This window comes from Methanocalculus taiwanensis (assembly GCF_024372745.1).
Classification (GTDB): domain Archaea; phylum Halobacteriota; class Methanomicrobia; order Methanomicrobiales; family Methanocorpusculaceae; genus Methanocalculus; species Methanocalculus taiwanensis.
Genome location: NZ_VOTZ01000022.1, coordinates 1 through 43412 on the forward strand (window position 1 = coordinate 1; position 43412 = coordinate 43412).

The 43412-nt window shown below is 52.2% G+C and carries 50 protein-coding genes; 17 read left to right on the forward strand and 33 right to left on the reverse strand.

The window, feature by feature from the left end; translation table 11 throughout:
- Nucleotides 1–314: 314 nt before the first annotated feature.
- From FTO68_RS09485 to FTO68_RS09540, 12 genes are all read right to left on the reverse strand, one after another.
- The gene (locus FTO68_RS09485; RefSeq protein WP_255333160.1) at nucleotides 315–560 is read right to left on the reverse strand and encodes a 4Fe-4S binding protein; all 246 of its coding nucleotides are present in this window, start codon (nucleotides 558–560) and stop codon (nucleotides 315–317) included.
- Nucleotides 557–1084 carry a 2-oxoacid:acceptor oxidoreductase family protein gene (locus tag FTO68_RS09490; protein ID WP_255333161.1) on the reverse strand — a complete coding sequence of 176 codons (528 nt, stop codon included), beginning with the start codon at nucleotides 1082–1084 and terminating at the stop codon, nucleotides 557–559. The genes FTO68_RS09485 and FTO68_RS09490 overlap by 4 nt, the downstream gene beginning before the upstream one ends.
- On the reverse strand, nucleotides 1084–2193 hold the full coding sequence (locus FTO68_RS09495; RefSeq protein WP_255333162.1) for a transketolase C-terminal domain-containing protein: 1110 nt from the start codon (nucleotides 2191–2193) through the stop codon (nucleotides 1084–1086). Before FTO68_RS09495 ends, FTO68_RS09490 begins: the two co-directional genes overlap by 1 nt.
- Complete coding sequence (locus tag FTO68_RS09500; RefSeq protein ID WP_255333163.1) at nucleotides 2187–3068, reverse strand: thiamine pyrophosphate-dependent enzyme; 882 nt, start codon at nucleotides 3066–3068, stop codon at nucleotides 2187–2189. The genes FTO68_RS09495 and FTO68_RS09500 overlap by 7 nt, the downstream gene beginning before the upstream one ends.
- 55 nt (nucleotides 3069–3123) lie before the next feature.
- Nucleotides 3124–3693 (reverse strand): flagellin, encoded by a 570-nt coding sequence (locus tag FTO68_RS09505; protein WP_255333164.1) that lies wholly within the window; start codon nucleotides 3691–3693, stop codon nucleotides 3124–3126.
- Nucleotides 3686–4228 carry an archaellin/type IV pilin N-terminal domain-containing protein gene (locus FTO68_RS09510; RefSeq protein WP_255333165.1) on the reverse strand — a complete coding sequence of 181 codons (543 nt, stop codon included), beginning with the start codon at nucleotides 4226–4228 and terminating at the stop codon, nucleotides 3686–3688. The genes FTO68_RS09505 and FTO68_RS09510 overlap by 8 nt, the downstream gene beginning before the upstream one ends.
- Before the next feature lie 239 nt (nucleotides 4229–4467).
- Entirely contained in the window at nucleotides 4468–5646 is a 1179-nt protein-coding gene (locus FTO68_RS09515) for an ABC transporter permease (RefSeq protein ID WP_255333166.1), read from the reverse strand.
- On the reverse strand, nucleotides 5643–6314 hold the full coding sequence (locus FTO68_RS09520; RefSeq protein ID WP_255333167.1) for an ABC transporter ATP-binding protein: 672 nt from the start codon (nucleotides 6312–6314) through the stop codon (nucleotides 5643–5645). Before FTO68_RS09520 ends, FTO68_RS09515 begins: the two co-directional genes overlap by 4 nt.
- Nucleotides 6311–7441: a COG1361 S-layer family protein gene (locus tag FTO68_RS09525; RefSeq protein WP_255333168.1), complete on the reverse strand. Its 1131-nt coding sequence runs from the start codon at nucleotides 7439–7441 to the stop codon at nucleotides 6311–6313. The genes FTO68_RS09520 and FTO68_RS09525 overlap by 4 nt, the downstream gene beginning before the upstream one ends.
- Nucleotides 7441–8103, reverse strand: a complete 663-nt coding sequence (locus FTO68_RS09530) for a Yip1 family protein (RefSeq protein ID WP_255333169.1) — start codon at nucleotides 8101–8103, stop codon at nucleotides 7441–7443. Before FTO68_RS09530 ends, FTO68_RS09525 begins: the two co-directional genes overlap by 1 nt.
- 93 nt (nucleotides 8104–8196) lie before the next feature.
- Nucleotides 8197–9021 carry an acetolactate decarboxylase gene (gene budA, locus FTO68_RS09535; protein ID WP_255333170.1) on the reverse strand — a complete coding sequence of 275 codons (825 nt, stop codon included), beginning with the start codon at nucleotides 9019–9021 and terminating at the stop codon, nucleotides 8197–8199.
- A gap of 211 nt (nucleotides 9022–9232) precedes the next feature.
- Entirely contained in the window at nucleotides 9233–9619 is a 387-nt protein-coding gene (locus tag FTO68_RS09540) for a cupin domain-containing protein (protein WP_255333171.1), read from the reverse strand.
- 225 nt (nucleotides 9620–9844) lie between these two features.
- Here FTO68_RS09540 and FTO68_RS09545 point away from each other — a divergent pair, with 225 nt between their 5' ends.
- Nucleotides 9845–10264 (forward strand): ATP-binding protein, encoded by a 420-nt coding sequence (locus FTO68_RS09545; RefSeq protein ID WP_255333172.1) that lies wholly within the window; start codon nucleotides 9845–9847, stop codon nucleotides 10262–10264.
- A gap of 3 nt (nucleotides 10265–10267) precedes the next feature.
- Here the strand turns inward: FTO68_RS09545 and FTO68_RS09550 are convergent, their stop codons facing one another.
- The 5 genes from FTO68_RS09550 to FTO68_RS09570 form a co-directional block, all read right to left on the reverse strand.
- Entirely contained in the window at nucleotides 10268–11212 is a 945-nt protein-coding gene (locus FTO68_RS09550) for a cation diffusion facilitator family transporter (protein WP_255333173.1), read from the reverse strand.
- Between the two features lie 78 nt (nucleotides 11213–11290).
- Nucleotides 11291–12424 (reverse strand): pyridoxal phosphate-dependent aminotransferase, encoded by a 1134-nt coding sequence (locus tag FTO68_RS09555; RefSeq protein WP_255333174.1) that lies wholly within the window; start codon nucleotides 12422–12424, stop codon nucleotides 11291–11293.
- On the reverse strand, nucleotides 12421–12828 hold the full coding sequence (ribH, locus tag FTO68_RS09560) for a 6,7-dimethyl-8-ribityllumazine synthase (RefSeq protein WP_255333175.1): 408 nt from the start codon (nucleotides 12826–12828) through the stop codon (nucleotides 12421–12423). Before ribH ends, FTO68_RS09555 begins: the two co-directional genes overlap by 4 nt.
- Before the next feature lie 14 nt (nucleotides 12829–12842).
- Nucleotides 12843–13304: a riboflavin synthase gene (gene ribC, locus FTO68_RS09565; RefSeq protein ID WP_255333176.1), complete on the reverse strand. Its 462-nt coding sequence runs from the start codon at nucleotides 13302–13304 to the stop codon at nucleotides 12843–12845.
- On the reverse strand, nucleotides 13301–14431 hold the full coding sequence (locus FTO68_RS09570) for a pyridoxal-phosphate-dependent aminotransferase family protein (protein ID WP_255333177.1): 1131 nt from the start codon (nucleotides 14429–14431) through the stop codon (nucleotides 13301–13303). The genes ribC and FTO68_RS09570 overlap by 4 nt, the downstream gene beginning before the upstream one ends.
- A gap of 52 nt (nucleotides 14432–14483) precedes the next feature.
- On the opposite strand from FTO68_RS09570, the gene purE reads away from it, so the two are divergent.
- Both purE and FTO68_RS09580 read left to right on the forward strand, forming a co-directional pair.
- Nucleotides 14484–14873: a 5-(carboxyamino)imidazole ribonucleotide mutase gene (gene purE, locus FTO68_RS09575; protein ID WP_255333178.1), complete on the forward strand. Its 390-nt coding sequence runs from the start codon at nucleotides 14484–14486 to the stop codon at nucleotides 14871–14873.
- Nucleotides 14870–15418, forward strand: coding sequence for a GNAT family N-acetyltransferase (locus tag FTO68_RS09580; RefSeq protein ID WP_255333179.1), 549 nt, complete (start codon nucleotides 14870–14872; stop codon nucleotides 15416–15418). Before purE ends, FTO68_RS09580 begins: the two co-directional genes overlap by 4 nt.
- Before the next feature lies 1 nt (nucleotide 15419).
- Here the strand turns inward: FTO68_RS09580 and thiC are convergent, their stop codons facing one another.
- Nucleotides 15420–16733, reverse strand: a complete 1314-nt coding sequence (gene thiC / locus FTO68_RS09585; RefSeq protein WP_255333180.1) for a phosphomethylpyrimidine synthase ThiC — start codon at nucleotides 16731–16733, stop codon at nucleotides 15420–15422.
- Here thiC and FTO68_RS09590 point away from each other — a divergent pair.
- The 4 genes from FTO68_RS09590 to FTO68_RS09605 are packed head-to-tail and all read left to right on the forward strand — an operon-like array spanning nucleotide 16732 to nucleotide 18646.
- A complete protein-coding gene (locus FTO68_RS09590; protein WP_255333181.1) occupies nucleotides 16732–17334 on the forward strand; it encodes an MBL fold metallo-hydrolase in 603 nt (200 codons plus the stop codon). The two genes, thiC and FTO68_RS09590, sit on opposite strands and share 2 nt — an antisense overlap.
- Complete coding sequence (locus FTO68_RS09595) at nucleotides 17327–17752, forward strand: GIY-YIG nuclease family protein (RefSeq protein ID WP_255333182.1); 426 nt, start codon at nucleotides 17327–17329, stop codon at nucleotides 17750–17752. The genes FTO68_RS09590 and FTO68_RS09595 overlap by 8 nt, the downstream gene beginning before the upstream one ends.
- 24 nt (nucleotides 17753–17776) lie before the next feature.
- Complete coding sequence (locus FTO68_RS09600; protein ID WP_255333183.1) at nucleotides 17777–18331, forward strand: flavodoxin family protein; 555 nt, start codon at nucleotides 17777–17779, stop codon at nucleotides 18329–18331.
- Between the two features lie 15 nt (nucleotides 18332–18346).
- On the forward strand, nucleotides 18347–18646 hold the full coding sequence (locus tag FTO68_RS09605) for a YunC family protein (protein WP_255333184.1): 300 nt from the start codon (nucleotides 18347–18349) through the stop codon (nucleotides 18644–18646).
- 4 nt (nucleotides 18647–18650) lie between these two features.
- On the opposite strand, the gene pdxT is transcribed toward FTO68_RS09605, so the two are convergent.
- The 6 genes from pdxT to FTO68_RS09635 all read right to left on the reverse strand — a co-directional run bounded on the left by pdxT (nucleotide 18651) and on the right by FTO68_RS09635 (nucleotide 22918).
- Nucleotides 18651–19226 carry a pyridoxal 5'-phosphate synthase glutaminase subunit PdxT gene (gene pdxT, locus FTO68_RS09610; RefSeq protein WP_255333185.1) on the reverse strand — a complete coding sequence of 192 codons (576 nt, stop codon included), beginning with the start codon at nucleotides 19224–19226 and terminating at the stop codon, nucleotides 18651–18653.
- Complete coding sequence (gene pdxS / locus FTO68_RS09615; protein WP_255333186.1) at nucleotides 19216–20112, reverse strand: pyridoxal 5'-phosphate synthase lyase subunit PdxS; 897 nt, start codon at nucleotides 20110–20112, stop codon at nucleotides 19216–19218. The genes pdxT and pdxS overlap by 11 nt, the downstream gene beginning before the upstream one ends.
- Before the next feature lie 132 nt (nucleotides 20113–20244).
- Nucleotides 20245–21183, reverse strand: a complete 939-nt coding sequence (gene cbiB, locus FTO68_RS09620) for an adenosylcobinamide-phosphate synthase CbiB (RefSeq protein ID WP_255333187.1) — start codon at nucleotides 21181–21183, stop codon at nucleotides 20245–20247.
- Nucleotides 21156–21710 (reverse strand): DUF7524 family protein, encoded by a 555-nt coding sequence (locus tag FTO68_RS09625; protein ID WP_255333188.1) that lies wholly within the window; start codon nucleotides 21708–21710, stop codon nucleotides 21156–21158. The genes cbiB and FTO68_RS09625 overlap by 28 nt, the downstream gene beginning before the upstream one ends.
- A gap of 15 nt (nucleotides 21711–21725) precedes the next feature.
- Entirely contained in the window at nucleotides 21726–21911 is a 186-nt protein-coding gene (locus tag FTO68_RS09630) for a methytransferase partner Trm112 (protein WP_255333189.1), read from the reverse strand.
- A complete protein-coding gene (locus FTO68_RS09635) occupies nucleotides 21908–22918 on the reverse strand; it encodes an adenylosuccinate synthetase (RefSeq protein ID WP_255333190.1) in 1011 nt (336 codons plus the stop codon). Before FTO68_RS09635 ends, FTO68_RS09630 begins: the two co-directional genes overlap by 4 nt.
- 130 nt (nucleotides 22919–23048) lie before the next feature.
- Here FTO68_RS09635 and FTO68_RS09640 point away from each other — a divergent pair, with 130 nt between their 5' ends.
- The 6 genes from FTO68_RS09640 to FTO68_RS09665 all read left to right on the forward strand — a co-directional run bounded on the left by FTO68_RS09640 (nucleotide 23049) and on the right by FTO68_RS09665 (nucleotide 30935).
- Nucleotides 23049–23714, forward strand: a complete 666-nt coding sequence (locus tag FTO68_RS09640; RefSeq protein ID WP_255333191.1) for a S24/S26 family peptidase — start codon at nucleotides 23049–23051, stop codon at nucleotides 23712–23714.
- Nucleotides 23715–23723: 9 nt separating this feature from the next.
- Nucleotides 23724–24809, forward strand: coding sequence for a 5-amino-6-(D-ribitylamino)uracil--L-tyrosine 4-hydroxyphenyl transferase CofH (cofH, locus tag FTO68_RS09645; RefSeq protein ID WP_255333192.1), 1086 nt, complete (start codon nucleotides 23724–23726; stop codon nucleotides 24807–24809).
- Between the two features lie 479 nt (nucleotides 24810–25288).
- A complete protein-coding gene (locus FTO68_RS09650) occupies nucleotides 25289–26638 on the forward strand; it encodes a PAS domain S-box protein (RefSeq protein WP_255333193.1) in 1350 nt (449 codons plus the stop codon).
- On the forward strand, nucleotides 26610–28346 hold the full coding sequence (locus FTO68_RS09655) for a sensor histidine kinase (RefSeq protein ID WP_255333194.1): 1737 nt from the start codon (nucleotides 26610–26612) through the stop codon (nucleotides 28344–28346). Before FTO68_RS09650 ends, FTO68_RS09655 begins: the two co-directional genes overlap by 29 nt.
- Nucleotides 28343–30253 (forward strand): YgiQ family radical SAM protein, encoded by a 1911-nt coding sequence (locus tag FTO68_RS09660; protein WP_255333195.1) that lies wholly within the window; start codon nucleotides 28343–28345, stop codon nucleotides 30251–30253. The genes FTO68_RS09655 and FTO68_RS09660 overlap by 4 nt, the downstream gene beginning before the upstream one ends.
- Entirely contained in the window at nucleotides 30186–30935 is a 750-nt protein-coding gene (locus FTO68_RS09665; protein ID WP_255333196.1) for a PEGA domain-containing protein, read from the forward strand. The genes FTO68_RS09660 and FTO68_RS09665 overlap by 68 nt, the downstream gene beginning before the upstream one ends.
- Here FTO68_RS09665 and FTO68_RS09670 read toward each other — a convergent pair.
- Nucleotides 30932–31411: a chemotaxis protein CheW gene (locus tag FTO68_RS09670; protein ID WP_255333197.1), complete on the reverse strand. Its 480-nt coding sequence runs from the start codon at nucleotides 31409–31411 to the stop codon at nucleotides 30932–30934. The two genes, FTO68_RS09665 and FTO68_RS09670, sit on opposite strands and share 4 nt — an antisense overlap.
- Before the next feature lie 150 nt (nucleotides 31412–31561).
- On the opposite strand from FTO68_RS09670, the gene FTO68_RS09675 reads away from it, so the two are divergent.
- Nucleotides 31562–32878, forward strand: coding sequence for a PEGA domain-containing protein (locus FTO68_RS09675; protein WP_255333198.1), 1317 nt, complete (start codon nucleotides 31562–31564; stop codon nucleotides 32876–32878).
- A gap of 52 nt (nucleotides 32879–32930) precedes the next feature.
- A complete protein-coding gene (locus FTO68_RS09680; RefSeq protein ID WP_255333199.1) occupies nucleotides 32931–33389 on the forward strand; it encodes a CBS domain-containing protein in 459 nt (152 codons plus the stop codon).
- On the opposite strand, the gene FTO68_RS09685 is transcribed toward FTO68_RS09680, so the two are convergent.
- Nucleotides 33355–34515, reverse strand: a complete 1161-nt coding sequence (locus FTO68_RS09685) for a cation:proton antiporter (protein ID WP_255333200.1) — start codon at nucleotides 34513–34515, stop codon at nucleotides 33355–33357. The two genes, FTO68_RS09680 and FTO68_RS09685, sit on opposite strands and share 35 nt — an antisense overlap.
- A gap of 60 nt (nucleotides 34516–34575) precedes the next feature.
- Between FTO68_RS09685 and FTO68_RS09690 the strand changes: the two genes are divergently transcribed.
- Complete coding sequence (locus tag FTO68_RS09690; protein WP_255333201.1) at nucleotides 34576–36615, forward strand: acetate--CoA ligase family protein; 2040 nt, start codon at nucleotides 34576–34578, stop codon at nucleotides 36613–36615.
- Between the two features lies 1 nt (nucleotide 36616).
- On the opposite strand, the gene FTO68_RS09695 is transcribed toward FTO68_RS09690, so the two are convergent.
- Nucleotides 36617–37528 (reverse strand): nucleoside 2-deoxyribosyltransferase, encoded by a 912-nt coding sequence (locus FTO68_RS09695; RefSeq protein WP_368659896.1) that lies wholly within the window; start codon nucleotides 37526–37528, stop codon nucleotides 36617–36619.
- On the opposite strand from FTO68_RS09695, the gene FTO68_RS09700 reads away from it, so the two are divergent.
- Nucleotides 37527–38021, forward strand: coding sequence for a DUF367 family protein (locus FTO68_RS09700; RefSeq protein ID WP_255333202.1), 495 nt, complete (start codon nucleotides 37527–37529; stop codon nucleotides 38019–38021). The two genes, FTO68_RS09695 and FTO68_RS09700, sit on opposite strands and share 2 nt — an antisense overlap.
- Here FTO68_RS09700 and FTO68_RS09705 read toward each other — a convergent pair whose 3' ends face one another.
- From FTO68_RS09705 to FTO68_RS09730, 6 genes are all read right to left on the reverse strand, one after another.
- Nucleotides 38022–39122 carry a LytS/YhcK type 5TM receptor domain-containing protein gene (locus FTO68_RS09705; protein ID WP_255333203.1) on the reverse strand — a complete coding sequence of 367 codons (1101 nt, stop codon included), beginning with the start codon at nucleotides 39120–39122 and terminating at the stop codon, nucleotides 38022–38024.
- A complete protein-coding gene (locus tag FTO68_RS09710; RefSeq protein WP_255333204.1) occupies nucleotides 39119–39940 on the reverse strand; it encodes an Nramp family divalent metal transporter in 822 nt (273 codons plus the stop codon). The genes FTO68_RS09705 and FTO68_RS09710 overlap by 4 nt, the downstream gene beginning before the upstream one ends.
- A gap of 36 nt (nucleotides 39941–39976) precedes the next feature.
- The gene (locus FTO68_RS09715) at nucleotides 39977–40501 is read right to left on the reverse strand and encodes a YkgJ family cysteine cluster protein (protein WP_255333205.1); all 525 of its coding nucleotides are present in this window, start codon (nucleotides 40499–40501) and stop codon (nucleotides 39977–39979) included.
- On the reverse strand, nucleotides 40494–41228 hold the full coding sequence (locus FTO68_RS09720) for an SAM-dependent methyltransferase (RefSeq protein ID WP_255333206.1): 735 nt from the start codon (nucleotides 41226–41228) through the stop codon (nucleotides 40494–40496). The genes FTO68_RS09715 and FTO68_RS09720 overlap by 8 nt, the downstream gene beginning before the upstream one ends.
- Nucleotides 41229–41286: 58 nt before the next feature.
- Nucleotides 41287–42273, reverse strand: coding sequence for a DUF7544 domain-containing protein (locus FTO68_RS09725; protein WP_255333207.1), 987 nt, complete (start codon nucleotides 42271–42273; stop codon nucleotides 41287–41289).
- 69 nt (nucleotides 42274–42342) lie between these two features.
- On the reverse strand, nucleotides 42343–43239 hold the full coding sequence (locus FTO68_RS09730) for a response regulator (protein WP_255333208.1): 897 nt from the start codon (nucleotides 43237–43239) through the stop codon (nucleotides 42343–42345).
- Nucleotides 43240–43412: the final 173 nt, after the last annotated feature.

Consider the following 43412-nt stretch of genomic DNA (forward strand, 5'->3'; position numbering starts at 1 on the left):
ACCGATTGCGCAGGCATGATAGACCTCAAGGATCTTCTTGCCGTCGTCACTCAGCTCGACCTCAAGGTCGTCACAGAGTGTCCCGCAGAAGGGGCATATTACATCTGATACGATATTTGCCATAGACCAAACCTCGCTTTTATTCCACGCGCCCGAAAAAAGATGAGAGCAGGGGGCATATGCACCGGTACTCTCCGGGAACACGGCAGGTTGTGTTCGTGTTTAAACGAACTATACGTCTATAGACGAACCAATACTATAAATAACCTTCTTTCGGAGCAGAGAAAGAGAAAAAATCGAGGTGGTGGAAGAGATTAGCGCTCTTCCCTTTCCATTTTAATTGCTTTTTTGGGGCATTCCTGAGCACAGATCCCGCATCCCTTGCAATAGTCGAGATCTATCTCATGGTCTTCATTGATACAGCCATCAGGGCAGTACATTGCACAGAGTCCACAGGCATTGCATGCTTCACGATCGACCACCGGCCGGAAGGTTCTCCAGGAACCGGTCAAACCGGCAGCTCCCTTCTTCGGCCTGCTCATTGCAACAGGATCATTCATAGAACCAGCTCCTTGTAGGCGGCCTCTGCCGCTTTCACATTCCGCTCATCTGAAAACATATCACGGATGGCAGCTTCCGCCGATTCACGTGAGATAACACCCATCCTGGCAAGCGCCCCGAGAACCGGTGTATTTAAGATGGGACTTCCAGATACGACGAGATCGACTGCAAGCGCAATGCCCGTGAGATCGATGGTGAGGACTTTGACTCCGGGGAGATCAACAGGATGTGGGCTGTTGATCAACACAGTACCCGCCTTCTGAATCCCCTGAAGTACATCAACGGTATCCATGATGCTCGCATCAAGGACAACAATCAGGTTCGGGGATCGGATCTGGGAATAGATCTTGATAGGTTCGGAATCGATCCTGACAAACGAGGTGACAGGGGCACCCCGCCGCTCCGCACCATAGAAGGGGGCGGCTGTTGCGTGCTTCTTATCAAGGAAGGCAGCCATCGCAAGGAGCCGGGCAGCTGTCACACCACCCTGTCCGCCACGGGAATGAATACGGATCTCAAACATCAGGCATCAACCCCAAACCAGTACTCTTCACCCATCCGGCGGTTCCTGACAAACTCAGCGATATCATCATAGGTGACTTCCTGGCCCCCAAGCCCTGCCACCACCGAGAAGAGAGAAGAATCGCGATACCTGGATTTGATCGAATCGGTGAGGACCCCACCAAAACCAAACGAGTATCCCCTGTCAAGCACAACGAGATCGCGGTCACTTATATCAAGTTCAGGGAAAGGCCTGAACCAGCGAATCCGCAACGAACCGGCTTTGATACCCTCTTTTCTAAGATTATCCACTGCAACTTCAGCTTCCTTTCCGAGTGTGCCCATTGAGACGATAAGAACATCCGCATCATCGCAGAGATACTCATCAACAGGCCCGTACTTCCGTCCAAACCGCATGGCAAACTCTTCTTCCGCATCCGCAATCACCGCAGGCGAATTCCTCATCGCCTTCTCAATCTCCCATCGGAACTTGAAATGATCACCAGGGCCGGTGAGTGTACCGTATCCTGCGGGATTCCCGGTATCTATTCTGTGCGGAAGAACCATCGGGGGGATATAGTCGCCGATCTCCACCGTCTCAAGGGACTGCATAATGTGCGAGAGGACAAAGCCGTCAAGATTCACCATCACAGGCAGGAGTATCCCGGTATTTTCTGCAATCCTAAAAGCCATCAGAGTGGTATCATATGCCTCCTGGACGGTTGAAACAAAGAGCTGGATCCAGCCGGTATCGCGCTGTGAGAAGGCATCGGTATGTTCAGCCCAGACATTCCAGCCGGGACCGAGGGCACGGTTTACGTTTGCCATCACGATCGGGAGGCGGGCACCTGCTGCCCAGTGGAGCATCTCATGCATATAGAGAAGACCATGGGAACTTGTCGCCGTAAAAGAACGTACTCCTGTGATCGAAGCGCCGATACAGGCGGTCATTGCCGAGTGTTCGCTCTCAACAGGGATGTAACGTGCATCCATCTCACCGGCGGTGACGTACTCTGCGATCTGTTCAACAATCTCCGTCTGCGGGGTGATGGGGTATGCCGCAACCACTGCCGGTTTTGCTGCCTTTACAGCTGCCGCCACAGCTTTGTTTCCTGTTGCTACTGTCAGCATTCTCCTGCCTCCTCTTTCGCAAGCTGTGCAATATTCTTCTCAATTGCCTGCTCAAGCTCATTCACTGCCGAATCGGATATGCCTTTGAATCTTCCCTGGACCGACAGGTATTCCCTGAGTGGAGCTCTTTTCTTCATTGCACTTTTTGAGGGGGAGCTGATTCTGAGTTCACCGTATTTTCTCTCCCAGAGCACCCAGGAGCCGGTCTTCACCGCAAGCTTTCCAACGGTAACAGACATATCCGATGCTATCCGCCATCCCGGAGGACACGGAGCCAGAATATGAATGAACGAGGGACCTGGTGTGGCAAGCGCGGTCTTCACCTTTTCATAGAGATCCTTTGGATATGCAGGTGTTGCAGTTGCCTGGTATGGAATGTTATGTGCTGCGACGATCCTATCGAGATCCTTCTTCGCATCGGTCTTTCCTCCGGGTGTCGTCGTCGTCCTCGCACCCATCGGGGTTGCACCTGAACGCTGCATTCCGGTGTTTCCATATGCCTCGTTATCATAACAGATATAGAGGAAATCAGTTCCCCGTTCAAGGGCACCGGAGAGCGCCTGGATCCCAATGTCGATTGTGCCGCCATCACCGGCATAGACAATAACGTTTGTCTTCTTACCCATGCTCGCAAATGCCTCGCTCATCCCGGACGCACATGCCGCCGCCGCTGCAAAGGCAATATTGTATACAGGAACTGAAAAGGACGTATTTGGATAAATTCCCTGTAGAATACTGGTACAGCACGCAGGAACAACAAGCACCGTGTCGGGACCTGCTGCCTTCAGCACGTACCGGAGTGTAAGTGACGAAGTACATCCGGCACATGCTGTCGTGCATTTTTCAAGGTACTCTTCCTTTGGTATCTCAGCCATCAAAATCATATAATGTCTGTAATTAATGAATATTGAGCCTTCGGATTTGTCCATCTCATCCGACAGGTGTAATAGTGGTGAGTGAGCCAGGAAACATCAGGGGGACGCGCAAGGGATGAATACCAGGCGAGATGATCTCAATGACGGGCGAATCATATGATTTCAGGTTCACAATGCGATTTGGCCGGATGGCAAGTGTAACCATATCCCCGGGAACCAGAATCGGATCATTGTCTGGACGGATCGGGGAAGATACAGAGAAACAGCCAGGGCCTGGAGTGGGCAGAAAGAGCGGGGCATTTGGGATCATCTGGCCGATATGATCCCGTCCGATGAGGTTGATGGTGATCCTCCTCAGATCCACCGGATCCGATCCCGGCAGAACCCGGACAGGCAACAGGATCAGATCGGCATACCTGGGATCATCATTCAGATCAACTGCAAAGATTGTTCCGGATACCACAACACCCGAACCCGCCCGTGAGGTACCCTTGTGCACTTCTGTACCAGCACCCTCTGAGAGTTCGAGTCCGGCAGAGAGGAGGGTATGGGAGAATACAGCGGCAACCACAACAAATGCTATCAGAACAATTGCTGACTCAAGCCCGGTGAGGGCATCATCCACCGAAACCAACCTCATAATATTTATTTGCAACCAGCGTTTCGGGCACTCTGCACCGTATGTTGACAGGAACTCCCCGCGGAGGGGCGATAGTAAGCATAAACTCCGTTCCGGAAACAATGGCAGCAGGAATGAGCTCGAGCTCAACCCTGACGATCTCCCCCTCAGAGAGGAACGCGTTAGTTTCTCTCTCAGAAACCCATGACAGTGTCACATCGGATGCAGGAACCTCGTATATCTTCTCATTTGTCATAAGCGTATACCTAATCCCCGATGCTGAGATTCCCTCGCCATTCAACCCGCATGAAAAGACAACTCTCCTGAGACACACACCCAGATCATTCGCCTGCCCGACGACAGTGCCCATTACCATCACCGCTGTAGGGGATCTGCCCGCATCCATCGTGATCTCCTTCGCCTTGTCGGCTGAAGAAAAACCTGATCCGAGGATAACAAAAGAAAAGACCGCAGCGACCACAACAAACGCAATCAGGACTATTGCGGCCTCCAATCCGGAGAATCCATCCTCATCTGCCATACGGATCATCAAACCTTATAATATCGTCCTCAGCAGGATACACGCCGATCTAAACCTCAATCATATCCGGAGGGATTTTTCCCGGCTTTTAAAGCCGGTGAACCATCCTGCCCAGGGATAGTGACCACAGGCGGGTTTTGCTCCCGCCTGCACATAGTAATCGTCCTGATACCAGATCACCTTTCCAGTATATTCTCAAAGAAAAGGGATATTTCTTTTCAAATTGACCCCGGGATTAATTATTCATGCCGAAGCGCCTCAATCGGATTTGCTTCCGATGCCTTCCATGCCGGGTACAGCCCCGAGAGTACCGATGTCCCCACCCCAAAGACCATGCCGATGGGGATATAAATGAGGCTGGAAGGGGCTAGAAGATAGCTTGTATTCTCAAGCATTATAAGGAGCGCCACGTACCCGCCTGCGACAGAGAGTAATCCGCCGACCAGTGATCCTGCTATTCCAAGCAGGAGCGATTCATAAAAGAACATACGCCGTATCTCCCGCCTGAGGCATCCAATCGAACGGAGCACCCCAATCTCACGGTACCGCTCCATCACCGACATCATCATCACATTGAAGATCGAGACACCGGCAACAATAAGGGATATCCCCCCGATTGCTATGGTGAATGTTGAGATCCTGCCAAAGGTTTCAAGGATCGTAGAGAGTATGGCACGGGTATCATAGACATCCACCTCAGTCTCCCTCCTGTTTAATGATTTTTCTATAGACTCCTTCACTCCTTCGATCTCCTCCAGGCTCCGCACCTTCACAATGACACTATCATACCCTGTAGGGCTGTAGGTACTCTCAAACCATCGATCAGAGACGATAACTGCATTATCGCTGTTGATATCAAAACCCATCCCCCGTTCTTCCAGGATTCCCACAACACGGAGGCTCTGTCCAAAAGCCCCGATTGAGAAACGGCTCCCGGTCTTCATTGAATACGTCTCAGCAAGGCGGGGACCAACCATTGCGCCGGATGCACCCCGGAGGTACTGCCCGTCAGATAATTCCAGAAGGAGCGGGACATCTGATGTCCTCATTCCATAAAGGGCAGCATACCCGGTCTCGCCGCCGACCCTGATCCGCTCACCGCCCGAATAGACCGGAATCACAGTATGGGGAACCGATGCCCTGGTGATACGCTCCAGCTGGCGGGAAGTGATCAGATCATCCGATGCAATCCCCCCGCCCCGACCCATGGCACTGCCCCCGGTATGGGGGATAACGACGATCGTATCACCAACAGTTGTCAGATCCTCTGAAATCGAGAGGACGAGAGAAGAGCCGAGGATACCCATTGACGTAATTGCAACCACACCGATGATGATCCCGATCATTGCAAGAAGGGAACGGAGCCAGTGGAGCCTGAGGTTCCTGACTGCAAAGAGGAGGAATATCGGCCGGTTCATTGTATCCTCCCATCTACAATGTTGATCACACGATCAGCATACCGGGAGAGAGTCGGATCGTGAGTAACCATAATGATGGTCTTCCCTTCCTCTTTCCTGAGATGTGAGAGGAGATCCATGATCTGTGCGCCGGTCTTTGTATCGAGGTTCCCGGTCGGCTCATCGGCAAGCAGAATCTCGGGATTGTTGATCAATGCCCGTGCAATCGCGACCCTCTGCTGCTGGCCGCCGGATAGCTCTGAGGGTTTATGTTCGAGCCGCTCTTCACTGATACCGACAGCTGAGAGAATGTTTCTGCACCTATCAGTACACACATCCGAACCGCCATTGAGTATAAGCGGGAGCCTGACGTTCTCTATCGCCGAGAGGAGCGGTATTAAGTTGAATTGCTGAAAAATAAAGCCGAGATGGCGGCGGCGCAGGATTGTCAGTTGATCATCACTCATCTCACCGATATTCTGATCGCTTATGAATACCTCGCCATCTGTGGGGGTGTCAAGACACCCCATCATATTCAAAAGAGTGGATTTTCCTGAGCCTGAGGGCCCCATGATCGCGATAAATTCCCCTTCATCGATCGAGAGGCTCACGTGATCAAGAGCAATGACATCCCCGCTCTTTAGAGAGTATATTTTTGAAACATCCTTGAACCGGATCGCTGTCTTCATCGTTTCTTACGTGAGTAGACGAGAGCTCCGGCTACGATCGCAGCAGACAGCACGATGATCCCGATCACCAGAGGGGAAAGGCCTCCTTCCTGCTCTGCAACCGGCATCATGCCTGATTGAATCGTCACATGAGTAATCTCTTCATAGAGGTTTCCATCATCATCCCGGTACCTGGTGACAAGAGGCACTTTCTCAGCTTCTTGTGCAGCAAATGTCACCTCAAACGAGGAGAAATCATCTGCATCAAGCGCCCCGACAACATATACCCTGAACGGATCAATTGGTTCAGCCGGCTCCCTGGTTGTCATCACGACCGAACGGGCGGTTTCAAGGCCGGCATTCGAGACATCGCCAGTGATCCGGTAGCCCCCGGCGATTGATGAGACCTCCACATTCGAGACAATCGGCTCAGCCACCCGCTTGGCGGTGCCCGGCACAACCGGGAGGGTAAGAGATACAACATGACGATTCTGGCCATTCCGGTATTCGACATTGAAAGAGATGACGCCTTCAGCAGTTGGAGTTACAGAAAAGGTCGCATTACTCTTCTGCCCTGAATTAAGTGTTCCGATAAATGCAGATGTCGGGACAACATCAGCTATCCCTGTTGAAGGGGTTATTGTGACACCAGAGAGTGCATTTTCACGCGGGTTTCCAACAGATATGGTGACTGTATCTTTCCTCCCCTCCATGAAGGTGTCTGGTCGAACGGAAATTCCTGCATCAATCTGGGTTTTATCAACCTTCACTGGAACCGGAAACATCATGTTGCCCGTCGGCATAAAATTCAGCGAGAAACGGGGATAGAAGATACCTTCCTCACTCCCTGCCCGGACTGTGAAGCTTGTCGTCATGGTATCTCCGGATCCAAGCCTCCCGATGCCCGTGTAGTGGGGGCTCTCGATCACATAGATGCTGCGTGTCCCCTGGAGATTTACTCGTGATAATTCGACTGGATCAGTGCCTGTATTCTTTATAACGATAGTCACTGTTCCGGTATCATCGGGGAAAAAGATCTTTGGATCGAGCGATACATCGATCACCCCGATCTGTGAGGCGGCTCCTGTTGCACCAAGACCAGTTGACAGTGCAATAGCGAGAGCCAGAAGAACCAGATAATGTCTCATCAGAATACCCCATATGATGCGATAACTATGATCAGATAGATCACAACCGGAATAATAACTGTGATCCCTGCATCCCGTGTAGTAAGATTCCGTGCATGGCGGATACCATAGTACCAGATATTAGCAGCCCAGATCATGAAGACAACAGAGAGGAATGTCTGAAGGAGGGTAAAATCTGCCATCACCGGCTGGTTCAGAAACAATTCGGTTGCCTGCTCAACAGCTGTTGGATCCATAATATCATGGATGACTGGTGCAACCACCTGATCACCAATCATTACCAGATAGGCAATACCGATAGCGGCTGCGGCAATCAGCGGTGCCATCCCATACCCGACTGCCTCAAGCACCTTCTTCACCGATCCTTCTCCATGGAAGGCCATGCTTATCAGATAAAAGATTACAGAAGCAACAATCCAGACAATGATACCTCCAATGAAGCCACCGATAGCTCCAAAGATCGTAATGACGCCTCCATACCCCTCAAGGGCAACATCATACATCGGAGCCATAAGTGCGGCCATCTGGTATCCGGCAACTGCCGAGAGTAGACTATAGATACATACTATGCCAAGCGGCAGGCCAAGTGCCGCCTCCTCGTTTGAATGTTCTCCAAAGAACTCATCTGGTCTGAAAAGTGCTGTAATACTATTCGATGCCATTGCCTGTTCACCACCGGTACCTGATCACGGTACCTGAGAATGTAAAACATATGTTACATTTGTACTTATTACTTCTCATCACAAAACCCCAATTCAATCCTGTCCCGGCCGTTCGACAAATGCCAGTTCATCAGAGAGATCCCTCGTAAGGTCGGCATCGATAAAGCCCCCCTCTGATGGAAGCCGCATCATGAAGGTGAGGGTTTCATCAAGGGATACAGTGGCAGAATCGAGGGAAAAGTCCACGATATGCCCGCCGACACTCAGGTCGTCACTGATGAAATGGAGATGGTATCCCGGAACATTCAGCCCGCCAACATACTCAGGAAGAAGGAAGCCAACAGCTGTTCCGGTGATGTTGGTATGAGTGGCCATGTACTGGTCGGCAAGGGCATCGACAAGGCGTGGGTACGGCCGTTCCTGCCCATGTGGGGCACGAACAGTTACCTCCGGGAAGGTTCCGTCGATCCGGATTGCATATTTCAGGTTTTCTGATCTGATTGCACCACCAATAGAATCCTCAAATTCAGCAAATCCTCTCGTTGAAAGATCTGGAATAATTATATCCTCGTCAAAGAAGGTGACTGCTGCAAGCGGTACCTTGAGATTGTGAGCGGCAACCACAACCGATCCATCCGCTCGAGCCTGGTACACCACACCATCAACCATGATCAGCTCGCCATCAAGCGAGTCGAAGGTTCCTATCCCGAGATCACCATACCGTGTCAGCTCGGATACCGGCATAACACCATCATAGACACTCTCAAGGAGGGCATCTATTGTTGAGACCTGAAAAATAATCTCACGATCCGGCGACACATGATCAGGATATGTGGATCCGGAGATAAGCAGTGCACCACCAGCACCGATGAAAATACCGATCAGAAGAGCGATGAACAGATATGAGGAGGAGCGCATGCTAATCACTCTGCGATCATCCTATTTCAGGATGCCTGAGATACTCATTCCACTATTTCATCCAAATAAGGTCCATATGATTATTATCCAGGCTCTTCGCTGATCGGTTTTGGCTTTTACATTGGGCTCGACTCAACAATGTGCAAACTATTGTTTGAATGATGCATAAGAAACTGTCCACTCTGCTGCTGGATTTCCTGGAACCTGAAGGTCAAATGGATGGAATTTGTCCCAGGATCTCCTCATCTTCTTCACGCCACGCAGGATCGACGATTGCCAGAAAGACTAGATCCTTTACGCTCCTGTTCTCCACCCACTGGATCGCACCTGGCGGAATATATATCAGATTACCGGCTCTAATCTTTGAGATCTCATCATCAACATGCATCACACCCTCCCCTGAGAGGATGTAGTAGATCTCAGTGGAGCTTTTCAGTCTATGGGGAATGGTCGCTTCACCTGCCAAAACCCTTGCGTGAGCAAGGCTGTACCTGCATGCAACACCCATTGCAGTCATTTCCGGGTGAAAGAGCTCGGCAAGCAGGCAATGATCCCCTGCGCGTTCATGGATCATCCCTGATAAATCAAAGATCCGCATAGTACCAACACTCTCTCCCCACCCCGGATAACTGCATCGGTGAGGAAATGGCTATTTCTTCATGAACATAATAGATGTGATATCACGGCATGTCCCGAAGGAGTGGGGTCATACCCTCTTGGATAAACAACAGAACGGCTTTTATCCTTTATGCGCCTATCGAAGAGAGAATAATAGCCGGATCATTTATGAGGAGATTACAGGACGCTAAGGGGATGAACAGGTGTGTTTGTAAGCAGATCATTCCAGGCAGATATTGATCTTCTTCCGGATATGACGGCATTTCTGGAGGCTTCACTGGAAGAAGCAGGCGCAGGACCAAAAGAGAGTTTTGACCTCCAGCTCTCAGCAGACGAAATCTTCACGAATATCTCTTTATATGCATATCAGGAAAAAGTTGGAGAGGTTGAGATCACCATATCCTCAACAGAAGACGCAATAACAATCACCTTCACCGATTCAGGAACCCCGTTTAACCCTCTCTCTCTGCCGCAACCGGATATCACACTCGGAATAGATGAGCGGAAGATCGGCGGCCTGGGCATACATCTTGTCAGGGAGTTAATGGATACAGTCACCTATCAGCGGCGGGATGAAAAGAATATTCTTTTCATTGAGAAGCATAGAGAGTCAACGAGGAAATAGCAATCATGTCCTTCGTGTGGGGCAGAGAGCAACACCGCATTCATCACATGCCTCATGGCATGGCTCCATATGGACGGTGACATGGCACCGTGGGAACTCTGTCTTCAGATCTGCCTCCAGGTGGTCAGCCAGATCATGGGCTGTACTGAGGAGGACATCATGCTCAAACATCACATGGAACTCGATGAACCTTTCAGGCCCGGAACGACGGGTTCTAAGTCCATGAAAGTTCACATACTCAGTACAATGGGCGATCAGGATCTCCCTGATCCGCTCGATCTCCTCTTCCGGAAGCCGGGTGTCAAGGAGATCTGCAAGCGATCGCCTCACAAGATCGATTCCTGTCTTAAAGATGACAAATGCAATGCAAAGCGCAACTATTGCATCAAGCAGGAGTATCCCTGTGATATGTATCAGGATAAGTCCGGCAAAGACACCGACCGATGTATACACATCGGTTCTAAGATGCCAGGCATCGCTCTCAAGTGCAATTGACTCGGTCCTTTTTGCGATCTTCATCATCCTGTAGGAGATCAGGGTGTTTGCGATCGCTGATATGCCGACTGCCACCATCCCAAACCCGAGAAGATCGGGATCGAGCGTACTCTCACCCCTGATAAGAGCGGTTGAAGCTTCGTAAATGAGGAAAAACGCAACAAGGATGATAAGGGTCGCCTCAATGAGTCCCGAGAGTGATTCGAATTTCCCATGGCCGAACGTATGCTTATAATCCGGGGGATGCGCTGATTTCCTGACGGCAAAATAGGCGATAGATGAGGCGATGATGTCAGTTGCCGAATGCACTGCATCGGAGATGATTGCAACCGAACCTGTGAGAAAACCAATTGCCAGCTTCAGGATAACAAGGAAGGTGTTGCTTGCAATTGCTACTCCTGCAATCTGCTTCTTTTCGCGGGTGGCGGGATCGGGGTGTTGGGAAAAGGGCATTATTTCATTCTTTATTTTCCATAGAGGGGAATTATATTGATTATAAGTAAAATTATAGGCAGGATGCTGTGGAGAGGCTCACTCCCCACACACCCGCTCCATCGCCTCTTCCAGCCGCTCCATCGATGTTGCATAGCTCATCCGCACCCAGCCTGGCGCACCAAATGCCGACCCAGGTGTGACCGCAACATGCTTCTCCTCAAGCCATTCCGAGGCAATGACACTGTCATCGCCGCCGACATTCGCAAACGCATAGAAGGCGCCATCTGCGGGCGCACAGGCAAACCCTGCCTGCCTGAGCCGGGATATGACAAAACTACGGCGTCTGGCAAACTCATCCCGCATCTTTGCAACACAGGACTGATCACCCTTCAAAGCAGCAGCCCCGCCCCACATCACAAAGGTCGTCGGGTGGGAGACCGAGTGCTGCTGGATCCGGTTCATGTAATTGATCACCTCAGACGGGCCTGCCGCATACCCAAGCCGCCAGCCGGTCATCGCATAGGCCTTTGAGAACCCGTTTATCGTGACCGTCCTCTCTGCCATCTCGTGGATTGAGGCAAGCGAGATATGCTCTGCTCCATCGTAGACGAGCTTTTCGTATATCTCATCTGATAGCGCAAGGAGGTCATGATCAAAACAGAGATCCGCAATCATCCCAAGCGATGAACGCGTCAGGATAGAACCTGTCGGGTTCGATGGCGAGTTCACGATGATCATCCTGGTTGAAGGCGTGATCGCCTCTACAAGCGACTCACCCGGCTGGAACGTGACAGGGTCAAGAGGATAATGGACGGCTTTTCCCCCTGCCATCTGGATGCAGGGTTCATATGAGACCCAGGAGGGATCAAGAATAATCACCTCATCACCGGGGTTCAGCACTGCCTGGCAGAGTAGCCGGATCGCATCTTTTGCTCCGGCTGTGACAATACAATCTACCGGGGATATCGGGATATGGTTCTCAGTTGAGAGTTTTTCAGCAACTGCCTCCAGCAGTTCGGGGATGCCGCGTGAGGGGGCATAGTGGGTCTCCCCCCTCTGAAGGGCATCGATTGCCGCCTCCGTGATATGGGCGGGTGTCGGGAAATCCGGCTCTCCAATGGAGAGGCTGATCACATCGATCCCGTTCCGTTCCATCTCTTTTGCCCGATCGGCGATCGCCATCGTCGCAGATGGCATAATCGAGCCAATCGCCCTTGACAGATGCCTCATGCCAATCGCTGGACAAGCTTCACTGCGGATTCAACGGCTCTCCGGGCATAATCCACCCGCTCCTGCGCCTCAAGCCGGGTCATCCCCGGACCGGAAATCCCGAGCGTCACCGGTTTCTCATACTCAAGCGAGAGATCAATGATCTTTCTGGACGCATGCTGAACCACGATCTGGTCATGGCCGGTTGAACCCTCGATGACACAGCCGATTGTCACAACCGCATCAACATTTCCGTCTTTTAACATCTTCTTGATCGCAAGCGGCATGTCATAGGCTCCAGGAACATATGACCGCTCGATCACTTCGGCTCCAAGGAACTTTGCGTGTTCTTCTGCCTCAATCTCCATCATATATGTAATGTCACGGTTAAATTCCGCAACGACAAATCCGAGTTTAATTGTCATAGAATCATCATCTCCTATTGTCGTGCAGGACCGGCATCAGGGAATCCCTGCCGCTGCCCGGTGCCTGCATCCCGTTCAAGCTCACGTGGGTATAGCAACAGCTTGACGGCATTCACCGCATGCTCCCGTGTCCTCTGTTCGAGAAGCCACGCAAGCTCACGATCATCCTTTGCCTCATCCTCGTGGACGAAGACCTCGATGATATGCTTGTTCGTCATCAGCATGGCGAGCTGAAGGCCCTGCGACGCCTCATGTGCGCAGAGTTTATCCTTATCCTTTCCCCCCGGCATGCCAAGCGCCATTACGAGATCGCAGCCACGCTCTTCAATAAGCTTCTTGCAGGCAACCGGGAGATCCTTCATCCCCGGCACCGTATAGCGCTCAATGCGGAGTGTGGCATGGCGCTTGAGCTCATCAATTGCCACTGCGCCCATATTCACCCGTGCAAACGTCGTGTCTGCGATCCCGATTTTCATACCAGCACCTCAAGGGCGGCTGAAACACCATCTGCCGCCGGAGTATATCCAAGTTTCTGGAGTGTGCCCTGCACTGATGCGAGTGTTGCAAGCACTTCAGATGGCCCGACTGCCCCCATCGTCCCGATACGGAAGATCCTGCCTTTCAATCGATCCTGGCCGCCTGCGATCTGGATACCCGTCTTCTTCACACCAGACCGGAGATCTGAGTCGCTGATTCCATCGGGATACAGAATCGCCGTCGCCGTATTGGATGGCGAATGAAGTGAATCTGAGACCGGCAGCAGTTTTAGCCCCCAGGCAGCTGCTGCGGCACGCACCGCATCTGCAAGTCTTCGGTGCCGTGCGATCCGGTTGTCAAGCCCCTCTTCTTCTGCAATGAGGCATGCCTCACGAAATGCAAAGAAGAGCGGGACAGCCGGAGTATACGGCGTCTCCATCGGCTTCTTTGATCCCGCTTTCCGGTATGCCTTCAGGTCAAGGTAGTACGGCCGTTTCTCTGAAAGACGCTCCCATGCCCGATCCGAGACCGAAATCGCAGACAACCCTGCTGGTGCAGCAAAGCATTTCTGCGAACCGACGATTGCAATATCGGCTCCCCAATCATCTGCCGCCACATGATCGCCTCCGATGGAGGTGATCCCATCCATGATGAAGAGGGCATCATGCTTCCGGGCAAGCTTCCCGACTTCAGCTGCGGGATTCAGGATTCCGGCAGAGGTCTCGTTATGAACCATCGTCACAACTTCAGCTCCGTTCTCAAGCGCCTCTGCAAGCGCCTCAAGACGAAGGGGGTGCCCCCACTCCGATTCAATAGCTGTGATGTCACCGTATCGCCCTCCAATCTCTGCAAGGCGCTCACCAAACTTCCCGTTTACCAGCGATACGATCTTTCTGCCGACACCAACATTTCCAATCGCCGCCTCCATAGCGGCGGTTCCCGAGCCGCTTAAGAGAAAGATCTCATTCTCTGTACCAAAGAAGGGCTTTAACGCCCTGACGCAGTCTGCATAAACCCCGCCAAATTCTTCGCCGCGATGGTTGATCGCCTGCCGGCTCATCGCATTTATCACCCGTTCCGGCATTGGCACCGGCCCTGGCATCATAAGGAGTACTTCATTCTGCATCCTGATCGTCCGTACTATAAGAAGATAAAGCTCTTAATAGATAGTGAAGCCTATGGTCGACGTAGCTGTCATCGCAGGATCCCAATCAGACGAAGCGATCGTTCGCAAAGTCTGCGCAACACTCGATGAATATGGCCTGAGCTATGAGGAAAAGGTGATTTCCGCTCATCGTGACCCCGAACTGCTCGTAGAGTATGTAAAGGCCAGCGATGCAAAAGTCTTCATCGGAATCGCCGGGATGTCCGCTGCTCTTCCCGGCGTTATCGCCTCAAAAACCAAAAGACCCGTCATCGGCGTCCCGGTAGCAGGCAAACAGATGGGTGGCCTTGATTCACTCCTTTCAATTGTCCAGATGCCAAAAGGTGTTCCGGTCGCCTGTGTAGCAGTCGACGGGGGCGAGAATGCCGCCCACCTTGCCGCGCGGATTCTCGGCGTGGCATGAACAATCAGCCTACCATCCAGGCGGGGGTGATCACCCTCGCCCCATTAACCACTGATGATGCCGGACGGGTTCGTCTCCTCGCCGGAGATCCCGCTATTGCAGAAACTGCAATCCGGATACCGCATCCCTATCCTGAAGGTGCCGCAGAGGAGTGGATCAATGACAGTATCAGTGGATGGAGTGAGGGGAAATCAGCGGTTTGGAAGATTATACTCACTGATTCCAATCTCCTCATCGGAGCAATCGGCCTCACAATCGATCCGCCATATAATCATGCCGAACTCGGCTACTGGATCGGAAAACATTACTGGAATTGTGGATATGCGCAGGCCGCAGCCAGGGAAATAATACGGTTTGGTTTTGAAACAATCAGGATCAACCGGATCTATGCGACGTGCCTTCGGGAAAATCCCGCTTCAATCAGGGTGCTTGAACATTCAGGGCTCAAATATGAAGGCTGTATGCATGAGCATGTCTTTCATCGGGGACGATACCACGATCTGCTCTTCTATGGAATCGTTCACAGTTCTTCAAAAAAGGAGTGAGTTAGTCTCTCTTCTGATCCGTGCAGAGGAGATCCCGCACCATCTTCACAGCACAGAGATCCCCGCACATCGAGCAGGTTTCACGCTCAGAATCCCGGTCATGAATTGATCTCGCATAGTCTGGAAAGAGCATCTCGGCATACTGTGCTTCCCAGTCGAGATCCCGCCGTGCAACAGCCATCCGAATCTCCTCAGGAGACCCGGTCACGCCTCCCCGCCGGGTGATATCCCCGACATGAGCAGCAATCCTGGCAACCCGCGTCCCCTCGATTATATCTTCAACATTCGGAAGTGCAAGGTGCTCCGCGGGCGAGACCATGCAGAGGAAATCAGCTCCCGCAGATGCTGCAATCGCACCTCCGATGGCGCCCACCACATGATCGTATCCTGTTGCTATGTCTGTGACGAGCGGGCCGAGGAGATAGAGGGGCGCATTATCTGTCACCTCTTTGATCACCTTCACGTTCCATGCGACCTCATTAATCGGGATATGGCCGGGACCTTCGATCATCCGCTGGACACCTGCATCAAGTGCACCTCTGGCAAGTTTTCCGAGTGTTAAGTATTCAGTCGTCTTGGCAAGACGGCCACTGTCAACAAGCGCACCGGGCCGCATTCCATCTCCCAGGCTTATTGTTACATCATCTTCCTTCAGAATCTCAAGCAGATAATCGTATTCAGCATAGAGCGGGTTCTCCTCGCCGGTTGCAACCATCCATGCCACATGGAATGCCCCGCCGCGTGAGACGACACCAAGCATCCGGGGATCGATCCTGAGTGCTTCGAGCGCATCATGATTCACCCCGCAATGGAGGGTCAGGAAGTCCACACCCTCCCTGCATTGCTCACGGATCACCGAAAAGAGGATATCTGCGGTGAGATCGGCTGCTGATCCCGCACGCCTGATTGCTTCATAAATCGGCACAGTCCCCACCGGAACCGGGAGGGAGAGGATGCGCTTTCGGATCGCCTTCAGGTCGCCTGCAGTCGAGAGATCCATCAGGGCATCTGTCCCGGCAGATATGGCGGCCTCTGCCTTCCTCATCTCAAGATCCAGATCACAAAGGCCCTGGGAGGTGCCTATATTCACATTCACCTTGACGCGGCACCCTTCTCCAATGGCAACAGGGCGGATCGTGCGCCGCGGGTTGGCAGGAACTGCTATATGCCCGCAGGCGATGGCGCCTGCCATCCGCTGCGGCGGTATGCCTTCTGCTTCTGCGAGACCATTGAGCTCCGGAGGCAGGCCGATGCGGCACTGCCTGACGAGTGAGTGCATAAGAACCATCTGTCCGGAGAGCTTATTATCCTGCATGCCTATCCAGTGGATTCCCGGAAGCGGCTGGCAGGCGAACTCCTATATCACCGGCGGGATGCTGATCGATGCAGGCGTTCTCCCCATGGCTCTTGAACGGTTCAGGAACACGATTGAAACGATCATCCTGACTCACGGCCATTTTGACCATACCGCCCATCTGGCTGAGATTCAGGCGATGACCGGGGCAGAGGTGTGCATCCATAAAGAGGATGAAATTGCCCTTCGATCTGAAGTTGAAAGCCTTTCATTCAACTTCGGGGGCCACCCACCCATGATGATACCTGACCGGATCCTCTCTGATGGAGACCGGATCGGAGAACTCCTTGTAATCCATACACCCGGACATACCAGGGGAAGCATCTGCCTCTACCATGAAGAAGAGCGCGCACTCATCTCCGGTGATACCGTCTTTCCCCATGGCTCATTCGGAAGGACTGACTTCCCCGGTGGGAATACCGATGACCTCAGGGCATCGATTGAGAGGCTGATTCCCCTTGATATTGACGCTCTCTATCCGGGACATGACCAGCCGGTGACTGAAGGAGCAAAAAAGCATCTCCTCGCCACGCAGCATTGCCTCAGATCGTACTATGGATAAGGGAATCTACACCCTAATCCTCCGAACCGGAAAGACCACAATCCGTGCAGGAGCACTTGGCAATATCGACATCCCGGAAGGATACCTGATCTATGTGGGATCAGCGCTTGGTCCCGGGGGCCTCATCCGGGTACAGCGCCACCTCACTACCTCTCAGGACAGACGAAAACCACACTGGCATATCGATTATCTCCTTCAGGACGAGAAAGTATTAATTATTGCGAGTATATCCGCAGAAACAACATCACGGCTCGAGTGCCCCCTGGCAGAGGCGATAGGAGGAGCATACATTCCGAATTTCGGCTCTTCAGACTGCAAATGCAGATCACACCTTTTTCTACGACCTGATGATCCGACAGAGACAGTAGCTCTTGCCTTTGCATCCCTTGGCCTGATAGCCGCAATCACAAGGTATTAGTCATACCAGACAAAGGATACCCCTATGAAGGTTCTTGGGATATCCGGGAGTATGAGAGCGGGAGGAAACACCGCCATCCTTGTTCAGGAGGTTCTCAGCCATATCTCTGAAAAAGGCATTCCTACTGAGTATATCACCCTTGCAGGGAAAGAGATCCATCCCTGTATCGGATGTGAAAAATGCAAGGAAGATAAAAGGTGTACAATTCAAAACGATGACTGGCCGGAGATTGCAGAGAAGATGGTCCATGCCGACCTCCTTGTGATCGGATCTCCCACCTACTACTTTGATGTCTCGGGACAGGTGAAGAACCTGATCGACCGTACATACTCGCTCTACCATGACCGTCAGCTTGCCGGACGAAAAGCTGTGGCGATCACAATCTGTGCCGATAAAGGTGGTACACGTGCACTTGAAACCCTCGAGGCGTTCCTCTCAACGCATGAGTACGGATATCTCGGCCATATCATCGGAAGAGGATACCTGCCGGGAGATGTCCGATCCGATACACTCGCCATGAACTCTGCAAAGACGATAGCAGATAGGATCGTCTCCTATTTCGGAACCCTGGATGATTAAAAAGGGGTTTTTGAATTGATTCAGAAAACAATTCAGCTCAAAAACCGGATCGCAGAAGGATACGCAATACCTGTCGGGCCGGTGAACCTGGTCTTTATCACAACAGAAGAGGGGATGATCGGGTGCGGCGCTTTTGATATCGCAGCACTTGAGCGGTTTGGTATCCCTGCAGCGAAGATGAAACCGGTTGCGGGACCATCTATTGCCACCATCGATGAGATCCTGGATGCAAATGTGAAGGAAGTAAACAAACCCGCCGCAGAATGCGGCATAACACCAGGAATGATCGGAAAAGAAGCGCTCGAGCTCCTCTGAAATATCAGAGGCCGAGCCTTTCAAGGAAGAGCCGGTGGAACCTCAGGTCCCCGCCAAGTTCGGGATGGAATGAAAACGCCATGTGGAGGTCGTGCCGGATCGCAACATACCCCTGTGGAAGGGACGCAAGCACTTCGGTTCCATACCCGACACGGGTTACCACAGGTGCCCGGATGAAGAGTGCATGGAATGGAGTATCAAGCCCCCTACATTCAATATCAGCCTCAAATGACTCACGCTGACGGCCAAAGGCGTTCCGCTTCACTGTCATATCCATGACACCAAGCGGCTCAAAGAGGCTGTCATCCTGCACTTCAGATGAAAGGAGCACCATCCCCGCACAGGTAGCAAAGATTCCACCCTCATACTGCTGAAGAGGACGGAACATCCCCGCCTTCTGAATCAGCCGCATGATGGTTGTAGATTCACCACCCGGAAGCGCTATTCCGTCAAACCGGTTGATATCGGATGCATCCCGGAAGAGAGAGACCTCTCCGCTAGAGCCCAGAGCATTCTGGAATGCACTCACATGCTCCGATACGTCGCCCTGGAGAGCGAGCACCCCGATCTTACCAGCCACGTGTCTGCAACCTCTCATCCGGTGTTAAGGTATGGATATCAATACCCGGCATAGCTTCGCCGAGTCCACGGCTTGCATCAGCAATCACCTTTGGATCAGAGTAGTGGTGAACCGCCTCCACGATCGCTTTTGCCATCTTTTCAGGATTTTCAGACTTGAAGATCCCTGAACCGACAAAGACACCATCTGCACCAAGCTGCATCATCAACGCAGCATCCGCAGGTGTCGCGATCCCACCTGCCGAGAAGTTCACAACCGGGAGCCGCCCGCGATCTGCAACATCAAGTACCAGCTCGACAGGCGCTTCGATCTTCCGGGCATAACCAGCCCGCTCCTGGGCATCCATCCCTTTCAGCATCCTGATCTCAGACTGGATCGCACGCATATGCCGGACTGCCTCAACAACATTTCCAGTGCCCGCCTCTCCCTTTGTCCGGATCATTGCAGCCCCTTCGTTGATCCGCCTGAGCGCCTCGCCAAGGTTCCGTGCACCACAGACAAACGGCACCGAGAATGCTTTCTTATCAACATGAAATTCTTCATCTGCCGGTGTCAGGACCTCAGACTCATCGATCATATCAACGCCAAGCTCCTGGAGAACCTGTGCCTCAACAAAGTGGCCGATTCTTACCTTTGCCATCACAGGAATCGAGACGGCTTCGGTGATCTCGACGATCTTTGTCGGATCTGCCATACGGGAGACCCCACCGGCTTTCCTGATATCAGCAGGAACCCGCTCAAGCGCCATCACAGCAACAGCACCGGCATTCTCTGCGATCACCGCCTGCTCTGCCGAGACAACATCCATGATGACGCCTCCCTTCTGCATGGATGCAAAACCCCGCTTCAGAAGCTCTGTTCCAAACTTCAGCTCTTCAAGAATCATGTATTTATATGGATCAGCCGAGCCGATAAATTATGGCATGGCATGAGCAGCAGTTTCCGCCACAGATACGGGCAATCAGACATCACGCCATTCAAAACGCTCCCTTCTTCATTCCCGGCTCCAGCAACGGAATCAGAAGGAAATCCACCCCGATAGCGGGGATATGAGGAGGAAGATGAGGATCAGAAGGAAGGAACAGAGAATAGTCGCGCCCCTGACAGAAGCGATCACACATCCTCCCCTCTGTTCAAGGGAGTGAACTGGATTTCCGATCAGGTATCCACCTGGTTTATCAAACAAAATACCACACCCACCGGCAATTATGGCCATCGGAATGCCGCCATTGAAACCGGGTCTCTTCTTTGCATCCCGGCGTAGCATGAAGAATGCTTCTTTCCCCTTTCCCTGGAAGCAAAACCAGATCAGAAGGAGTAGACCGGCGATCCGCGCCGGGATAAAAGAGAGGAGATCATCGGCTCGGGCTGGGAACCAGCCGAGTGCCTCCCGCTCATCCCGGTACCCGAGCATCGCATCCATTGTGTTTGCTGCACGATACATCGCTGCTCCGGGGAGACCAAGAATCGCAAACCAGAAGAGGGGAGCAATGATCGAATCGACCAGGTTCTCGGCAACCGATTCATATGCGGCGGACCGAACCTGTTCATCAGTGAGAGTAGCAGTCTTCCGGGAGACCATCATCGAGACAGCTGATCTCCCGGCATCAGGATCTATTCGAAGCCCTGCTTCAACTGAGAGGGCATGCTCTTCGAGTGAACGCCATGCGAACGTACTCTTCAGGAGAAACGGTGCAACAAGAAGAGAGAGCCACCATACTCCATAATAATTCACCGCATGCTCAAAGAGAATAAAAGGAAGCACGAATAGGAATACCGTCACCAGCCAGAAGAGGCAGCCGGCGATACGCTGTAAACTTCGCCGATATCCTGACGGCCGCCCCCACCATCCGATAAATCTGCCAAGCAGGGCAACCGGGTGGTATGGGGAATGCGGATCCCCGATGCACCTGTCAATGAGAAGGGCCGCTACCAGGATGATTCCGGAGAACGGCATGCGGTGACGACCCCAATCAGGAGAAGAAGTATAATAAAGACGGTGATGAATGCATCAACAGGTGCCAGGATAGCCCCGCGGAACGAAAGCCAGACGAGATAGGTGATACAGGCGATGATACAGGGAATCAGGGTGAGCATATGAGGCATCTTCCTCATCACATACTCATCTTCAACAACAATCTCCTCTTCTTGTGGAATGATAACCGGGCATGCCTTGCTCACAACAACCTTCATCCGTGTTGTTCTGGAGCCATATCCGGTGATGAACTCAAGATCAAAGACACCATCCCCCGATGATTCCCGTACCGGTATCCGATACTCGACATCGCCGTCAACATAGATATTTTCATGGAAAAAATCAGTGAAAGCCTGCCCGTTCTGGGTTCTGACTGTTGCATGGGTGGGAGAACCGCTGTTCCTTAACCGAATAACCAGATCACTCCCTGCATCGACGGGAGCTTCCCGTGCGGAGATTTCTATGGTGTTGACACCCCGGCGGTTCAGGTATACATCAACGATAGTCATTCGGATCAGGCACTCCTATTCAGATGCAGACTCGGGAGGGAGCAGATTTGGAATCCCCTCATGAATCGGGTAATTCACCTGGCAGGCATCACACCTGAGGGTTCCTTCGATGATCTCCTCCTCATTCTCTTCAGTCACCGTCAGCACGATATCGCCTTTGCAGACAGGGCAGCAGAGAATATCCATCAGCCATCTCTTCATCGCTTCGTCCTCAGATCAATTATTTGTGAAAGTTCAGGGCCTGTTGAAATGATGGTTACAGGGCATCCCACATCCTCCTCTACCTGATGGATGAAAACCTTTGCGGTCTCTGTAAGCTGATCGTACTCAGTGATGCCATAACAGACGGGATCTACCCGATCGATACCTGTGATTGCAACCTGGGTGCATCCATTGATCATTGCCGAATACCGGGCCATCTTCCCATCCCAGTTTCCAATCCGGCGTTCCCTGTGGGTAACAGTCCCATACTCAATAATCCCCATCTCATGGGATTTATCCAGGCTCATCTCGGTTGAGAACGGCCCTTCGCCAACCCGTGTCGGGAATGCCTTAAAGACGACGATCACATCGTCAATCTGTGTCGGGCCAACTCCGCAGTCTGCTGCGATCTGGGATGCCGAGGTATCCTTGCTTGTGACATACGGGTACGTCCCAAAGTAGAGTGAGATCCCAAAACCCTGTGTGCCCTCAAGGAGGACATTTTCTCCTTTTTTAATCGCGCAATTCACCTTCTCTGCGACATCGACAATATATGGAGCGAGTTCCGGGAGATCTTTGGCCTGGCGTGACATCCTGAGCACACGATCGGCATTCGCAGGGCCGCACCCCGATCCGGTGCTTCCGATCTTCTTTGAAAGATGCTCGCTCTCCTTGTCGCGGGCAACATGCTCCTCTTCAATGACCCCACACCGTCCATCCACAAAGATCCTGCCGGATGCACCAATGAGATCAACCTCACGGAGAAAGACTCTGGGATCAACAAGGACTCCTGGACCGATACAGAGATCGGCGTGCTCATAGACAAAGCCGGATGGAACCATCCGGACACCATATTCTTTCTCTCCTACTAAAACAGTGTGGCCGGCGTTTGGACCAACCCCCCCACGGGAGATGATAGTCGGGTGATCCTTGTGAGCGATGTGAGCAACAATCTTGCCTTTCCCTTCATCGCCAAAAAAGCCACCAACAATAATTGTACAGGGCATAGACGTATCAGTACATGTCTGTTGAGGAAGCTGATAAAACAGTTCCCTCGCAAAAAAACTATTGAATATACTGATTTTTTACCGGTAAAAGGAAAGCATCAAGAACGAGCCGGATCATAACTACACAGAGATGAACAGATCAACAAAGGCCAGGGCACCTAATCCGGAGAATGCGTCTCTCATCACCCGGTTTCGAAGAAGTAAACATCCGGCAGTTTCCCTTTCCCGCGATCTCCTCTGGGTTGCGTGTGTAGTCGGCACAATTGCATTGCTTCTTTTCCTTGCATCCGGAACCTGGCCTGCCGTTGTGGCTGTTGAATCCGGAAGCATGCTCCCCGAGATGCAGGTGGGCGATCTCGTCTTCGTTGTTGCACCTGATCGTTTCAGTCCTCTGCTCACGGCTGAAGAGGGGATGGACTCGGGCCATATCTCATTTGGGCACCCGGGAGATGTGATCATATTCAGGCCAAATGGCGATGGGAGTATCCATCCGATCATCCATCGTGCCCTTGTCCGTGTCGATGCGGATCAGGCAGCAGAGCTGCTCGCTTTCGATAATCCCCATGGAGGGATTATCACCCGGGGGGACAACAACCCGGTGATCGATCAGGTGACAACACATCCGGGCATCGGCAGGATCGAGCCTGTCAGGGATGAATGGATCATTGGAAAAGCCCTCTTTGCCATTCCACTTGTCGGCTACCTTCCATTGCATATCGTTGAATTTGCCATCCTGATCATCGCTATCATTATCATTCAGGAATTGATCGCCTCCAGAAGAAGAGAGAAGGATTGAGGGCATACAATGATTCAGACGAAGCAACTGCTTGAGGACTGCCTGGGCGGACACCGGCTTTCCAATGAAGAAGGGCTCCATCTGCTGAAGGCAACAGGGAGGGAGATATTTTCCATCTGCTGTGCCGCAGACGAGCTCCGGGAAGAGAGAGTCGGCGATGTCGTGACCTATGTTAAAAACCAGAATATCCATATCACCAATATCTGCAAAAATCTCTGCGGGTTCTGTGCATTCGGGCGGAGAAAAGGCGATCCCGATGCGTTCTTCGATGGCCCGGACCGGATACGGCAGAAGGTGAAGCTCGCCCTCTCACGTGATATCACCGAGATATGCCTCCTCTCAGGCGTCCACCCGGATTACACTATGGAGAGTTATGCCGAGATTATACAGACCGTCCACGATAGCGCGCCGGGCATTGATATCCATACAGCAAGCCCGGATGAGGTTGCATACATCGCAAAAAGGAGCGGAATATCAACTCGTGAGGCGCTTGAGCGTCTGAGAGAGGCAGGGCTTGGAACGCTCCAGGGGACCGCCGCTGAGATCCTGGTAGATGATGTCCGGAAGGTAATCTGCCCGACGAAGGTGGATACGAACACCTGGGTATCAATCATCAAAGAGGCGCATCGAATCGGGATCAGGAGCACATCGACAATCATGTATGGTTCAGCAGAAACAGCCGCAGATCGTATCACCCACCTGGGGATACTCAGGGACATACAGGATGAGACAGGGGGGTTCACCGAACTTGTACCCCTCTCATATCTCCACCAGAACACCTCCCTCTATGAACGGGGGCTGGCGCCCGCAGGCGCAACAGGGAGGGAAGATCTCCTTATGATCGCCGTCTCACGGCTCTTCCTCGATAACTTCGATCATATTCAGGTTCCCTGGGGAAAATTCGGAATCAAGCTAACACAGATCGCCCTTGCATCGGGTGGAGACGATCTGGGCGGGACAATGTTTTCAGATGATGTCTCGGTGGAGGCAGGCGGATCTGAAGCAGGGTACCTGGATCCAAAGACAATGGAGAGGATCGCAACAGATATCGGACGGCGCCTTGTCCAGAGGACGACAAAGTATAGCATCCTCTGATTTTTATAAAACTACCCTCAGCTTTTTTCAGAGGCAGGTTCACTGGTCGCTGAACAGATCAAATTATCCTGCCTCAGGCTCTTCTTTTTTAAAATAAAAAGGAGGAGGGGGTTAGTACATGCCCGCACGGCATAGGATATATTGACTGGTGTGGAAGGTGGCGTGCCCCCGGTGCAGCCATCTGACTGTCCGGTGGTTTCGATTGACGTGTATTTCGATCGATTGAGAGGTGTGTAGCCGGACACTATGGAATGAATGTCTGAACCTATGAATACTTGAGGCCGGTTGCACAGGGGGCAGGACGCACGCCTTCATCTGGATGGATGGGCGATACCGGGATCCACTGGATCCACGGTTGTCCATTACTACAAATGTTGGACTTAGATATAAATCTTCTTCTCAATGCACGGCATTGACGCCTATTACGATGCACGGCAATGCCGAAATACATTTATCCGGATCAGGCGATACATACAGTGATGCAATCATACCCTGCGGAGCTTGGCCGGATCACCGAACTACTCAGGAGCAATCCGCGCGGAATGTCTGTTGGCGAGATCGCTTCCACACTCGAAATCAACCGCAATACCGCCGCCCGATATCTCGATATGCTTCTTGTAGGGGGGCAGGTTGATAAACGGACATATGGGAAAGCAAAAGTCTACTTCCTCTCCCAGCGGATGCCGATACACGCAATGCTCAACAGCTCCTCAGATCTTGTGATGATACTCAATGCCGGCGGAGAGATCATCCAGGCGAATGATCAGATCCTCTCATTCTGCAACACTTCCCGTGATGATACACTCGGATATCCCCCGGAAAAGACTGCCCTTTCCATCTTCTCCCACCCGTCACTGAAGACCTGGATCAATGATCCAGGTAGGGAGAGCGGATCAAAGGAGGTGATTCGTCTGATGAGGGGTACACGGGAGCATTACTTCCGCCAGAAGATTATCCAGACTGTCTTTGATGACGGAGATCCCGGAGTTACAATCATTCTTGAAGAGATTACAGAACAGATTCTGGCTGAAGAGAAACTCAGGCAGAGCGAGGAGATGTTCCGGACTCTCGTCTCTGATATCAGCGATGTTATCTGGGCAGCTGACGAGAAAGGGGCAATCACCTACATCAGCCCCTGTGCCAAAACGGTCTGCGGTCTCTCCCCTGATGAGATGATCGGGTGCCGCTTCACCGATTTTATGAAAGATGAGGAGAAGAAACGGTTTCTTCGAACAATACAGCCATCCATATCCGCCCAAACGGCATGGCCCCTGGTTGAATGCACCTTTTTAAAGCCAGATGGGGAATCGATCGCAATCGAGCTTTCAGGAAACCCAATCATCATCAATGATGCCGAGAACCATCCTGTACTCCTTGGATACCGTGGGGCATTCAGGAATGTAACCGAACGGAACCGTGCTGTCAAGCATGTCCGGCAGTGGAAAGAGTTTCTTACATCAATTGTCGAGAATATCCCTGATATGGTCGCAGTTGAGGAGATGGATGATCATACCCTTGTCTTCTTCAACCTTGCCGCTGAGGAGTTTATCGGTTTTCCACGTGAGTTTCTGGTGGGGCAGAAACCTGACCGCATCTTCCCCGAAGATTATGCCGCCTTCTGGGCAAGCACAACTGAAAAAGTCGAGGCATCACAGGAAAGCCTTTCTGCAATCCAGCAGTTCTCACGCGGGAATGGATCAGATCCAAGGACGCTCCGGATGAAGAAGATACCACTCTTCTCAAGCAAAGGCCGGATGCGCTATATCCTCTCTATCATAACTGACATCACCGAGGAGAAACTTGCAGACGGCAGGCTTCCGATATCCTGATCCTGTAAAGTGCATAGGGACCCTCCAGAACTTTTTTACTCCTGAAGAACGAATTTCATCCATTATTTTAGAACAGGGAAGTGATCGGGAAGATCTGGAGGCATCCCCGGAATGCAGTATTCCAGCGGATGCTTCCGGGAGAGATCCAGAATATTTCTTTTTCGAGGAGATCTTTGAATCTTCACCAGAATGCATCCTCATTCTTGAAGGTGAGACCATTACCAGAGCCAATGCCGCATCAGGCGAGTTCTTCGGTATAGCACCTGACAAGCTTGCCGGGAAAACGCCGGCAGATCTCTCCCCTGCAATGCAGCCCGACGGCGAGTCTTCTTGTGTGAGGATGGAAAGGCTGCTGCTGAAGCGGATCCGTGGCCCGGTTAAATTCGGATGGATACACATAGCTGCAGGCGGGATAGAGAGGAAGACAGAGGTGATTCTGACGCCAGTCAGGGTGGGCAGACACAGCCGGATCATGGCAAATATCAGGGACATAACACCTCTCATCGATGCCCGGCAAAAGGTTCAATCCCAGTACCGCCTCCTCCAGATGACGAACACCATGATCATGGCGATGCATACCGAAGAGAAGATCGAGGATGCGCTCGCTGTTGTAGCAGATGAACTGAATACCCTCTTTGAGAATTCACTCATTACCATCTATATCACCAGCCCGGATTCAGAGGAAGCGCATCTCGCAGTCAGCAGAGGAGAACTCCCCGGACATAGAGAAAGCCAGGGGCATAACCGCCTTCCCACTACACAAGAGCCATATGCTACGGTATACCAGAGGGGAGATCCAATCTTCTGCGAGATCCACAACAGCAGGGTATCAGGTATCATCGGCAAAAATGAGATCTACAATCCAGACATCCCGACTGCTGTTGGGATCATCCCGCTCATCTCAGATGGGACGATCCATGGTTCTATCAATATCTTCACGCAGGGAAGAGAGGGATTTGATGCCGATGAACAGTCCCTCCTGGTAAATATCGGGAGAGAGATCGGCGGAGCAATCCGGTCTGGCATGATGCGGGATGAGCTGAAGGCGACAAATGATCTGGCACATCTCTTCCTTGATATCCTCGTCCATGATGTTAATAATGCCCATATGATCATCGGAGGGAGTCTTGAACTCCTGAAGGATGCGGAGGGCGAGGAGAAAGAGTCGTGTGTGAATCTCATCCGATCAACACTTGACACAGCAGCGGAGATCCACCAAAATGTCATGATGATCCGATCGATCCGCGAGGGTGGAGAGAAGAGCCAGAGACCGGTTCCCCTCGATGCTGTTATTCAGAGGGCAATTCCTCCCGGAATTAATGTCCATTTCGAGCCATCAGGCGCGGTTGTCTATGCCGATGAGCTCCTCTCAGGGATCTTCTATAATCTCTTCAGTAATGCAGTGAAATACGGCTGTGCTGATGCAGGAATTTGGATTTCTATCCGTGATGATATGGATGAGGTAACCGTCACAATTGAAGACAACGGGCCGGGGATTTCAGATACAGATAAAGAACAGCTCTTCTCAAGGAACCTGAGGATAGGATCAAAGAAGAAGGGGCTTGGGATAGGGCTGTATATCTGCATGACACTTGCCAGACGGTATGGCGGATCGATCAGGGTAACTGACAGGGTCGCCGGATGCCAGGAGGAGGGATCGGCATTCATCCTTACACTCAGGTCTGCCCGGGATGCCACGCTAAAATGACCCGCAATAATCTTAAAGAGCCAGGGTTTCTTCCCATCACGGAGAGGGAGAAAGAGCGCCTCGGGATTGATATCCTTGATATCATCATCGTCTCTGGCGATGCCTATGTGGATCATCCCTCATTTGCCGCTGCGATCCTCGGGCGGAATCTCTGGTCTGCCGGATATACTGTCGGGATCATTCCTCAGCCCGACTGGCAGCGCGATGAGGATTTTCTGGCACTTGGCATCCCCAGGCTCTTCTTTGCCGTATCCGCCGGGAATGTAGATTCAATGGTGAATGCGTACACCCCGAACAGGAAGAGAAGGCATAAGGATGCCTATTCATCAGGCGGGAGATTTAGACGTCCCGATCGTGCAACGATAGTCTATACGAACAGGCTCCGTTCGGTTGCCCGGAACACCGGTATCGTGATTGGAGGGATCGAGGCAAGCCTCAGGCGATTTGCACATTATGATTTCTGGTCTGATTCAGTCAGGCAGTCCATTCTGGCAGATGCCCCTGCTGATCTGCTCGTATACGGGATGGGCGAACGAACCCTGCGGCTGATCGCCGATCGGATGAGTGCAGGGGATCCGATCCGATCCATCCGGGATATTCCCGGCACCTGCTGGACGATGCCTATAGCTGAATGGAAGAGTTGTGATCGTGAAGATATAGTGATCCTCCCACATTATACAGATGTCCGGAAGAACAAGATCCGGTATGCAGAAGCATTTGCCGCCCATGCACAGGAACAGGACCCAATCCGGGGGTTCAGGATAGCCCAGCCACATCCAAAGACCGTGGTGATCCAGAACCCTCCTGCACTCCCGCCCGGCACCGCAGAACTTGATGCCATCTACGATCACCCGTTTGCCCGGGCTGCCCATCCCTCGTACCGGGAAGAGATCCCGGCACTTGAGCCGGTCAGATTCTCGGTCATCAGCCATCGGGGCTGTTTTGGGGACTGCTCCTTCTGTGCACTCGCCCATCATCAGGGGAGGATCATCTCAAGCCGGAGCGAAGATTCGATCGCAATCGAAGTGGAAAAAATCAGCAGGATGAAAACATTTCGGGGAACAATTCAGGATGTCGGGGGTCCATCTGCAAATATGTACGGCCTCTCGTGCCGCCAGTGGCAAAAGAACGGGACCTGCCCTGACCGATCCTGCGGGCCCGACTGCCCAAACCTCTCCACTGATCATACACAACTAATCTCACTTCTCAGGAGGGTCCGGCAGATTCCAGGGGTAAAACACGTCTTCTGTGGATCCGGGGTCAGGTTCGATCTCGCGCTTGCCGATCAATCCGGGTATTTAAGGGAACTCGTCCACCACCATGTCTCCGGCCAGTTGAAGGTGGCACCCGAACATATCTGCCCGCATGTGCTGGAACTGATGAACAAGCCAGGAAACGCTGCCTTTGAGGATTTCAGGAGGATTTTTCAGGAAAATCAGCCCCTCGACAAGAAGAAACAGTACCTGATCCCTTACTGGATCAGTTCGCATCCAGGATGCACAATTCCGGATATGATCGATCTCGCATGCTATATCAGGAGAACCGGACTTGCAACCGAACAGGTGCAGGATTTCACCCCGACGCCGATGACGAGGTCGACAACGATGTACCATACAGGAATTGATCCAAAGACGATGCAGAAGGTACACGTCCCCCGTGATCGCGAACGGAGGATCCAGCGGGCGCTGCTCAGGTACATGGATCCCGACAACGCCCCGCTTGTCAGGGAAGGGCTGCTCCTCTGTAACCGTGGCGATCTGATCGGGTATGGTTCGGAGAGCCTTGTTCCTCCTGAAAGAAGAGAAACTGCATTATCAGGGAAGCGATATAGATCATCATATGAAACGGATTCTCATCGCAGCGATCCTGATCGCCATACTCCTCGTTCCAGGCGGAGCCGCCCTTGAAGCGGTGATTGGCGAGACTCTTACATTAGCAGGAACCGCACCCGGAGCAACCACCATCTACCTCTTTATGACCGGGCCAAACCTTGATCCGGCTGGCGTTCCCCTGCATAATCCATTCCTCTCTGCAGCAGCCGGCCAATTTTCGACTGCCAGGGTATCATCATCTGGAAAATGGGAATACAAATGGAATACTGCCGGAATAGGGCTTGATGCAGGAACCTACACCGTTTTTGCGGTCAACCAGCCTCTTGACAGGCAAAACCTCCGCGATCCATCAGATTATTCCGTTATTCCGGTGACGCTCAGGAGTGGTACAATTACCACATCCCAGGCAATAGAAATACCAGAACCAAAGAGCAAGCTGGGATCACTCCAGGTAACTGTTGAGCCTTATGGCGCACGGGTAGATATTGACGGCGAGTATGCCGGAGAGACACCGCTTGGTATATCGCTCCCTGTCGGAGGACATGCCGTTGATATCTCGCATGAAGGCTACTATTCGTTTGGGATGAATGTGGTGATCTACGAGGGGGATACGACGTCAATCGAACGATCACTCAGACCAATCGAAACCCCGGAATCCCTGCCGACAGAGACGATCCCGCCGACACCGGAGGCTTCGGGATGGATGGTGGCTCTGTTTGGAGCTGCAATCTGCATAGGATATAGAATAACGCGTTAGCTACGCTGGGCATCTGCAAAGAAGCTCTCAAGAAGGCGCTTCATATCAAGCCAGAGGAGGAGGCGCTCGGTCTCCCCTTCATACCCCTCTTTCCGTATTTTTATGATCCCGCGGAGGTAGTCCGCCACCCGGTCACCATATCCTTCACAGGAGAGATCGATATCGGATTGCGGCACATGCATCACCGAATGGACGTCATCGACGATCATCCCCACATTGGAGCCCTGGGATGCATCTGGAACGAGGACGATGATCTTCCGCTCACCATCGTTCTGATCCTCAATGGAGAGGAGATGGTTTAAAGAGAGGATGGTGGTGATCTCACCCCGAAGGTTCATGATCCCTTTAATATAAGGAGGAGTACGTGGGATCTCGGTGATCGGCTTCATCTCGACGATCTCACGGACGAGCTGGATATCAAGTGCATAATGCTCCCCTCCAAGTTCAAACTCCACAATCTCGATATATCCATCCATGATAATCCTTCACCTTACCTTCACAGGGATAAAACCGGCGGAGCGGTTCGTATTGATGTATGTACACCATCCATATCTTATAAATTGATCCCGGAGAAAGATCCGATACTTTTATATTCACATATTTCGTTTCGTATATCGGGATATCCCATGCTGAAGATACGTTCGATTATTCTGGCTGCATTTGTAGTATTACTGTGTGCAGCGATCCCCGCTTCCGCCCAGGTCGGCGGAGATGTCGGGATCATTTCCGTCACCTCGGACCCTTCGGGAGCCGATGTGAATCTGGATGGACATTATGAAGGAAGAACTCCGATTGAGATCAAAATCTATACCACCGGCACACCGCCCGGTTCAATCATTGTTTCAAAGTCCGGATATAAGGCAAAAACTGTCTCTGCACCACACCCATCGGCAGGACAGACCGAATATGTCCATGTGTCACTCGAACCAATTGAACCAACACCGACTGTGATGATCGACGGCTACTTATCGATTGATTCCAGCCCGCGGGGTGCAACAATTCGTGTTGATGGCCGCTATGTCGGGACGACCCCTGTTACCACACAGGTAACCTCAGGGACAACACACCGCGTACAGGTGGAATATCCTGGATATGATTCGTGGTCAGCAGTCTATACAGCATACTCAGGACAGACCACCCAGGTCTATGCAAGCCTGACACCAACCCCCCAGACAACCGGCTACCTCTCGATCACCTCAAGCCCGTCCGGGGCCGATGTCTATGTTGACGGATCGTACCGGGGATATGCACCGATGACTGTCGGTAATCTCATTGTAGGGGCTCACACCCTCGAACTCAGGCTCTCCGGATACCAGAAATCCACACAGACGGTACAGATCTATTCCGGCCAGACAACAACCAAGAATGTAGTACTCTCACCAAGTACTCCAACAAGCGGTTCGGTTGCTGTCCAGTCATACCCCTCAGGCGCATCGATCTACCTCGACGGCAACTATCAGGGAAACACCTATCCAAACGATTACTTTGATATCATTGGTGTTGCAACCGGGACACACTCACTCATGCTGAGAAAACCCGGATATTATGACTATACCACAACCATCTCGGTCACCGGCGGCGGGATCAAGTATGTCAGCGGAACACTGACACCACAGACTGCACCTGCAACAACCGGCAAGGCGAATGTCATGTCCGGGCCATCCGGCGCAGAGGTTATTATCGACAACCTCTTCCGCGGGTATTCACCGGTGCTTGTGCCGGATCTCTCTACAGGAACCCATTCTATCACCCTGAAGATGTCAGGATACAGTGACTGGATGAGTTCATTTGATGTGACGGCAGGACAGACAACACAGATATCTGCTACACTCAGCCCGCAGCCTGCACCACCGGCGCCGACACCCTCAGGCAGTCTTCCGATCGCTGTTGTCGGAGCTGTCGGACTTCTTGGAGTACTCTTCTTCGTTTCACGACGAAGATAATCCATACGAACCTTTTTTTCCAATCAGGTACAATCTGCCGGACTGAGGCAGAATGGCACAACCAGATGATGATCGATCCGGTCGAGTCCGATCGATCATGACACCAATCGCACGAACGGTTTTACCCGATACTCCAATACGTGATCTCATCGAAATCGGATCAGTCGAGGGATGTGGGGACATTCCGGTAACAACACCGGAGGGTACATTTCTTGGCGTCATCACCCCGCTTGATCTGATCGGATCGATTATGCCTTCGGTCGGAATCCGGGGATCCGGGGCTGCACGATGCATCACCTGCCACCTGAAGAAGGAAGGTGCAACTGCCCGTGATCTGATGAGCAGGGGGCATATCACAATCCAGGAAGATGATTTTATCATGGATGCGATGCAGATGATGCAGCGGAACCGGCATGGGGATCTGATTGTCATCGATTCCCAAAACAAGGTGGTCGGAAGGATTGAGATATGCAGGATTATACAGCATCTCCGGATCGTCGGAGAGCTTTGAATCCCATCCTGAAGAAGATTGGAGCGATCAATACTGTTGCAATTACCATGATCGTCACGGTCGTATACAGGCCAGCGGTGATAATTCCGGCAGAGAGTGCAATTGATGCAACGACAAGCGCCACCTCTCCACGCGGACAGAGTCCGATACCGACGATGAGTGCACTTTGGTTGTCAGGAAGAAACGGCCTGGATCCGATATAGCCGCCGATGATCTTTCCTGAGAATGCAACCAGCACAAGAGGAATGAGAAGCGGATCAAGGAGGGTTTCAACAGAAAGCGTCAGTGAAAGCCCGATTGATGCAAAGAAGATGGTGATCAGAAATCCCATTCCCAGATCCGAGAGACTCCCCTCGATCGATCTATCAGGCCGGATCCGGTCACTCAGAGCAAGGCCTGCAAAAAAAGCACCTATAGCAAGGTGGAGACCGATAATATGGCTTGCTGCGGCTGATGCAAACGCGATGATTAAACTTGCCGAGTAGGCAGTTTCATGAGAGGCATGCCGCCGCACTGTTGCATACCACCGCCCGAGGATACGGCGGCCGCCTGTCACCATAAAGATGAGGAAGAGAAGGGCCAGAATTGCTGTGCCGGCAACCGAGGCAAGCCCACCACCAAGGGCAAAAGCTGAGAGCGTCGCAAGCAGGAGTATACCTATCAGATCATCGATGACGGCGCTTGTAATGATGATACTTCCAATAGGGGAAGAAATAGCATGTTCATCTACGAGCGCACGGACCGAGATCCCGATCGAGGTGATGGCAAGCGCTATACCGAGGAAGACGGAGGTGATTGTATCCATACCGATGAGATATCCAAGACCAAAACCGGATGCAAAGGGGATAATAACACCACAAAGAGCGGTTAATGTACCGGCTTTTTCTGCTGAAGCGAGGTTTTTTAGATCGGTATCAATACCCGAGAGGAAGAGGAGGACGATCAGCCCGAGATCCGATAAAGCGGTGATCACTTCATTTGGTTCAATGATCCCAAGGAGCGAGGGGCCAAGGATCAGTCCGGCTGTAATCTCACCGACAAGCGCGGGATATCCGGCCCTTTCAACAATTTCCCCTGCACCTTTTGCGACAAGAAGAAGGATTACGATCTCGAGCACTACAAACATTGATACTCTGCCATCTCCGGGATAAGGTAAAAAACCTTGCCGACCCATTCCGGAGTAGCTATGACAGGGAGGCATACATCAGGCCGGGATGCCTATACGCTCCTCTCGGCATATGGCGTACCGGTGCCACAGGATGGTATTGCGACAAACCAAGACGAGGCTGTGGAGATTGCCAGAAGGATCGGGTTTCCGGTTGTATTGAAGATCGAGTCACCGGATATCCTGCATAAGAGCGATGTTGCCGGAGTACTGCCTGGGATTTCGGATGAAGAAGGGGCGCGGCGGGGATATGCCGAGCTGACCTACAGGGCGGGGACTCTCCGGCCCGATGCAGAGATCACGGGGGTCCGGATAGAGGAGCAGGCAGCACCGGGCCTGGAGATCCTGATTGGGGGAGCAACCGATCCGGCATTTGGAAAAACGATCACTGTCGGGCTCGGCGGAAAACTGGTAGAGCTTCTTGGGGATACAAGCATCCGGATCCTCCCAATCGACAGAGAGGAGATCCGCTCGATGATCCGGGAGATCCGGGGATACCACCTGATAAAAGGATTTCGTGACGAGCCTCCACGAGACGAAGAGGCGCTTCTTTCTGCAATTGAGAGAGCAGCAGCACTATTCCTCGATCACCCCGAATTCACCGAGTTTGATATCAACCCCTTAATCCTCTATGATGATGGATGTATCGCTGTTGATGCCCGGTTCATCGCCGGGGAGGCGCATGAGGAGGAGGGGATCTCTGTCCGGCCGCTTGATCCCGCCATACTGAAACCCCGGTCAATTGCAGTCGTCGGCGCAAGCCCTGACCAGGGGAAGATCGGATATACGATCACGAGAAACCTCCTCTCATTTCCGGGATCGCTCTATCCGGTGAATCCAAAACACGAGCAGATCCTTGGAAGGAAGGCATATCCAAGGGTAACAGACATTCCCGGATCCCTTGATATGGTGGTGATAGCGGTGCCTGCGGCGGTAGTGCCATCGATCATTGCTGACTGTGCCAAAAAAAATGTGAAGACGGCGGTTATCATATCATTCGGGTTCCGGGAGTCAGGAGAAGAAGGAAGGCGGCTTGAAGAGGAGATAGTCAGTATAGCACGAACCGGGGGGCTCCGGATCGTGGGACCAAACAGCCTTGGAATCATGGTGCCGCCGGAGCAGATCAACACCACATTCAGCAACAATTCCGCAAGCCCCGGACCATGTGGATTCATCTCCCAGAGCGGGGCATTGATTACGACGATTGTGGACTGGAGCGTTACCGAGGATATCGGGTTTTCTGCTGTGATCAGTGCAGGAAATCAGTCGGATATCAGCTTTGTCGATTACATCGACCTCCTTGCCCGTGATGAGAAGACCAGGGTAATCCTCCTGTATATCGAGGAGATTCGTGAGGGTAAGCGGTTTCTTGAGACTGTGGCACGGGTATCAGCTGAAAAACCCATTGTTGCGATCAAGGCAGGCAGCTCCAGGATCGGCCGGGCAGCTGCGGCATCCCATACCGGTTCGCTTTCCGGAGACTACCAGACCTATCGAGCGGCATTCCGGCAGGCAGGAGTTGTTCCTGCCGACTCGATCAGGTCCGCCTTCCAGATAGGGGGTATACTCGCAGGGCAGGGCGTTCCAGGAGGGAGGAGGGCTGTTGTCGTTACAAGTGCAGGAGGGTTTGCTGTTCTCTCATCAGATTATGCCGAGAGAAATGGCATAGATCTCGTCCCTCTCCCCGAAAAAGTACATGCAGAGATGGATGCAATCCTCCCGCCGGGATGGAGCGGCAGAAACCCGATTGATATGATCGGTGACTCAACTGCGGGGCGGTTTGCCCGTGTCTTTGATATTCTCCTTGAAAATCAGGAATTCTGGGATAGTGTGATTATCATATCCGCTCCGACTGCAATCGCAGATCCAAAACAGCTGGCACTTGAGATCGTGCGGTTTTCAGAACATACCAAGAATATGGTGCTAGCCGCTCTGCCGGGAGGCGATTCCGTGAAGCCCGGCTTCCCGGTCCTGAGGAGAGGCGGAGTGCCGGCTTTCTCTGAAGTAGAAGATCTCTTCAGATCAGTCGGGGAGATCCTTCTGACAACACGGCGCGGCTGATTCAGTGGTGAAGCGGAGACTTAAGGGCACGGGGGAGAGCCTCTTTACTGGTTACCACAACAGATGAGCGCTCAAGCATCAGGTTCACATGTTCGTTCTGTCCAACATGCCTGAAATCGGTTCTGAGGGAAACAACAGGAATCCCTTTCGCATACGCATATCCAATCTCCCATGCGCAACCAGAGTCGGCATCAGCTCCATCAATTATAGCAACTATCCAGTCTGTTTTTTGAAGGGCATCACAATGAGACCGGAAGATATGATCTATTGCATCCCGATTCCGGCTTGCTGAATCCAGACCCACCTCCTGGGGAAGATACACCTCAAAACAATGGGTCGCAAGCAGATCCCTGATCAATTCATTGTACTTTCGTTCTGCTTCGGTGAAGAGCGGTGACGCGAGATAGACCCTGTACCGTGCGAAATCAAACGCATCTATGGCCGGTATTTCCGGGAACCGGGAGAGAAACACACCCCTGTGAGTTAATTTTTCTTCCGGGCCGTACCATGTGGTGTTCACGCCGCAGGTGGGTGATGAATCTGCCCCGATGATACAGAGTGGCTCCCCACGCTGGAGAATGATCTGCCGCACCTCAATTTCGAGCCGATCGATGATGAGTTCAAATTCAGGGGTATTCAGCCGCTCTGTGAATGTTCCGGGAGTCCGGTTCTTTCCGAGATAGAGCGTCTCTGCGCAGGGGAGCGCTACAACCTCAAGCCCGAATGCCGAGCACCGTTTCAGGCAGGCAGCATATGCCCTGAGATCCTCGTCCCGCGTAATTCCTTCAGCCCGGAGCGAGGGATCGAGGATACAGGGTGCAACCATCACATACATAGAGTCAGTATTGGAACTGATCATTGATGGATTGATCGCGGTGCTTGATGTGATATGAAGATTAGACACTACTATCATGATCCCTCTCATCTCATACCGCGACAACACCTGCGATCCCAGGAAATGTACGATCAAGCGGCTCGAGCGGTATGGACTTGTCAGGATTGTCCCGACATTCCGGCAGGTACCAAAAGGGACGCTCCTCCTTGATCCGACAGCCGGGGTTGTCATATCGCCTGCCGACCGGATATGGATCCGTTCGATCACCGCCCTCGACTGTTCATGGGAGGTGCTTGAACGGGAAGAGCTCTCACAGTTCCGTGGGCGGAGGGCACTTCCGTTTCTGGTCGCAGCAAATCCGGTAAATTTCGGAAAGCCTTTTGTCCTCTCATCAGTCGAAGCGCTTGCCGCGGCATTGATCATCCTCGGTGAGCGCAATCAGGCAGAACTGATCCTTTCAAAAGTGCCGTTTGGTATCCGGTTCCTCGAAGTGAATGCCGAGCCGCTTGCAGAGTATGCAGCAGCTGTGGATAGTGCCGGAGTGCTCGCTGTGCAGGCTGAATACCTCTGATTACGGCTCGCCTTTCTCTGCTTCAAGCTCGGGATCGATCTCTTTTCTGATCCAGCAGACGAGATCTTTCATATCAATCTCCTTCTTGTACTGGTTCTCGATCACAAGGTACAGGATCAGCCCGGCTGCCGTGACCACCGACATCGGAAGGAGTGTTGCGCGAATGACGTCTAAAATCTCTGTAAAAGGAGTTCCAATCGTAAAAAGCGGCAGGATCACCAGGATATGAAGCGCTTCAGCTGCTACCCCGAGGATAGCGAGACGGAGCGGCGTGAGCGGCAGCCACCGCCTCCCGGCGAGACCACCCAGTATTCCGGCGACAATCGTTGCAACCGCACAGGGAAGAGCGGTCCAGCCCCCAAGCGAGTACCGGTAGAGACCGCCGATTGCACCGGCTGCCGCCCCGGCTATGGGGCCTCCGATGAGTCCGGCGAGGATCGGGCCGAGATCCCGGAAATTCAGGAGGACTCCTTCAAAGTTAAAACCCCGGAATGTTCCATAAATTGAGAGTGTTCCAAAGATAAGAATCAGCCAGAGGAGATCGGTTTTATTTGCAACCCCCTTCCTGAATGCCGATGCAAGATCTGATCTGACAAAGACAAAAAGAACGAGAAGAACCATGGCAAGCCGCTCCATCAACGGAACCCCAAATGCCAGGATCGTCGCCTCTTCGAGAAGAGCGACGAGGAGGAATACCCCTGATCCGATCGCCATCACAGCAAGCCAGATACGGGATCCCCGATGTTCCCTTGGAAGATTATTATCGATATAGATCAACGCAAAGCCGATGACCGCAAAGAGGATCGATGAGACGACAGAGACATTCTTGATAACTGCTTCCGGGCGTCCGATGAAGATTGCAGCCATGATGATCACAGAGAAAGCAAGAAGGATCAGCCTGTAGAGTTTCTTTGCCGGTATCTGAATACCACCCGCTTCACGGAGAATTCCACAGACTGCACGCGCACGCCCGTCCATACCGGAGATTGCAGCACCCGCAAGTAGTATGAACGAAGAAAGGACAAATACCGGAGCTGCAAGGGGTATTGTCATAAAGAGATGTGTTGAGACGGCAATAGCCGAGATGACCTCTTCATTCATGTGGTGGATTGAAGGCTGTACCCGGCCCCTATCGCCAGGAATACAAAACTCATGAGGCCGATAAGCCCAAATCCGATTAAGAGATCGGTTTTGACAATCCGCATCTTCTCGGGAAGATCGGTGATGCAGGGTTTTCCACCGGTCTTCTCATGAAGCCAGACCGAATAGAGGAGGAGGTTTAATCCTGCGCCAACCGCTCCAAGAAGGGCCATGATCTCGATATAATAGTGGGGATCCAGATGCGGAATGAGTCCTGCTGCAACCTCGGTTACCGGAACATGAAGGGCAAGAAGGCTGAAGAGTATACCGATAAAGAGGAGGATCATCATCCCGATGATCACCCGCTCCAGCCGCTCATAGCTTCCTTTCCAGAGGATAAAGAGGATCAGGGCAAGCGTTGCAATCGCGATTACCTGGATCGGGATCTCGAAGGGGAGCAGGTAATAGAGGAAATGCGCTGCGATGATGAGGAATCCCCCATATGCAAGCATCTCGAGGATATAGATGATCGTGATGAAGGTGACTTCCCAGTTCCGTGGCCCGGGAATTGACCGAAGACCTGAGAAGATCGTCTTTCCTGTAGAAAGTGTATATCGGGCGATCCCATATGCAAAGGCATACTTATAGATGAGCGCGACTGCAAAGACCCAGAGGAGGCCATAGCCGGTATGCAGCCCGGCATTGATGATCTCAACAAGCCCCGATTCGCCTGATACCTCAAGTGCAAGGATAAAGACCGGACCTAGAAAAAAGAAGCGTTCCGCAAGCTGCCTTCGGAAAGAAGTGATTAAGGCGGGAAGGGATGTTTGGATCTGCACCCAGTACTATTGTCATTTGTGTAATATAAGATCCGATCAGATACGCACCATATATCCGGCTGATCTGATCATCCTGATGACCGCATCATCCCACTGGGAATCGGAGAGCCGTTCAAGATTATGAGCTTTTTCTGCGAAAATACTGAGCAGAACGGGATCATCTGAAGCAAGATGTCGTGATTCCATGATCCTCCCTGCCCGCCTCCCGCCACCATCAAGGATGAGCATACGCCAGCACCCATAATCGCGGCAGATATCAGGGCGGGTTGCATGAACGCAGCAGTAGCCTTTCTCTTCCTTTTGTATGAAACGGAAGAAGGGGCATGCCTGGGGGCGGTTGGTGAAGGTGTTCTTCTCAAGTTTTTCATCAAGAAAGAGGGCTGTTTTATCGGGATCGATCGTGACCGTTGTCCTCTCGCCCGAATAGCGGTTCCTGACGACATACCGGAGATTGCCAAGATCAGATTCTATTACATGGACAATGCCAAGGTGGCTACAACAGTCGCCGCACTGGCTGCATTCAAATGACAGGTCTATCCCTCCATACCTACTCTCATGCATCTATCCCAAAGACCCAGATTGCCCATCCAAAGGCTTCCCTCCCATAAACAAGATATTCATCCTGGATTTTACAGAGGTACTCTTCCATCTCTTCCCTATCAGGATCTGAAGGGTGCTCGTCAAGCCATCGGATGCATTGCTGCCAGATGGCACTCTCATAGCGGTCATGGTCGTCAGGAGATGCCCTGATCACTCCACGTAACCTGAGCCCGAGGTCACGGGCAGCAGCGACAAGACCGTACTCGGTTGGGATCTCCTGCCACTGGACGGCAAATTCGGGTGGAACGCGATCACTCTGCCAGTACCGATCCCCGATAACAATGATGCCACCGGGTTTGGTGAGAGACTCAAGGTGAGCGATTGCCGGGACTGCTCCCCCGAATATAAAGGCAGAGCCAATTGCAACAGTACAGTCAGCGGCTTCTTCCGGCTCCCACACGGCGGCATCCCTTTCGATGATCTGAATCAGATCTGTTGCGCCTTTTTCAGCGATTGCTCTTTTTCCTGCCTCAACAGACTCTTTTCGCAGTTCGACACCGGTTCCTTTGATTGTATATGCGTCATGCCAGAATGAGAGGAGCGTTCCATTTCCGCAGCCGAGATCGTATACAACATCACCTTTCCTGATCCCGGCAAGCTCTCCTGCATGCAGAATCATCTCTCGCGTAACCGGATTCATCAGGGAGAGGTGTGACTGGGCAATTGTTTCGATCTCAAACGGGTGCATGGTACTTCCTCATCTCCTGATTATATTCTTCTTCCGGAAAAAAGTGAGTGGATAATGATCACCCGATTGTAACCTCTTCATCAAAAAGCAGCATATGTTCCGGTGAGAGCCTGCCGAGCACCGCAAGCGAGTAGGTGCGGAAGAATGTGATGAACGGCACCGAGATCAGGAGTACTACCGGAATTGCGATGATAAGGTAGGGAATTGCCAATAGAAGGAGGAGATGGATGTTTGCAATCTGTATCACGGCATACAGTACAAATCCGATCACTGCAAAGGGAATGGCAAGTATCGCAAGTGCCAGGAGGGTCAGGATAATGAGAACAAAACCCCCACCCAGTGCCGCGAGGAACCGGACGACGAGGTAGATGATCCCCTGCATCCATTGGGTGCTTATAATTCCATAGAACTCCCTCCATCCATCAATCACGCCACAATCGTTCTCGATCATGATCGGCACCACAAAATCTATGGTGATCAGCTGGATAATGCCGATGATGACCGCTGTTACCAGGATGATCGGAAGGAATACAAGGAGGGAAAATGCCAGTGAGATGCCGCCTGCCGGACCCGCGATACCTCCGGCTATGATGATAAGCGGTATGATAAGTGCGGCAAGAAGCAGCAGGAAGAGAAGCGCAACTCCAATTTCAAAAAGGAAGACCCTTCCCCCCTTCTCTGCACGCGGCCAGAAGTAGTGCCGTATCTTTACATCCCCTGTTCGTATGCAGTCAACAAAGACGAACTGGATGATCGATCCGATCAGCATGAAGAGAAGGGCGAGAGCTATGATCAGGAGGATGATGGCGATGATAAGCCCGGCCATATCCGGCAGTGCATCGGGAACAATAAAACCATCGAAAGCATCTGAGGGAAAGTCGCTTTCTGAGGACCATGCCGGCTGCGGGAACCCGGCGCCACCCCAGCCGATGAAGAGGGAGATAAGGGCGATGCGGAGCCAGACTCCTTTCCTGAAGGGCCAGAGGAGATCCCGCGTGCGCCTGATCGCTGAATCGATCTCAGAGAGGGCAAAATACTCTGTCATTGTTCAACCGTTCGTTTCGGTTTAAGATAAAGATGATGAGAAGAGGAGGGGGAGATAGGGAGATCTGCTTCACCGGGATTCATCGGGTGCATCATTGAGATCATCAAAGAAGTCGGATGTAACCAGATCATCCAGGTCACCCAGATCGTCCAGGCTGACATCTTCGCGCCTTTGCCCGGGAAAGAGCTTTGCCATCAGCATATCAGAGAGCTTCCGCAGCCTCTCCCCCATCACTTTTACCTGTGTTGTATCATGAATGTGAACGGCATACTTGGCAACGGTTCCATCGGTATCGAAGATTGGATGAATGCCGATATCATACCAGGATCCCGCAAACTCTTCTTCGTACTTCAGCGAATAGTTCAGAATTGGCGGCAGCGTTTTGCCTCCCATCGTCGGGGAGAGATACCCGGATTCAACCATCTCTGATACCGCAGATCCAATAAGCTCGTCAATCTCTCTTCCGGCACGTTTTGCGAGGGCTTCATTTACGGCAAGGAACAATCCACTCTTATCCATGACAAAATGGAGATCATGGGTCTCGTTGAGGAGTACGCGGATGATCTCTGCCTGTTCGCGGACAATCCTCTCCATCGCATGCTTGTAAAAAGCCATCTCGATGGTAGTCTTCAGCTCCTGCTCACGGACGGGTTTCAGGATATACCCAAACGGCTCCGTAAGTTTAGCTTCATTAATATACTGATCATCCGAGAACGCTGTCAGAAAAATGACTGGAATCTTATAGCTCATCCGTATCTCTTCAGCAGCCTCAATTCCGCTCATCTCCCCGGCAAGCATAATATCCATCAGGATAAGATCAGGGTGGAGCTCACCTGCTTTTTGTACTGCCAGTTCTCCTGTCGGGGCAACCCCGCAGATGGAGTATCCCATATCCTCAAGGCTGCTCTTCAATGCCATCGCGGTGATGGCTTCATCTTCAACGATCATTATAGTAGCTTTCGTCAAACTGATCCTCCTCCTTCAGAGTCAACAGGGAAGATGATCTCAAATGGTAACTGGTCAGCTATACCTGTAAGCCACAGTGGGCATGAAGGGTTCTCTCCTGAATGCTCCTTTGATGGCGGCAAGTACTGACCCCTCATTCTTCTTCACAGTTGAGATATACCCTCTTACCCGGC

What these genes read in the sequence shown, in the direction of transcription:
- FTO68_RS09520 (WP_255333167.1), bottom strand. Translation starts at nt 6,314, where the DNA reads ATGAAGACAGCGATCCGGTTCAAGGATGTTTCAAAAATATACTCTCTA.
- FTO68_RS09690 (WP_255333201.1), top strand. Translation starts at nt 34,576, where the DNA reads ATGACAGGGAGGCATACATCAGGCCGGGATGCCTATACGCTCCTCTCG.
- FTO68_RS09625 (WP_255333188.1), bottom strand. Translation starts at nt 21,710, where the DNA reads ATGACTATCGTTGATGTATACCTGAACCGCCGGGGTGTCAACACCATA.
- FTO68_RS09700 (WP_255333202.1), top strand. Translation starts at nt 37,527, where the DNA reads ATGATCCCTCTCATCTCATACCGCGACAACACCTGCGATCCCAGGAAA.
- FTO68_RS09705 (WP_255333203.1), bottom strand. Translation starts at nt 39,122, where the DNA reads ATGAATGAAGAGGTCATCTCGGCTATTGCCGTCTCAACACATCTCTTT.
- FTO68_RS09530 (WP_255333169.1), bottom strand. Translation starts at nt 8,103, where the DNA reads ATGGCATCGAATAGTATTACAGCACTTTTCAGACCAGATGAGTTCTTT.
- FTO68_RS09550 (WP_255333173.1), bottom strand. Translation starts at nt 11,212, where the DNA reads ATGCCCTTTTCCCAACACCCCGATCCCGCCACCCGCGAAAAGAAGCAG.
- FTO68_RS09495 (WP_255333162.1), bottom strand. Translation starts at nt 2,193, where the DNA reads ATGCTGACAGTAGCAACAGGAAACAAAGCTGTGGCGGCAGCTGTAAAG.
- ribC (WP_255333176.1), bottom strand. Translation starts at nt 13,304, where the DNA reads ATGAAAATCGGGATCGCAGACACGACGTTTGCACGGGTGAATATGGGC.
- thiC (WP_255333180.1), bottom strand. Translation starts at nt 16,733, where the DNA reads ATGCAGGATAATAAGCTCTCCGGACAGATGGTTCTTATGCACTCACTC.
- FTO68_RS09595 (WP_255333182.1), top strand. Translation starts at nt 17,327, where the DNA reads ATGGATAAGGGAATCTACACCCTAATCCTCCGAACCGGAAAGACCACA.
- FTO68_RS09570 (WP_255333177.1), bottom strand. Translation starts at nt 14,431, where the DNA reads ATGCAGAATGAAGTACTCCTTATGATGCCAGGGCCGGTGCCAATGCCG.
- FTO68_RS09540 (WP_255333171.1), bottom strand. Translation starts at nt 9,619, where the DNA reads ATGCGGATCTTTGATTTATCAGGGATGATCCATGAACGCGCAGGGGAT.
- FTO68_RS09630 (WP_255333189.1), bottom strand. Translation starts at nt 21,911, where the DNA reads ATGAAGAGATGGCTGATGGATATTCTCTGCTGCCCTGTCTGCAAAGGC.
- FTO68_RS09600 (WP_255333183.1), top strand. Translation starts at nt 17,777, where the DNA reads ATGAAGGTTCTTGGGATATCCGGGAGTATGAGAGCGGGAGGAAACACC.
- FTO68_RS09695 (WP_368659896.1), bottom strand. Translation starts at nt 37,528, where the DNA reads ATGATAGTAGTGTCTAATCTTCATATCACATCAAGCACCGCGATCAAT.
- ribH (WP_255333175.1), bottom strand. Translation starts at nt 12,828, where the DNA reads ATGACAATTAAACTCGGATTTGTCGTTGCGGAATTTAACCGTGACATT.
- cofH (WP_255333192.1), top strand. Translation starts at nt 23,724, where the DNA reads ATGATTCAGACGAAGCAACTGCTTGAGGACTGCCTGGGCGGACACCGG.
- FTO68_RS09670 (WP_255333197.1), bottom strand. Translation starts at nt 31,411, where the DNA reads ATGGATGGATATATCGAGATTGTGGAGTTTGAACTTGGAGGGGAGCAT.
- FTO68_RS09660 (WP_255333195.1), top strand. Translation starts at nt 28,343, where the DNA reads ATGACCCGCAATAATCTTAAAGAGCCAGGGTTTCTTCCCATCACGGAG.
- FTO68_RS09490 (WP_255333161.1), bottom strand. Translation starts at nt 1,084, where the DNA reads ATGTTTGAGATCCGTATTCATTCCCGTGGCGGACAGGGTGGTGTGACA.
- FTO68_RS09635 (WP_255333190.1), bottom strand. Translation starts at nt 22,918, where the DNA reads ATGCCCTGTACAATTATTGTTGGTGGCTTTTTTGGCGATGAAGGGAAA.
- FTO68_RS09665 (WP_255333196.1), top strand. Translation starts at nt 30,186, where the DNA reads ATGAAACGGATTCTCATCGCAGCGATCCTGATCGCCATACTCCTCGTT.
- FTO68_RS09685 (WP_255333200.1), bottom strand. Translation starts at nt 34,515, where the DNA reads ATGTTTGTAGTGCTCGAGATCGTAATCCTTCTTCTTGTCGCAAAAGGT.
- pdxS (WP_255333186.1), bottom strand. Translation starts at nt 20,112, where the DNA reads ATGATTCTTGAAGAGCTGAAGTTTGGAACAGAGCTTCTGAAGCGGGGT.
- FTO68_RS09555 (WP_255333174.1), bottom strand. Translation starts at nt 12,424, where the DNA reads ATGAGGCATCTGTCAAGGGCGATTGGCTCGATTATGCCATCTGCGACG.
- FTO68_RS09525 (WP_255333168.1), bottom strand. Translation starts at nt 7,441, where the DNA reads ATGAGACATTATCTGGTTCTTCTGGCTCTCGCTATTGCACTGTCAACT.
- FTO68_RS09510 (WP_255333165.1), bottom strand. Translation starts at nt 4,228, where the DNA reads ATGGCAGATGAGGATGGATTCTCCGGATTGGAGGCCGCAATAGTCCTG.
- FTO68_RS09725 (WP_255333207.1), bottom strand. Translation starts at nt 42,273, where the DNA reads ATGACAGAGTATTTTGCCCTCTCTGAGATCGATTCAGCGATCAGGCGC.
- cbiB (WP_255333187.1), bottom strand. Translation starts at nt 21,183, where the DNA reads ATGCCGTTCTCCGGAATCATCCTGGTAGCGGCCCTTCTCATTGACAGG.
- FTO68_RS09580 (WP_255333179.1), top strand. Translation starts at nt 14,870, where the DNA reads ATGAACAATCAGCCTACCATCCAGGCGGGGGTGATCACCCTCGCCCCA.
- FTO68_RS09675 (WP_255333198.1), top strand. Translation starts at nt 31,562, where the DNA reads ATGCTGAAGATACGTTCGATTATTCTGGCTGCATTTGTAGTATTACTG.
- FTO68_RS09680 (WP_255333199.1), top strand. Translation starts at nt 32,931, where the DNA reads ATGGCACAACCAGATGATGATCGATCCGGTCGAGTCCGATCGATCATG.
- FTO68_RS09500 (WP_255333163.1), bottom strand. Translation starts at nt 3,068, where the DNA reads ATGGCTGAGATACCAAAGGAAGAGTACCTTGAAAAATGCACGACAGCA.
- purE (WP_255333178.1), top strand. Translation starts at nt 14,484, where the DNA reads ATGGTCGACGTAGCTGTCATCGCAGGATCCCAATCAGACGAAGCGATC.
- FTO68_RS09590 (WP_255333181.1), top strand. Translation starts at nt 16,732, where the DNA reads ATGCCTATCCAGTGGATTCCCGGAAGCGGCTGGCAGGCGAACTCCTAT.
- budA (WP_255333170.1), bottom strand. Translation starts at nt 9,021, where the DNA reads ATGCGCTCCTCCTCATATCTGTTCATCGCTCTTCTGATCGGTATTTTC.
- FTO68_RS09640 (WP_255333191.1), top strand. Translation starts at nt 23,049, where the DNA reads ATGAACAGATCAACAAAGGCCAGGGCACCTAATCCGGAGAATGCGTCT.
- FTO68_RS09720 (WP_255333206.1), bottom strand. Translation starts at nt 41,228, where the DNA reads ATGCACCCGTTTGAGATCGAAACAATTGCCCAGTCACACCTCTCCCTG.
- FTO68_RS09485 (WP_255333160.1), bottom strand. Translation starts at nt 560, where the DNA reads ATGAATGATCCTGTTGCAATGAGCAGGCCGAAGAAGGGAGCTGCCGGT.
- FTO68_RS09715 (WP_255333205.1), bottom strand. Translation starts at nt 40,501, where the DNA reads ATGCATGAGAGTAGGTATGGAGGGATAGACCTGTCATTTGAATGCAGC.
- FTO68_RS09650 (WP_255333193.1), top strand. Translation starts at nt 25,289, where the DNA reads ATGCAATCATACCCTGCGGAGCTTGGCCGGATCACCGAACTACTCAGG.
- FTO68_RS09515 (WP_255333166.1), bottom strand. Translation starts at nt 5,646, where the DNA reads ATGAACCGGCCGATATTCCTCCTCTTTGCAGTCAGGAACCTCAGGCTC.